56 protein-coding genes (2 of these 56 cut by a window edge) are annotated in these 57,671 nt (G+C 44.9%); 32 read left to right on the forward strand and 24 right to left on the reverse strand.

Annotated elements, in window-relative coordinates; genetic code table 11:
- Positions 1–1,004 carry the 3' portion of an alpha,alpha-phosphotrehalase gene (treC, locus tag AB6E85_RS09775; protein ID WP_372142458.1) on the forward strand. Its footprint begins 682 nt before the window's first position, so 1,004 of the gene's 1,686 nt are visible here — the last part of the coding sequence; the start codon falls outside the window, past its left edge; it ends in the stop codon at positions 1,002–1,004.
- 136 nt (positions 1,005–1,140) lie between these two features.
- Here treC and AB6E85_RS09780 read toward each other — a convergent pair whose 3' ends face one another.
- The 3 genes from AB6E85_RS09780 to AB6E85_RS09790 form a co-directional block, all read right to left on the reverse strand.
- Positions 1,141–2,049, reverse strand: coding sequence for a hypothetical protein (locus AB6E85_RS09780; protein ID WP_372142459.1), 909 nt, complete (start codon positions 2,047–2,049; stop codon positions 1,141–1,143).
- 102 nt (positions 2,050–2,151) lie between these two features.
- Positions 2,152–3,717: a transcriptional regulator gene (locus tag AB6E85_RS09785; protein ID WP_372142461.1), complete on the reverse strand. Its 1,566-nt coding sequence runs from the start codon at positions 3,715–3,717 to the stop codon at positions 2,152–2,154.
- An 82-nt stretch (positions 3,718–3,799) separates the two neighbouring features.
- The gene (locus AB6E85_RS09790; protein ID WP_017060757.1) at positions 3,800–4,402 is read right to left on the reverse strand and encodes a YitT family protein; all 603 of its coding nucleotides are present in this window, start codon (positions 4,400–4,402) and stop codon (positions 3,800–3,802) included.
- A 347-nt stretch (positions 4,403–4,749) separates the two neighbouring features.
- Here AB6E85_RS09790 and glyA point away from each other — a divergent pair, with 347 nt between their 5' ends.
- On the forward strand, positions 4,750–6,000 hold the full coding sequence (gene glyA / locus AB6E85_RS09795) for a serine hydroxymethyltransferase (protein ID WP_048612231.1): 1,251 nt from the start codon (positions 4,750–4,752) through the stop codon (positions 5,998–6,000).
- Between the two features lie 342 nt (positions 6,001–6,342).
- Here glyA and AB6E85_RS09800 read toward each other — a convergent pair whose 3' ends face one another.
- The 6 genes from AB6E85_RS09800 to tsaA all read right to left on the reverse strand — a co-directional run bounded on the left by AB6E85_RS09800 (position 6,343) and on the right by tsaA (position 10,849).
- Positions 6,343–6,669: a hypothetical protein gene (locus AB6E85_RS09800; protein WP_019819867.1), complete on the reverse strand. Its 327-nt coding sequence runs from the start codon at positions 6,667–6,669 to the stop codon at positions 6,343–6,345.
- Between the two features lie 232 nt (positions 6,670–6,901).
- Positions 6,902–7,093, reverse strand: a complete 192-nt coding sequence (locus AB6E85_RS09805; RefSeq protein ID WP_010436438.1) for a DUF4250 domain-containing protein — start codon at positions 7,091–7,093, stop codon at positions 6,902–6,904.
- Position 7,094: 1 nt separating this feature from the next.
- Complete coding sequence (locus tag AB6E85_RS09810; protein WP_008222923.1) at positions 7,095–7,298, reverse strand: YaeP family protein; 204 nt, start codon at positions 7,296–7,298, stop codon at positions 7,095–7,097.
- A gap of 169 nt (positions 7,299–7,467) precedes the next feature.
- The gene (locus tag AB6E85_RS09815; RefSeq protein WP_372142462.1) at positions 7,468–8,157 is read right to left on the reverse strand and encodes a tellurite resistance TerB family protein; all 690 of its coding nucleotides are present in this window, start codon (positions 8,155–8,157) and stop codon (positions 7,468–7,470) included.
- Between the two features lie 176 nt (positions 8,158–8,333).
- Positions 8,334–10,052, reverse strand: a complete 1,719-nt coding sequence (locus AB6E85_RS09820) for a proline--tRNA ligase (protein WP_372142464.1) — start codon at positions 10,050–10,052, stop codon at positions 8,334–8,336.
- A 101-nt stretch (positions 10,053–10,153) separates the two neighbouring features.
- Positions 10,154–10,849, reverse strand: a complete 696-nt coding sequence (gene tsaA, locus AB6E85_RS09825) for a tRNA (N6-threonylcarbamoyladenosine(37)-N6)-methyltransferase TrmO (protein WP_050619947.1) — start codon at positions 10,847–10,849, stop codon at positions 10,154–10,156.
- A 124-nt stretch (positions 10,850–10,973) separates the two neighbouring features.
- Between tsaA and AB6E85_RS09830 the strand changes: the two genes are divergently transcribed.
- From AB6E85_RS09830 to AB6E85_RS09840, 3 genes are all read left to right on the forward strand, one after another.
- A complete protein-coding gene (locus tag AB6E85_RS09830; protein ID WP_009847432.1) occupies positions 10,974–11,234 on the forward strand; it encodes a type B 50S ribosomal protein L31 in 261 nt (86 codons plus the stop codon).
- Between the two features lies 1 nt (position 11,235).
- Complete coding sequence (gene ykgO, locus AB6E85_RS09835; RefSeq protein ID WP_004734365.1) at positions 11,236–11,361, forward strand: type B 50S ribosomal protein L36; 126 nt, start codon at positions 11,236–11,238, stop codon at positions 11,359–11,361.
- Positions 11,362–11,748: 387 nt separating this feature from the next.
- Positions 11,749–13,335 carry an AbgT family transporter gene (locus AB6E85_RS09840; RefSeq protein WP_048606691.1) on the forward strand — a complete coding sequence of 529 codons (1,587 nt, stop codon included), beginning with the start codon at positions 11,749–11,751 and terminating at the stop codon, positions 13,333–13,335.
- Between the two features lie 128 nt (positions 13,336–13,463).
- Here AB6E85_RS09840 and AB6E85_RS09845 read toward each other — a convergent pair whose 3' ends face one another.
- From AB6E85_RS09845 to AB6E85_RS09865, 5 genes are all read right to left on the reverse strand, one after another.
- On the reverse strand, positions 13,464–14,393 hold the full coding sequence (locus tag AB6E85_RS09845; RefSeq protein ID WP_372142465.1) for a hypothetical protein: 930 nt from the start codon (positions 14,391–14,393) through the stop codon (positions 13,464–13,466).
- Positions 14,394–14,402: 9 nt separating this feature from the next.
- The gene (locus AB6E85_RS09850) at positions 14,403–15,566 is read right to left on the reverse strand and encodes a BamA/TamA family outer membrane protein (RefSeq protein WP_372142466.1); all 1,164 of its coding nucleotides are present in this window, start codon (positions 15,564–15,566) and stop codon (positions 14,403–14,405) included.
- 188 nt (positions 15,567–15,754) lie between these two features.
- Positions 15,755–16,525, reverse strand: a complete 771-nt coding sequence (locus AB6E85_RS09855; RefSeq protein ID WP_372142468.1) for a MipA/OmpV family protein — start codon at positions 16,523–16,525, stop codon at positions 15,755–15,757.
- A gap of 118 nt (positions 16,526–16,643) precedes the next feature.
- A complete protein-coding gene (locus tag AB6E85_RS09860) occupies positions 16,644–17,087 on the reverse strand; it encodes a YaiI/YqxD family protein (protein ID WP_009847429.1) in 444 nt (147 codons plus the stop codon).
- A 38-nt stretch (positions 17,088–17,125) separates the two neighbouring features.
- A complete protein-coding gene (locus AB6E85_RS09865) occupies positions 17,126–17,413 on the reverse strand; it encodes a hypothetical protein (protein ID WP_017110392.1) in 288 nt (95 codons plus the stop codon).
- Between the two features lie 768 nt (positions 17,414–18,181).
- On the opposite strand from AB6E85_RS09865, the gene AB6E85_RS09870 reads away from it, so the two are divergent.
- Positions 18,182–18,700 carry a GNAT family N-acetyltransferase gene (locus AB6E85_RS09870; protein ID WP_372142470.1) on the forward strand — a complete coding sequence of 173 codons (519 nt, stop codon included), beginning with the start codon at positions 18,182–18,184 and terminating at the stop codon, positions 18,698–18,700.
- On the opposite strand, the gene AB6E85_RS09875 is transcribed toward AB6E85_RS09870, so the two are convergent.
- Complete coding sequence (locus AB6E85_RS09875; protein ID WP_050647925.1) at positions 18,666–18,974, reverse strand: DUF3301 domain-containing protein; 309 nt, start codon at positions 18,972–18,974, stop codon at positions 18,666–18,668. The genes AB6E85_RS09870 and AB6E85_RS09875 overlap by 35 nt on opposite strands.
- 84 nt (positions 18,975–19,058) lie before the next feature.
- On the reverse strand, positions 19,059–20,099 hold the full coding sequence (locus AB6E85_RS09880) for a DUF3549 family protein (RefSeq protein ID WP_050647924.1): 1,041 nt from the start codon (positions 20,097–20,099) through the stop codon (positions 19,059–19,061).
- Positions 20,100–20,186: 87 nt separating this feature from the next.
- On the opposite strand from AB6E85_RS09880, the gene AB6E85_RS09885 reads away from it, so the two are divergent.
- Complete coding sequence (locus tag AB6E85_RS09885) at positions 20,187–20,501, forward strand: YqcC family protein (protein WP_372142472.1); 315 nt, start codon at positions 20,187–20,189, stop codon at positions 20,499–20,501.
- A complete protein-coding gene (gene truC / locus AB6E85_RS09890) occupies positions 20,501–21,250 on the forward strand; it encodes a tRNA pseudouridine(65) synthase TruC (RefSeq protein WP_017060745.1) in 750 nt (249 codons plus the stop codon). Before AB6E85_RS09885 ends, truC begins: the two co-directional genes overlap by 1 nt.
- A gap of 153 nt (positions 21,251–21,403) precedes the next feature.
- On the opposite strand, the gene AB6E85_RS09895 is transcribed toward truC, so the two are convergent.
- From AB6E85_RS09895 to map, 3 genes are all read right to left on the reverse strand, one after another.
- Positions 21,404–21,787 carry a DUF3461 family protein gene (locus tag AB6E85_RS09895; RefSeq protein ID WP_004734354.1) on the reverse strand — a complete coding sequence of 128 codons (384 nt, stop codon included), beginning with the start codon at positions 21,785–21,787 and terminating at the stop codon, positions 21,404–21,406.
- A gap of 181 nt (positions 21,788–21,968) precedes the next feature.
- Positions 21,969–24,590, reverse strand: coding sequence for a bifunctional uridylyltransferase/uridylyl-removing protein GlnD (glnD, locus tag AB6E85_RS09900; RefSeq protein ID WP_372142473.1), 2,622 nt, complete (start codon positions 24,588–24,590; stop codon positions 21,969–21,971).
- A gap of 139 nt (positions 24,591–24,729) precedes the next feature.
- On the reverse strand, positions 24,730–25,608 hold the full coding sequence (gene map, locus AB6E85_RS09905; protein WP_048612219.1) for a type I methionyl aminopeptidase: 879 nt from the start codon (positions 25,606–25,608) through the stop codon (positions 24,730–24,732).
- A gap of 457 nt (positions 25,609–26,065) precedes the next feature.
- Between map and rpsB the strand changes: the two genes are divergently transcribed.
- From rpsB to AB6E85_RS10010, 21 genes are all read left to right on the forward strand, one after another.
- Complete coding sequence (rpsB, locus tag AB6E85_RS09910; protein WP_032547152.1) at positions 26,066–26,797, forward strand: 30S ribosomal protein S2; 732 nt, start codon at positions 26,066–26,068, stop codon at positions 26,795–26,797.
- 138 nt (positions 26,798–26,935) lie between these two features.
- Positions 26,936–27,781, forward strand: a complete 846-nt coding sequence (tsf, locus tag AB6E85_RS09915) for a translation elongation factor Ts (protein ID WP_048606678.1) — start codon at positions 26,936–26,938, stop codon at positions 27,779–27,781.
- A gap of 150 nt (positions 27,782–27,931) precedes the next feature.
- The gene (gene pyrH, locus AB6E85_RS09920; protein WP_017630771.1) at positions 27,932–28,663 is read left to right on the forward strand and encodes a UMP kinase; all 732 of its coding nucleotides are present in this window, start codon (positions 27,932–27,934) and stop codon (positions 28,661–28,663) included.
- Between the two features lie 98 nt (positions 28,664–28,761).
- The gene (gene frr / locus AB6E85_RS09925; protein WP_017060741.1) at positions 28,762–29,319 is read left to right on the forward strand and encodes a ribosome recycling factor; all 558 of its coding nucleotides are present in this window, start codon (positions 28,762–28,764) and stop codon (positions 29,317–29,319) included.
- A gap of 98 nt (positions 29,320–29,417) precedes the next feature.
- Complete coding sequence (locus tag AB6E85_RS09930) at positions 29,418–30,170, forward strand: isoprenyl transferase (protein ID WP_017063364.1); 753 nt, start codon at positions 29,418–29,420, stop codon at positions 30,168–30,170.
- A gap of 15 nt (positions 30,171–30,185) precedes the next feature.
- Positions 30,186–31,028 (forward strand): phosphatidate cytidylyltransferase, encoded by an 843-nt coding sequence (locus AB6E85_RS09935; RefSeq protein ID WP_372142475.1) that lies wholly within the window; start codon positions 30,186–30,188, stop codon positions 31,026–31,028.
- 51 nt (positions 31,029–31,079) lie between these two features.
- Positions 31,080–32,288 (forward strand): 1-deoxy-D-xylulose-5-phosphate reductoisomerase, encoded by a 1,209-nt coding sequence (gene ispC / locus AB6E85_RS09940; protein WP_372142477.1) that lies wholly within the window; start codon positions 31,080–31,082, stop codon positions 32,286–32,288.
- On the forward strand, positions 32,285–33,643 hold the full coding sequence (gene rseP, locus AB6E85_RS09945) for a sigma E protease regulator RseP (RefSeq protein WP_048616174.1): 1,359 nt from the start codon (positions 32,285–32,287) through the stop codon (positions 33,641–33,643). Before ispC ends, rseP begins: the two co-directional genes overlap by 4 nt.
- Before the next feature lie 48 nt (positions 33,644–33,691).
- A complete protein-coding gene (gene bamA / locus AB6E85_RS09950) occupies positions 33,692–36,097 on the forward strand; it encodes an outer membrane protein assembly factor BamA (RefSeq protein ID WP_048606669.1) in 2,406 nt (801 codons plus the stop codon).
- A gap of 27 nt (positions 36,098–36,124) precedes the next feature.
- Entirely contained in the window at positions 36,125–36,625 is a 501-nt protein-coding gene (locus tag AB6E85_RS09955; RefSeq protein ID WP_017063367.1) for an OmpH family outer membrane protein, read from the forward strand.
- 5 nt (positions 36,626–36,630) lie between these two features.
- Positions 36,631–37,662 carry a UDP-3-O-(3-hydroxymyristoyl)glucosamine N-acyltransferase gene (lpxD, locus tag AB6E85_RS09960; RefSeq protein WP_048606667.1) on the forward strand — a complete coding sequence of 344 codons (1,032 nt, stop codon included), beginning with the start codon at positions 36,631–36,633 and terminating at the stop codon, positions 37,660–37,662.
- 93 nt (positions 37,663–37,755) lie between these two features.
- Positions 37,756–38,208 (forward strand): 3-hydroxyacyl-ACP dehydratase FabZ, encoded by a 453-nt coding sequence (fabZ, locus tag AB6E85_RS09965; protein ID WP_009847408.1) that lies wholly within the window; start codon positions 37,756–37,758, stop codon positions 38,206–38,208.
- Position 38,209: 1 nt separating this feature from the next.
- A complete protein-coding gene (gene lpxA / locus AB6E85_RS09970) occupies positions 38,210–38,998 on the forward strand; it encodes an acyl-ACP--UDP-N-acetylglucosamine O-acyltransferase (RefSeq protein ID WP_050644950.1) in 789 nt (262 codons plus the stop codon).
- Between the two features lie 129 nt (positions 38,999–39,127).
- Positions 39,128–40,324 carry a lipid-A-disaccharide synthase gene (gene lpxB / locus AB6E85_RS09975; RefSeq protein ID WP_372142479.1) on the forward strand — a complete coding sequence of 399 codons (1,197 nt, stop codon included), beginning with the start codon at positions 39,128–39,130 and terminating at the stop codon, positions 40,322–40,324.
- 33 nt (positions 40,325–40,357) lie between these two features.
- A complete protein-coding gene (rnhB, locus tag AB6E85_RS09980) occupies positions 40,358–40,978 on the forward strand; it encodes a ribonuclease HII (protein ID WP_372142480.1) in 621 nt (206 codons plus the stop codon).
- 113 nt (positions 40,979–41,091) lie between these two features.
- Positions 41,092–44,571 (forward strand): DNA polymerase III subunit alpha, encoded by a 3,480-nt coding sequence (dnaE, locus tag AB6E85_RS09985; protein ID WP_048616172.1) that lies wholly within the window; start codon positions 41,092–41,094, stop codon positions 44,569–44,571.
- Between the two features lie 45 nt (positions 44,572–44,616).
- Positions 44,617–45,576: an acetyl-CoA carboxylase carboxyl transferase subunit alpha gene (gene accA, locus AB6E85_RS09990; RefSeq protein ID WP_017060731.1), complete on the forward strand. Its 960-nt coding sequence runs from the start codon at positions 44,617–44,619 to the stop codon at positions 45,574–45,576.
- Positions 45,577–45,700: 124 nt separating this feature from the next.
- Entirely contained in the window at positions 45,701–47,041 is a 1,341-nt protein-coding gene (gene tilS, locus AB6E85_RS09995; protein ID WP_372142481.1) for a tRNA lysidine(34) synthetase TilS, read from the forward strand.
- A gap of 46 nt (positions 47,042–47,087) precedes the next feature.
- Positions 47,088–47,411, forward strand: a complete 324-nt coding sequence (locus tag AB6E85_RS10000; RefSeq protein ID WP_181949949.1) for a cytochrome c — start codon at positions 47,088–47,090, stop codon at positions 47,409–47,411.
- A 130-nt stretch (positions 47,412–47,541) separates the two neighbouring features.
- A complete protein-coding gene (gene glnB, locus AB6E85_RS10005; protein ID WP_017063373.1) occupies positions 47,542–47,880 on the forward strand; it encodes a nitrogen regulatory protein P-II in 339 nt (112 codons plus the stop codon).
- A gap of 61 nt (positions 47,881–47,941) precedes the next feature.
- Positions 47,942–48,784 (forward strand): endonuclease/exonuclease/phosphatase family protein, encoded by an 843-nt coding sequence (locus AB6E85_RS10010; RefSeq protein ID WP_372142482.1) that lies wholly within the window; start codon positions 47,942–47,944, stop codon positions 48,782–48,784.
- Between the two features lie 106 nt (positions 48,785–48,890).
- Here the strand turns inward: AB6E85_RS10010 and AB6E85_RS10015 are convergent, their stop codons facing one another.
- The 3 genes from AB6E85_RS10015 to gloB form a co-directional block, all read right to left on the reverse strand.
- A complete protein-coding gene (locus tag AB6E85_RS10015) occupies positions 48,891–49,577 on the reverse strand; it encodes a YIP1 family protein (RefSeq protein WP_050633984.1) in 687 nt (228 codons plus the stop codon).
- Entirely contained in the window at positions 49,574–51,148 is a 1,575-nt protein-coding gene (locus tag AB6E85_RS10020; RefSeq protein WP_048606648.1) for a LysM peptidoglycan-binding domain-containing protein, read from the reverse strand. Before AB6E85_RS10020 ends, AB6E85_RS10015 begins: the two co-directional genes overlap by 4 nt.
- 70 nt (positions 51,149–51,218) lie before the next feature.
- Positions 51,219–51,977, reverse strand: a complete 759-nt coding sequence (gene gloB / locus AB6E85_RS10025; protein WP_017060725.1) for a hydroxyacylglutathione hydrolase — start codon at positions 51,975–51,977, stop codon at positions 51,219–51,221.
- 53 nt (positions 51,978–52,030) lie between these two features.
- Here gloB and AB6E85_RS10030 point away from each other — a divergent pair, with 53 nt between their 5' ends.
- Positions 52,031–52,813, forward strand: a complete 783-nt coding sequence (locus AB6E85_RS10030) for a class I SAM-dependent methyltransferase (RefSeq protein WP_048606645.1) — start codon at positions 52,031–52,033, stop codon at positions 52,811–52,813.
- Between the two features lie 78 nt (positions 52,814–52,891).
- Here the strand turns inward: AB6E85_RS10030 and rnhA are convergent, their stop codons facing one another.
- On the reverse strand, positions 52,892–53,356 hold the full coding sequence (rnhA, locus tag AB6E85_RS10035) for a ribonuclease HI (protein WP_017069372.1): 465 nt from the start codon (positions 53,354–53,356) through the stop codon (positions 52,892–52,894).
- Positions 53,357–53,412: 56 nt separating this feature from the next.
- On the opposite strand from rnhA, the gene dnaQ reads away from it, so the two are divergent.
- Both dnaQ and AB6E85_RS10045 read left to right on the forward strand, forming a co-directional pair.
- Entirely contained in the window at positions 53,413–54,180 is a 768-nt protein-coding gene (dnaQ, locus tag AB6E85_RS10040; protein ID WP_372142485.1) for a DNA polymerase III subunit epsilon, read from the forward strand.
- Positions 54,181–54,189: 9 nt separating this feature from the next.
- Entirely contained in the window at positions 54,190–55,437 is a 1,248-nt protein-coding gene (locus tag AB6E85_RS10045) for a TIGR03503 family protein (RefSeq protein WP_372142486.1), read from the forward strand.
- Between the two features lie 128 nt (positions 55,438–55,565).
- On the opposite strand, the gene fadE is transcribed toward AB6E85_RS10045, so the two are convergent.
- Positions 55,566–57,671 carry the 3' portion of an acyl-CoA dehydrogenase FadE gene (gene fadE, locus AB6E85_RS10050; protein WP_372142488.1) on the reverse strand. The gene runs 360 nt beyond the window's last position, so 2,106 of the gene's 2,466 nt are visible here — the last part of the coding sequence; the start codon falls outside the window, past its right edge; the stop codon is at positions 55,566–55,568.

A 57,671-nucleotide genomic window follows, 5' to 3' on the forward strand; every position in this document is an offset into this window, starting at 1 on the left:
CCGATGGTCCACGTGTGCACGAATACCTGAAAGAGATCAGCGAAGCAGTATTTCAGAAGTACGGTAGCGTGACCGTCGGTGAGATGTCTTCAACCACGTTGGAACATTGTCAGCAATACTCAAACGTTGATAACAGCGAGCTATCAATGGTGTTTAACTTCCACCACCTTAAGGTCGATTATACCAATGGTGAGAAGTGGACTAATGCGCCATTCGATTTCTTACAGCTCAAATCGATCTTTAACCACTGGCAAACTGGCTTGAATGGCAAAGGCTGGGGAGCACTATTCTGGTGTAACCACGACCAACCAAGAGTGGTGAGCCGATTAGGTAACGATCAGCAATATCGCGTTGAATCAGCCAAGATGCTCGCCGCTTCTGTGCATATGATGCAAGGCACACCTTATATCTATCAAGGTGAAGAGATTGGCATGACCAACCCTGGCTATACTGAAATTAGCCAGTATCGTGATGTTGAGAGTACCAATATGTACGACATCATGGTGAACCGTGATGGTGTGGCGCATCAAGATATGATGGCGATTTTAGCGCAGAAGTCTCGTGATAACTCTCGTACACCAATGCAATGGAACAGTGAGCCTTACGCAGGATTCTCACAAGCTCAGCCATGGCTTGATGTTGCGAATAATTACTCTGAGATTAACGCTGAGCAAGCACTTGAAGACAAAGACTCTGTTTTCTATTTCTATAAGAGTTTGATTGAGTTACGTAAACAAGTGCCAGTGATTACGGATGGCAGTTATCAAGATCTACTGCCTGATCACTCATCCATTTTTGCGTATGTACGTGAGAACGACGGGCAAACTTTGCTGTGTATTAACAACTATTATGGTGAAGAGGCGGAATGCGTTTTACCGGAACGTTTTGATATGAGTAAGGCGAAGAGTCTGTTGTCTAACTATCAACAAGCGAACACTTCAGTTGCATTACATCATCAAGTGTTACGTCCTTACGAGACTCGTATTCTCTTGATTGAAGGGTAACCTTGTTTCATTTCAATAAGCCTAATTCTGATTCCCCTTAAAGGATTAGGCTTCTACAAAGGCTTTGGAGTGCTCCCCAAAGCCTTTTTATTTTTGCAGTTAGCTCGCGGTTAAGCTTAGTGAATCTAAGTCAAGGCTAGCTAATTGAGGTTAGTATCGCTGCTGATTCTTCGATCGTAGATTGTTCTACAGACATCAATTCAATCTGTTCAATCAAACCGATGCTAGGGTTGAACCAGCGCTCTGATGATGTGCCAAATTGTGTTGAATCCATACCTTCACAGTTGATGTAGTAGGTGTTTTTCTCCGTAAGATTCGCAGCTTCGATGGATTTACCCGAAACAGTGAAGCTTTTACGTACACCTGTTTCATTGATTTCTTGCTGCCAAGTAACTTGGCATGACGCATCAGTTCGCAGGCTTGATACCCACGAGTTATCTTCAAAGTCATTCAGCATGTTAGCGACGGCTTTGCCATCTAACGTCACCTGCAATGAAACGGTTTCCTCACTGATATCAATGATTGGGTTACTCTCTTTTACGTCAGTTCCCTTCAAGCGGAACAGTGGGCTGCTGTACATCATTCTTGTGATGTATTGGCTACCAATAAAGTAGGCATTGGTGATTTCATGTAAACCGCGATCAGGGCCTGCAAAATAAATGCTGCCGTCTTCTTGTGTACCTTCAACATTCGTCATGATGTCTTCAGAAACATAAAATTCGGTGATGCCGTAATTGATCAGGTCATTGATAACTTGAACGACCGCTTCATTGCCAGCCTCCTCTTCTAACCCTGCAATAATGAGCTCACCGCTTAAAGGAGTGAAGTTCATTGTCATCATGCCTTCAGTCTCACCATCTTTGGTAAACGAGTAGCCCAATGTTGTTTCTGGTCTAGGGGAAAATGCAGAGCTCGCAATAGGGTAATCAACCTGACTGCTTGGACCTTTATTACCATCTGTAGAACCAGAAGAAGAGCCGCCTCCACCGCCACAACCATAGAGAGCAAAGAGAGAGGTCGCTAGTAGCGTCATTGTTTTTTTCATGTTGAACATTCCTAAAGTTGGAAGCCCTTGGTGGGCCCGATGTTTTTAGGAATGCTATTGTTTGAGGAGTAAATAGGGCAAAAAACGAAGTCACATAAGATCTTAATTTATATTTAAGTTACTTATTTTAAAGGTTTTTTCTTTATCCTTTGAGAACTGTTGCCCGACAGCGGTACAGTAGTTAAGCATTAATTTTTCCCACTGCTTTATGATTAAAGGCTCTTTAACGCTTAGCTTTAAGCTCTTCCAAGGTTGTAGGCAGGTCGATTTGGATTCCGGTTTAGATAGCCGAGCGAATAGCTCTTCGGATGGAACCACTCTCAATAACGCAACCAGCGACTCCATGTAGTTGAGGCGGAACTTCTCCATGTTGCCTTGCTTATAAGCAATGTGAGAAACCATCATATAAACCAACGCATTTTCGATCGTAGAGTTTCCTGAGGTATTGGTTAGGAGCTCTTTTGCGGTTTGCAGGTCTCTCAGTTTGAAATGAATGATACCAACCCACAGTTTGAGTTCGTCCGGTAGTAACTTAAATCGAGTTTGAACAAGATTGGTGAACGCAATGAGCTTCTTCTGATCCGTTTCAAATAGAGCAAGTTGTCGTGCAATCAGAGTAGACGTCATGGTGTTGAGCTCGATGCCATCAAACGTGATGGCTTTTCCACTCAGTAAGTCGCTGACTTCGGTATTATCGACTGACCATTCTGGCGACAATGGTGCGGGCAGAGCAAAGTAGTTAGCCAACTCTCGGTTGATCTCCATAACGCTGCTGCTGATGTTATTAACATCAATAGAGTAAACCCCACCAAATGCCAGCTTCCCTGAGTTTGGGTAAATCAGGCTTATTTTAGCGACAAGGCGCTTATCTACTTCTTGATCCTTCAACTGAATGTTAAGCAGGTAATCACTGGTACGCATGTTCTTGGCGCCCGGAAAGAAGGGAGAGCTATCTATAGGGTCAAGGAAGTAGCTTGGCGCATCTTGGTTAGCAAGATCGGTGTAGGCGTATTCAATCTGCTGTTGAAGTATTAATGCTTTTACGACTTTTCGGTATTTTCTGGAATTATCGCCAATGGCATCCAATCGATTCAGAAGAAGTTCGACCTTAGGAATCAATCGTTGGTCGCGTTCGACTTCGGAAGCACGAGTCGAAGATTGCCAAAGCATATAACCCATTACCGCTGTGCTGATCAGCAAAACCAAAGACACCACAACAAGCCAAGGATTAACCGGATTGGAGGTAAATCCTTTTTGACTGGTTGGAGATTCTATGGCGGTATCATCTGCTTCGGTATCTGGGGAACTCGCAGCAAAGCTAACCGAACTTGGGTTAAGGAAGTAACCCTTGCGTGGGTAAGTCACCAGTATTTTGGTCGCGTCGCTATCTGGTAGGTGTTTTTGAAGTACTGAACGTAAGGTACTGATTCGGTTTGTCAGAACATTTTTAGAAATGAAGTTACTTTGCCATACAGATTCAATGATGTGCTCAGCAGCGAGCGGTTCACCCACGCTAGTCAGAAACAGTTCGAGTAATTCAATAGAACGAGGTTCTAAATCGATGACCTGCTCGTCGCAACTTAAGACTCGTGTGTTGGGGTTGAATTCCAAGCCTTCAATATAAATAGAGGCTTGTTGGTCTTTGGCGCTAGAGAGGTAATCTTGCATAGAAAAGGCGACGGTTTATAAAACCTAAATTCTAGCTGTTTTTGTTATTAAAAACAGCTAGTAATTCACAGGGTGATTGGTATTAAGATGCGTAATTCACCGAGTAGCGAGTTGGTTTGTGGTTCATTGCCAATACAATGTTCAATACTGCGGTACCTAATACAGATACGGCAATCACCCAAGGTGACACAAAGAAGAACGATGCAAACAGAATACACGCATCAATACCCATTTGTGTTTTACCTACCGAGATACCGTAGCGGTCTTGGATAAACAAGCACAGTACGTTGAAGCCACCCAGACTTGAGCGGTGACGGAATAGGATTAGCATACCTAAGCCCATTAATAAGCCGCCGGCAACAGCACAATAGATCTCGTTATGAACTTCTAGCGAGATAACTAAGTATAAATGATCGGCAAACACAGAGACTAAAGCACCAGAAATCGCACTGCTAATAGCAAAGCTACGGCCGAATCGTTTCCATGCTAATAAATAGAATGGACAATTGGCAACAAAGTACAAAATACCAAAGGTTACAGGCAAGAATTGACTCAAAAGCAGAGCCAAGCCAGTAGTACCACCGGTAAGCAGGTTCGCTGACTGTAAAAAGAAGACGCCTAACGCCACTAAAAACGTGCCAGTGAGAATCGCTACCCAATCTTCTTTACGTGAGTGTTTTTCCATCGTTTTTATAATTACCTAACCAATAAAGGCGTGCATAGTAGAGAAAAACCTTAGCTTTCGGTAGCTTGAGGTACAAAATTAAGGTAAACCTATGTAATCTGCGTTTTACAGGGTGTAAAGCGTAAAATTGACAGTAAGCGTCATCTTTGGTTGGATAAGCCAAATAACCATGATGAATCTTATATGTGATTATGAAAAAACTGCATGATAAAATTGCAATTAGCTCTTTATGACCTAGATCAAATTATGTAGAATGCGTCACATCAAAACGGTGACGGAAACGTTTGCTTTCGGTCGTTGTGTGGTTTTTTTGAAACTTTCAGTACAATCTGAGTCAGGAGATACAGATGCTTAAGCGTGACATGAACATTGCTGATTACGATGCGGATCTATTCGCAGCTATCCAAGAAGAAACTCTTCGTCAGGAAGAGCACATCGAACTTATCGCTTCAGAAAACTACACAAGCCCACGTGTAATGGAAGCTCAAGGTTCTCAACTTACAAACAAATACGCTGAAGGCTACCCAGGTAAGCGTTACTACGGTGGTTGTGAGTACGTAGATAAAGTTGAAACTCTAGCAATCGAACGTGCATGTGAACTGTTTGGCGCTCAATACGCAAACGTACAACCTCACTCAGGTTCTCAAGCAAACAATGCTGTATACATGGCACTACTGAATGCTGGCGATACTGTTCTAGGCATGAGCCTTGCGCACGGTGGTCACCTAACTCACGGCTCTCCAGTAAACTTCTCTGGTAAGCTATACAACATCATCCCTTACGGTATCGATGAAGCAGGTCAAATCGATTACGAAGAGATGGAAGCGTTAGCTATCGAGCACAAACCTAAGATGATCATCGGTGGTTTCTCAGCTTACTCTCAAGTTTGTGATTGGAAGCGCATGCGTGAAATCGCTGACAAAGTAGGTGCTTACTTCTTCGTAGATATGGCTCACGTTGCTGGTCTAATCGCTGCAGGTGTTTACCCGAACCCAGTTCCACATGCTCACGTTGTAACAACGACAACGCACAAAACGCTTGCTGGTCCTCGTGGCGGTCTTATCCTTTCAAACGAAGGCGAAGATCTTTACAAGAAACTAAACTCAGCAGTATTCCCTGGCGGCCAAGGTGGTCCTCTAATGCACGTTATCGCTGGTAAAGCAGTAGCGTTCAAAGAAGCTCTAGAGCCAGAGTTCAAAGAGTACCAAGCTCGCGTAGTTGCTAACGCAAAAGCAATGGTTGCTGAATTCCTAGCACGCGGTTACAACATCGTTTCAGGTTCTACAGAGAACCACCTGTTCCTAGTTGACCTAATCGACAAAGACATCACAGGTAAAGAAGCAGATGCAGCACTAGGTGCAGCGAACATCACTGTGAACAAGAACTCAGTACCAAACGATCCACGTAGTCCGTTCGTTACTTCAGGTATCCGTATCGGTTCTCCTTCTATCACTCGTCGCGGTTTCTCAGAAGCAGACGCGAAAGAGCTAGCAGGTTGGATCTGTGACATCCTTGATAACATGGGCGATGAGTCTGTTATCGAAGCAACGAAAGCAAAAGTACTAGAGATCTGTAAGCGTCTACCGGTTTACGCTTAATTTTTCTTCGTAGTAATTTGAACTTCGTTGTCGAGCATGCTCACTTACATCCGTAAGCTCCGCGTGCTCTCCTAGAATTTCAAACGACTACTTTGAAAAACGATGAATTTGAAGGCTCCTGTTGGGAGCCTTTTTTATTGGTCTGGTAACTCTCAGAGAGTGAACGAATTTCTGTATTAGCGCAAACTCCGTGTGAGCTCCTTGAACTTTGCTCATCTACTTTGAAAAAAGAGTTTAAAGGTTCCTTTTGGGGCCTTTTTTGTTTTTGAAGATTGGTTATTGCGGGTGCTAAAAAGGGCTGATGCTTGCACATCAACCCTTTGTGGTTTTCTTATGTTGGTTCTACTTTCTGATGCTAAGCAGGGTGCCAGACTTACACTTGAATGAGTAATAATGGCGGCTCTCGTTGAATTTGCCTAAGCCTTCGCCGTCACAGTAGTCGATGTTGATATCACGCATCACTTCTAGCGTGTCTTCGTTGTTTAAAGCGAATTTAGAGCCATCAGAGCAGACAATGCGTACTCTTTCATCGTGGCTTACTGAGTAAATATCGACTTCGGTGTTACACAGCTCAAAAGAGGCTTCACGAAAATTGTCTTGCTGTGTATTTGAAGCGCAACCTGCAGTCAGTGTTGCAGCGAAAACTGCCAAAAGTCCGAGTCTTTTCATTGTTAATCCTTCGCTATCATCAGATTGGGTGATGAGTTTTATATGCTATTTCAGGTAGCCTATACAACAATACGCTTTGGTTCAAGGAGCGTTCGTTGACTCTAAGATATAAAAGTATAGATGTAGACAGATAATTTATAACTGGCTAACTACATGTTTATCCAATACGTATAACCAATAAAAAAGACCAACACTGAGGTTGGCCTTTCAAAATCAAGCGTGTTCTAAATGACTATCGAAACTGTTTGGCTTCTGGAAGGAACTCAAAACCAGCAGACGCAAGTTTAGCGATCAATGCTGCTTTATCGATCTCGTAGAAGTTGACCACTCGATCCAAATCACCACCGAAGTCGTCACGTAGCTTCATGTTGACGATGCTCATCAACATTACAGGATCCATCTTTTCAAAATTAGCGAGGTTCATATTAGTCCTCGAAATCTGAGATCAGCAGGTTTGCAGCGGCAAATGCTGCACGCTCACGCGCTTCTTTAGGAAGAGATTCATCTGCAGCAAGGTCATTCAATGTTTTTACCGCGCAGGTGATCGCTTTAGGGATATAGCCTTGGTCGCCACTGCCAATTTGAGAATACAGTTCACGCACCAAATCACAACAATCGTATACTTTCATTTTTATACCTAACCAAATGATAACTGATCTCAATATACACATAGAGATAAGCAAAAACAAAGTGGATCTGATTAAGTTCAGAGTTAGTTTGTTCTTGCTCAATATCTCATTCTGTTGATGCTCAACGTATCACTTTGCTAGCTTGTTGACTAAGCCGGATATTGACTGCTTAACCAGAGATTTGCTGTTCAAGTTGATAAGTAACTTCATCAGCAAGGTTGAGTTGCTTGGCTAACTCTTTGAGGTAGGCCTTCTCCATGAAGTTTTGTTCATCCGCTACAATCAAAGACGCTAAATAGATCTCACTCGCTTGTTGAGGTGAGGTCGCTAGCTGAGCGATTTCGCTTGGATCGAGCGGTTTGTGCAGCTCTTCAGAGACCAATTTCGTCAGTTGATAATCGGCACCCATATTTTCAACGGCTTGCTCGATCTTAGCCATCTCTTCTTCATCAACATGACCATCCGCTTTGGACGCTGCAATCATCGATCTGAGAATCAGCACGCTATGGTTTGAGTCGTTCTCATCAAATTGAGCTTGTTCGGCATTCGGTGTTTTGCCTTGTTTAGACTGGTAGTCGTTGTAGACTTTATAAGCGAGAGCACCAAGTGCTGCTGCGCCACCAATGCCAGCGGCTTTCTTACCCATTTTCTTGGTTTTCTTAGAACCCATTAACGCACCTAACAGTCCGCCGCCAACTGCGCCTGCACCGAAGGCTCCGAGCGTACTTTTACTGCTACTCTTGCCATTGCTGCCTTGAGAAAGGCTACTTAAACTTGAAGACCCTTGTGAAAGTTTCTGAGTGCCTTGTTTAACGAGATCTGATTTAAGTGCTTGGTTCAGTAAGCTTTTGATATCCATCGATACCTCCAATGGTGAGCATGTTCAAAAAGTTGATGACACCAATATACGGATTTGAAGATGAACAGGGGATTAACTTACGTTATTTACTCTAGGGATAAATAGAAGGGAAACGACAGGCACAAAAAAGGCCACCTAATGGCAGCCTTTCAATGTTTATCTAGTCAGCAATCTAATTACTTAGCTAGTTGAGCGTTAAGGTGCTCGATAACCGTGTCCATTGCGATAGCTTCTTTATCACCAGTACGACGGTTTTTGTATTCGAAGTTGCCTTCGTCCATGCTGCGATCGCCGATAACGATAGTGTGAGGGATACCCACTAGCTCGATATCTTTAAACATTACACCTGGGCGCTCTTTACGGTCATCGAATAGTACTTCGATACCCATAGCGGTTAATTCAGCGTATAGCTTCTCAGCTGCTTCTTTAACACGCTCAGATTTGTGCATGTTCATTGGTACGATAGCAACTTGGAATGGTGCTAGTGCGTCTGGCCAAGTGATACCGAATTTATCGTGGTTTTGCTCGATAGCAGATGCAACAACACGTGAAACACCGATACCGTAACAACCCATTTCTAGGATTACGCTCTTACCATCAGGACCAAGCACGTTACAGTTCATTGCTTTAGAGTAAGTGTTACCTAGTTGGAAGATGTGACCAACTTCGATACCGCGCTTAAGCTGGATAGTACCTTGACCACATGGGCTAAGGTCGCCTTCAACAACGTTACGTAGGTCTTCAACTTGAGCAAGCTCAAGGTCACGACCCCAGTTGATGCCGAAGTAGTGCTTGCCATCTACGTTTGCGCCAGCGCCGAAGTCACTCATTACAGCAACAGAGCGGTCAACGATGAATGGTAGTTCTAGGCCAACAGGGCCAAGTGAACCAGGACCAGCACCAACAAGTGCACGGATTTCTTCTTCAGAAGCCATCTCTAGCGGAGAAGCAACCTGTGGAAGGTTCTCTGCTTTCACTTCGTTCAGTTCGTGATCACCACGGATGATTAGCGCGATGATATCAGCGTCTACTTCATCAGAAGCTTTAACGAATAGAGTCTTAACAGTCTTCTCGATTGCTAGACCGTGTTGCTCTACCAATTCTGCGATTGTTTTTGCGTTTGGCGTATCAACCAGTTCCATCTCTTGAGTTGGCGCTGCCGCTTTAGTCGTTGGAGCTAGTGCTTCTGCTTTCTCAATGTTCGCTGCGTAATCAGATTCTGAAGAGAATGCGATTAGATCTTCGCCGCTTTCAGCAAGAACGTGGAATTCTTGAGAGCCGCTGCCGCCGATTGCGCCAGAGTCTGCCAATACTGGACGGTACTCAAGGCCCATGCGGTCGAATGCTTTACAGTAAGCATCGTGCATCGCTTGGTAAGACTTTTCTAAGCCTTCTTTATCGATATCAAAGCTGTACGCATCCATCATAGAGAATTCACGTGCACGCATTACGCCAAAACGAGGGCGGCGCTCATCACGGAATTTAGTCTGGATTTGGTACAAGTTTAGAGGTAGCTGTTTGTAAGAGCTGATCTCGTTACGTACTAGGCTCGTTACCACTTCTTCAGCTGTTGGGCTAAGAACAAACGGGCGAGAGTGACGGTCTGTGAAACGAAGTAGCTCAGGACCCATCTTTTCAGAACGGCCAGTCTCTTCCCAAAGCTCAAACGGTTGAACTACGGGCATCAAGATTTCAACGGCACCTGCATTATCGATCTCTTGGCGAACGATATTTTCGACTTTACGCAGTACACGTAGACCAGTAGGTAGCCAAGTATATAAACCTGAAGCTAGCTTACGGATCATACCTGCACGTAGCATCAGCTGGTGGCTGATAACTTCTGCGTCGTTTGGAGTCTCTTTCAGAGTAGAAAGAAGGTAGTTACTGGTACGCATTCTATGGTATCCGTTTCATCATTGATAAAAGAAAACTTGCTGTCGTTCGTGACCACAGCAAATCTGATATAGCCGCATATAATATCAGCCTATTTGGGATCTCAAAAGCGTTCAATGTCAGTTACATTGATGAAAAGCGTTTCAACCACGAATTTCACGTTAAGATCGAACAAATTTACCGCATATTCTTTGTTGTCAGGCTTACCTTTCTTATAGGCAGGGCGAGGGTCTTGGCCTAATACTTCTTTGATCACCTGAATGATATGGCGCGCTTGTGGATGGCTTGCGAGCTTACTTTGCGCTTGCTGCGAAAAGTTAACGTCGAGCACCTCTGGTTCGTCGGCGGCGAACCCTCCCAATGCATCCGGAATCGAATCTGAGTAGGGGATATAAGGCTTGATGTCGATGATCGGTGTACCGTCTACTAAGTCGACGCTGCCGAGATCCAACCAAGTTTGTCCTTTTTCTTGAGACACACCTTTTAGTTCAACCGCAGACATGCCAATTCCATTCGGTCTGAAAGTGGCACGAGACGCGAATACACCAATACGTTCATTCCCGCCAAGGCGAGGTGGCCTCACAGTTGGTTTCCAGCCTGCTTCAAGGTTCTTGTCGAACAGAAATAGTAACCAAACATGGCTAAATTGCTCGATATCACGAACAGACTCAAGGCAGTTTGCTGCATCAACCAACCTGACTCTTGAGGTGGATGTGGGTACCAACCTAGGCTGTCTTGGCACAGCGAACTTCTCTTTATAAGGAGACTCAATAAAGCCAACAGGTTCAATGGTGTACATAGTTGGGTGTTCTCTGATTACGATTAAGACGGAAAAATATCATAAAATCGCTTGTTTTTCTTTTGATAATAATTATCATTTGAAATGTTATAACATATCAAATTAGTTATTTAAGGGAAATACAATGAAACCGAATATCCATCCAGATTACCGTCCCGTGGTTTTTCATGACACCAGTGTCGATGAGTACTTCTTAATCGGCTCAACGCTAAAAACAGACCGTACTATCGAATGGGAAGACGGCAATACTTATCCTTACTTCACGATTGAGGTGTCGTCAAAGTCGCATCCTTTCTATACGGGTAAACAACGAGTGCTACATAAAGAAGGACGTGTTGCGAACTTCACTCGTCGTTTTGGTCAATTAGGTAAGGGAGCGAAATAGAATGAAAGTTGTGAAATCACTTAAAAGTGCGAAAAGTCGCCATCCTGATTGCCAGATAGTAAAGCGCAGAGGTCGTCATTATGTTATCTGCAAAACCAATCCGAGATTCAAAGCGGTTCAGAAATAGTCAGTCAAATTGATGTGACGCGAGTGTAAAAACGAGGGGAAAGTCAAACTTCATTCATTTGTCTGTTTTTCTTTTCCCTCGAGAAGAACCTGACAGAATATTGCGTATTAACTTAGAGTATGGCGTGTTTTATTTTCAAGTGAATCAATGGGTTATATTATCAGTTATATTTGTAGTGAATGTGTATTTGTGAATTATAAATCTAGATTTTGTATTTAATGTAGATTTATTTGCTAATTAATTGTTCAAATAGAGTTAAAAATCGCCGTTTGTTACACATTTTGTAACATTTTAAATTTCTAATTGATAATTTTGTCGCGTACCCTTCGCTGGCAATTTGAACATTTTTGTCACAATTGCATAGGAATCACTACAAGGAGGGAACTGATGAGTTCATCAGCTTCAATAAAAAACAACTCGCCAAAGAAACCTATTTTTACCCGTTTTCTCGATGGTGTTGAATATTTGGGGAACCTATTACCCCACCCGATCACTCTTTTCGCAATCTTCTGTGTCGCTATTCTAGTTACTTCAGGTATCGCAGGATATTTTGATGTGTCTGTTATGGACCCTCGTCCAGAAGGTGCTCCAGGTCGTGCTGCTGACGGCATGATCTACGTTGTAAGCTTACTTAATGCTGAAGGCTTACAGCTCATTGTTACTAATCTAGTGACAAACTTTGTTGGCTTTGCGCCATTAGGTACCGTGCTTGTTGCAATGCTAGGTGTAGCGATTGCTGAGCACTCAGGTCTATTATCTGCGGCGATGCGTGGCATGGTAATGGGCGCATCTAAGCGCATGGTTACGGTAACCGTAGTTTTTGCCGGTATTATCTCTAACACGGCTTCAGAGCTTGGTTATGTAGTACTTATCCCGCTTGCAGCAATGCTTTTCCACTCTTTGGGTCGTCACCCATTAGCAGGTCTAGCGGCAGCATTTGCTGGTGTATCTGGTGGTTACTCTGCAAACCTTCTAATCGGTACGGTTGACCCACTGCTTTCTGGTATCACAGAAACAGCAGCACAAATGATCGACCCGACTTACAGCGTTGGTCCTGAATCAAACTGGTACTTCATGTTTGTTTCTACTTTCTTCATCGCGATTACAGGTGCATTTGTAACTGAGAAGATTGTTGAACCAAAACTGGGTAAATACAATGACGAAGAAGCGTCTGAAGATTTATCAAATGATTCAATGGGCAAACTAACAGACGTTGAGAAGAAAGGCCTTAAGCTTGCGGGTATCGCAGTGCTAGCGGTTTCAGCGCTTCTTGCTTGGACGATTGTTCCAGCTGATGGTGTTCTACGTTCAGCAGCAGGTACGGTTTCAGGTTCTCCATTCCTGAAAAGTATCGTAGCGTTCATCTTCGTATTCTTCGCAGTTCCTGGTTTTGTTTACGGTAAAGTTACCGGCACAATGAAAACAGACCGTGATGTAATCAATGCAATGTCTAAGTCTATGTCTTCAATGGGCATGTACATCGTACTTGTGTTCTTCGCTGCTCAGTTTGTTGCTTTCTTCAAGTGGACTAACTTCGGTCAAGTATTCGCAGTTGCAGGTGCTACTTTCCTACAAGATATCGGCCTAACAGGTCCAATGTTGTTCTTCGCATTCATCCTAATGTGTGGCTTCATTAACCTGATGATCGGTTCAGCTTCTGCTCAGTGGGCAGTAACAGCGCCAATCTTCGTTCCAATGCTAATGCTAGTAGGTTACGCGCCTGAAACGATTCAAGCGGCTTACCGTATCGGTGATTCAACAACCAACATCATTACTCCAATGATGAGCTACTTCGGTCTTATCCTTGCTGTAGCGACGCGTTACATGAAGAACCTAGGTATCGGTACTCTGATTGCAACTATGCTTCCATACTCAATCGTATTCTTGGTTGGTTGGAGCTTAATGTTCTACGTTTGGGTATTCGTATTTGGTCTACCAGTAGGCCCAGGTGCTGCAACGTACTACACGCCTTAGTCTTAAGGTTCAGATTTGTCTATAAATGGCTCGTTCCTAAAGACAATTCTTGCTTACAGATAGCTCTCGTATAGAGAACAACGAAACCTGCGTTTATCGCAGGTTTTTTTTCGTTATGCCGCCGGGAACTAGTAGGAGTAAGTCATGATGACATTGACGATTTTTCTGCCCGGGCCGCCAATGAACTCAAGGTTTGCTCCGTAAGTTTTTGTGATATTCCAATTTGCTCCTATTATCGCAGAGTAGTCTTCTGCGCTTTGCTGAGATAACTGATACGACAACCCCTCCACACCTAGCGCGTTGTTTTCTTGCGTTAACCCTTCACTGTGCATGTAAGCGGCACCCACATAGGGGAAAATGTTACCCCAGTTTTCAGTTTGAATAAGTTGGCCAACTCGAGGGCTGAACAACATGGTTTTGGTATTTGTACGCTCATCGTCGGTGCGAGAGTGCGTCATACTAGCCGGAAGCACATATGTGAAATCTCCAACCTGACCGACAATATTCATCGAAAATCCCCAGTTTGTGCCTTCCACATCCGGGTAAAACTCTGGAGTGTTGATGGATTCTTTAGAGCAAATGGGTAAATTTGACTGTTTGTCGCAAGCTTTAAAGAGTGAGGTCGGTATTTCAGCTGTTAATTGAGTACCACCCGAGAAACGCCCGACATGTACGCCCATTTGTAGGAAGGGAAACACCCAAGCCGCAGCGCGCAGTTGCATGCTTTTGCTCTCGATTTCAGGATCGCCAAATGACACCTGCGAAAGATCGTATCTGTCTCCTAAATTTACGTCGCCGACTTGCACGCCCAAATCATACATTTCGATATTTTGCGCAGAAGCGTTACCGATGAATGAAAGAGAAAATGGTAGAGGCAGGGCATAACCGAGATCAATGGCCTTTTGGGCATGAAAAGGTAAAGCGTGTTCCCACTTCTTATTGAGCTTCTGCTGTGTTTCGGCATCAGGAAAATCGACTCGTGCACTTTCCTCTGCCCAACTAGACGTTGCGCCGATAGCCAATGCGACAACCGCACTTAACGTTATTAACTTTGTCATGGTGACCTCTTAAAACGCTTCGTTGATCGACAGATAAAGGCCTTGTGCATCATTGGAGCCAAAGCCGAGGTCGACACGAACGTTCATACGAGGTTGGAGTTCATAACGATAGCCAACGCCATAGCTGTAAATTTTATCCTGATACAGGTCATTGGTGTTTTCAGCCGTTGTTGCTAGACCGGCCCACATCGTAAAGCCGTGTTTGGTGTAATCACCATTACTCATAAATGACTGGCGATACTCCATGGTGTGCTCGACGCTGTGCATATCACGGTAGCGTCCGTAATAGATGCCACGCATGGAATCTTGGCCTCCAAAGGTTGGCAGTTCGTAATAAGGAACGTCGCCTGCGCTGAAGTTTGCAGTATTGAGAAAAGCCAAGGTGGAGCCTTTGATTGGTGTCCAGTACAGACGGTAATCAGCTTCAGCTTTTTCAAAATTGGAATCACTGCCAAAGTTGTCTTGGTAGCTCGCATATTCAAGGCTCAGAAACTGACCTTGACGTGCATTTACTGCGATGTCACGGGTATCCCATTGTAAGGCTACACCGACCCCTAGCGTGAATGGGTTATCTTGACCGTAGATAAAATCGGTATCTTGAGCGACGTTTGATGAAATAGATTCTTCAATCGCCTTTTTGTACTGCAGGCGAAGTATTGGCCCCAGGTAAATGTTGTTACCCAAGTGTATTCCGAGATCGGCGTTGTAGGTGGCGAAGTCATAGTCGACTAAGTTCTCTTCATCTTTACCGTTATTGACCCCTGACTGATAACCAGTACCGAAATAGTACAAGCTTTGTTTGCCCATCGATAATTGGCCGAAGTAGCGCAGTTTATTCTGTGGAGAAAATATTTTTTGTTTAGAACGAACACCAAAACCGACGCCGCTATCCATCTCATTGGCGATACCCACTAATGTGATGGAAGATCGTTGAGTTTTACTCGGTTGTTCAGGTGTTGTGTTAAATGAGTACAATCCACCGATGGCAAGCATAAAGCCAGTTTCTGGCATGTAAGCCGGGCCCCCAAGCAGTGAAAATAATCCGTTATCTTTGTTGTCTGGTGTTGAGGGGATAACGGTATCTTCTTGCGCTAAAGAAGTAGAAGAGAATCCAAGGAGCAGGGAGCAGATCCATTGCAACGAGCCAAAAATAGTCGTTGTTTTACGTAGCATGGTGCACTCATGTGTTCACTAAAAGAGGGAGTATCTATGTCTGTGCTACGAGGAGGTAATGATCCGTTTCAATATCTGATATGTGTTAAGTGTATATCGTTGTTGGGATAAGGCTTGGAGCACCATCTTGACTGATTTCAAAATGGTGCATGTAAAATAGATGTGCGCTTTTATTTGGACGAGTAAACTCATAATCCGGCGAAACGATAGGTGACCCCAAATTCAAATGACCAGCCTAAATCTCGTTGTATCAACGCGCTGTCGCTGTCGTGATGAATTAAGTCTGCTCGAGAAATACCAATCCAAGTTGGCGTGAACTCATAGAGCCCGATTAACCCCGTTTGATAAACAAAGGTAGACCCTGCATCAAACTGGTTTAACCCTGAGGCAGAAGATTCGGTGTTAGAAATACCATAAAGGTGATTGGACAGTTTCTTGTCACGATAATCGATTTCTAGGTAGGGCGTAATGGTGAATGGCTGCGTCCAGGTTTCTAATGTTCTGCCTAAGTGAAGCTGAACTTCGTAGCCGTTATGTTCTGAAGTCACATCGTGTAAGTAGGTGAGGCGTGCGCCAACCGTACCTAACGTTATCCCCAGCTCCCCATTACCATCTCTGTCTTGAATGCCGTTGGGTAGGTCGACAAAAGTGTCTGACACTTCAGCAAAACGCCAATTTCCAGATAACCCTAAGTAAGGGAGCAGTTGCAAATTGGCTAAGCTGCCATCAATAAAGCCTTTTGGTCCTGAGTAGAATAGGTTGGGTGTCGCGCCAAATTGAGGGGCACTTTTAGTGGAGAAAACACTTTCACCATAGGTGATGCTGCCTCCGATGATTCCAAACTCTTTACTGGCAAGGTCTTTATCGGCAAAGCCTTTACCAGCAAAACTTTCATCGGCAAAGGAAGGTTGAGTGCTGCAAAAAAGAATGGATAGCGAGAGGGTGATTCGACGAACCATAATCAATACTCCGTTATTGTAATAAATATCAAGAACGGAGTATGTCGATTAAAATTTCATCGGGACTACAGCTATTAAGAAACGACGATCAAAGGTGTCGTCATTAGGAAGGCTGTGGTTAACGTTTGGCTAGCAGGCGATCGAGGTGGTTGGCAAACTCACGACGGTCGGTTTGAGAAAGGGCACTTGGTCCACCCGTTTGGATGCCACTTGAGCGCATGGTATCCATAAAGTCACGAATATTCAGGCGCGCTTTGATGGTCTCTTTGGTGTAAAGCTCGCCACGAGAACTGAGGGCTTGCCCACCTTTGGTGATCACTTCGTCAGCCAGAGGGATATCGGATGTAATCACAAGATCGCCGGGTTCAGTGCGCTTTACGATTTCATCATCAGCAATATCAAACCCGCTTGGCACTTGAATTGAGTGAATGTTATTGCGTTTAGGAACGGGAACCAGATGGTTTGCCACAAAGGTACATTCAACCCCTGTGCGCTCAGCTGCGCGTACGATTGTTTCTCGGATAACCTTTGGACAAGCGTCCGCATCAACCCATATCTTCATAGTGTTCTATTTCTCTGTTAGCTTATTTATCGGTCAACTTATTGCTCAGTTAACTTGGCTTCAAGCGTAGCAACGCGAGCGGTGAGTTCAAGGATTTGCTTTTCTAGCTGGCTAACACGATCAAGTGCCGGCTCTTCTTGTGTCGCGACTTCAACTTTAGGAACGCGATTTGCGCTTTTCCAGCTCTTGATAGTCGTGATTAAAGCGGGCATCGGAACGGATGTGCTCATACGAGCCTTAACTAAAGCAACTGTCGGCTCTTTCCCTTGCGCTTGCAGTCCTTCAAGCACTGATTTCAACTCTTCAGAAACATCTTTTGTCAGCATGTTGACCTCCATTTTTAGTCTTTAGTCATTTTACTCGCTCTGGTGAATGATAGCGAATCATAAAACCGCCCATGGCTTGTGAGAGATCTCTTACAAAGGCTGTGAGATAACACGAATACATCGCTAGAGAGATTGATGTGCATATAGTTAAGATGTTGAATTTTAATTGTTTTATATAGTTAACAACTTTATTGAATTCAAAGTGTGATACAAATCTATTGTCCGAAATCCTAAATCGCGTAAATTAAACCTTGTCGGAAGGATTCTGACACGGAACAGGAAAGCACCAAGGATTTGGTTATCTTCAGGATGAAGATTTGGTTACTTAGGATTGAGTGATCAAGCATGGAGCGTAAGGACATTGTAGGGATACAGTCAGTTAACAGGAAGTTAGCTGCAACGGAATGACAATGGACACCTTTAGGATTAAAGGGTTGGATTAGCATCAGGACGATGTAAAGGACACCGCTCACGGAACAAGTGATGTGCGCTAACTAGGATTGTTAGCTTTCAGGATGATTGGACACCGCTAGGACGGCGAAGTAAAGGAAAGAGCTGAAGGATTACAGCCACTATTATGGATGATGCATGGAGCATTAATTAGTAGCCGGACTGCTGCGAGTAAGACCCTAGCCCTGACACTTCGGTGTCGGGGCTTTTCTTTTCCTGAGGCTTTCTCTGTCTAGGAGGCTCTTTTTAATCGAGAGCTTTTTCATCTAAGAGCGCAACATCTGCTTTTCTGCTAATGGTCAACACAAGGAGTGTTTTATGACGATAGCAACCTCAAGAACGCTGTTGGTACCTTATACTGAACAGCTAGAACTCGACTTTATCAAGTTAAATTGCTGCCCCATTAATCGTGCTGAAATGAATGGACCTCACTCTGTCGCCTCTGCGAAGCATCTCTTTCAAGAAATACTGCAAGATAACGTAGGCTTTTGCCGCGCGATAATCCACAACCAAACCCGTGAATATCTTGGACATGTCTTTGTTTCATCGGAAAAGGGTAAGCATGAACTTGGCTTTATTTTGGATAAAGAATACTGGAATCAAGGTTTTGCTAGTGAGGTACTAAAGCCTTTCTTCAGTTTAGTGCGTTTTGAAGAGCGTCTAACGAATGTTGTTGCGACTGTGAATGTCGGCCACAACCCATCGATTAAGCTATTAGAAAAATTAGGTTTTGCATTTAAAGAGACCAAACAAGATCAGTTTGGCCCTTATCATGAATATGGTTATACCGAGTATTGCGACGTTACATTCTATGAGGCTGTAGCTCAAACCGCATAGAACGGAAGCCTACCATGGTCAGTTTCCCTTGGTATAGGTCATCACCCAACGCTGAAAACTCAAATTGATACACGGTGTGCCAGCGCCAAATGGTGGTGAGCTCATGGCGCATCTTAAGTTTATGACCATTAAAGGCAACACTTAATAGCTGTAGGTCGAGCTCTTTACATTTTCTCGCAATGGCAGCTTTCGCAAGCTCGGATTGCCTGCGCTGCTGCCAAAACAGAAAGCAAAAGAAGCACAGCATCAAAATAGCCAATAAGTTATCTATCATTTAATCCATACTTCCTTTTATCTCTCTATTCCGTTCGTGATTTGAGCTTTTTCTTACGAGCTATTGATCGGTTCTGTCTGGTATCTATTGCGACTTAGCCGCTTGTTGTAATTCAACAAGTGCATTGGCGAGCTCTGGTGATGGGTTCGAGTTCAATAATGGTAAAAATACCATTCTCAGTGCCGGAATCATCACTAAATCTGCAAATAACTGATTGAATAGGTTCTGGTTGCCTGTTTGTGCGAGGCGTAACAAGAATTGCTCAGCAATCGATGGATCTTGCAGTGCGTGCCAGCTACGACCAGCCAAACCAATTAACACCTCTTGATGGCTTAAGCGTGGGCTAGCCAGAACTTGGTTAATTACGGCGTTGGTTGTGCTTTGCTCTGCGCCAGAAAGGGCACGTACTAGTGCTGACAGTAAGAACAGATCTGGCTCTTGACTGTTAATCTCATTCTCTGCCATTTCTTGTAAGCGTTGAGCGAGCTTGTCATTGATTTGCGTGTGCTCCAGCGCCCCGAGTGTTGCGTATAGAGGTTCTGATGGCAGTTTGTTCAATGCTTTGCGAATCGCGACACCATTTTGTTGGCTGCCTAAGCGAGCACACATATCAGTGATGCCTTGTAGGCCAACGGTTTTCCAGTTGTCCCAACCGAGTTCGCCTGTGAAGTAGTGTTGAGCGTGTTCGTAGTATTGGCTCGTTGCAAGGTCTAAACCTGCTCTTACTTGGCTATGGAACACGGCCATTTTGTCTTCTGAAGGCTTGAAAGTATATGGGTTGTTAGACAGCTTTTGTTGTTGCTCTTCGCTGATCTCACCGTTCAAACGTGTGCCCATCGCTTCGATAACAAACTTAAGGAAATTGCCGACATCACCTTGATGTAATAGGCCTCTTTCGTCCAGTTTAAATTTTAGGAACCAGATCCAAGGCTGCTTGTGTTCGTTCCAGTAGCTAATCGCTAAGTGAGCTTGTTTCTGAAGTGGAAATGGGTACGGCTGTTTCCCTTGCTCAACATCAGAGAATAAGGTGTTGTCGATCTTCTGGATACGGCGACCTAGGTCGTAGATATCGTATTGGCAACCGCTATTCTTTAGTAACTGAGTGAGCGTGTGAATCGTTTCCATAGTAATAAAGCTCCTAACTTTCTTTCCTAAATAGATGGTACTCTATGCCCCAATTTCAAGGTCACTAGATAAATAACTTGGTGAAAAATGACAGCAGCCACAAAGTTACCTCTTTTACTTCAACAATTAGAACAACAAATGCGCCAATGCTCCCTATGGAGCGCGTTTCCGCCTTCGGAGGAAGCTCTGGCGAGCGTAGAGCCTTTTGCTATTGATTCTCTACAGCCAGAAGAGTGGTTGCAGTGGATCTTTATCGTTAAGATCAACGCAATGATGGATGCGAAAATGCCGTTACCTAAGGGCTTTGCTATCCATCCTTATTTTGGTGAAGTGTGGAAAAATGAGGCAGACAAAGTCGAACTGCTAGTGACGATTCAGAGCATTGATGAGGTATGCGCGTAATGTTAGAGATCATTTATCAAGATGAGTATTTTGTCGCGGTGAATAAGCCTGCTGGCATGCTAGTGCATCGTTCATGGTTGGATAAACACGAAACGCAATTTGTTATGCAGACATTGCGCGATCAAATTGGTCAGCATGTATTTCCATTACACCGCTTAGACAGACCGACATCGGGTGTGTTGGTATTTGCGTTGTCGAGTGAGGTTGCTTCACAGGTGATGCCAATGTTCGCTAATCATGAGATGCAAAAAACCTATCATGCGATTGTCCGTGGTTGGATAGAAGAGGGCGATACGCTCGATTATGCACTTAAGGTTGAGCTGGATAAGATCGCAGATAAGTTCGCGAAAGAAGACAAAGAAGCGCAAGAGGCTGTAACAGTCTATGAACCGCTAGCAAAAGTAGAAGTGCCATATTCAACAGGACGCTTTCCTACGAGCCGCTACTGTTTGGTTGAGATGATGCCAAAGACAGGTCGCAAACATCAGCTGCGTCGTCACATGGCTCATCTAAGACATCCGATTGTCGGTGATACCTCACATGGTGATGGTAAGCACAACCGACTGTTCCGTGATGATTTAGATTCGCACCGCTTGTTGTTGCACGCTTCTGAGCTTCGCTTTATCCATCCTTTCACAAAAGAAGAGTTGGTGATGAAAGCCAACCTGGATGAAACTTGGCTAAGGTTGTTTGAAACCTTTGAGTGGGATACTAACTTAATCGATGCTCAAACTTGCTTGTCTAAGTAAGTCACGCGTGTTTTAAGCATCGCGAGTCTAAGTGAATAGAGAAAATAGAATAAAAAACAAAGGGCTGATAGTGATATCAGCCCTTTTTGTATCTGTATAACCTTAACGGCATAACTAATGTTGGTTAGTTAACAGTAATAGTTCGTCGCGGGATCATTTTAGCTTTTCTAGATCGGCTTCGATCTCAGCGATCTTACTTGATACCACTTTCTCTAGATGGCGTAAGTCGGTAAGGATCTTCTGCTTCACATCCACCTCAGCTGTTGGCGTCGGTTTGGTGATCTTGTTGAGCTCATCAATCACAAGAGTGAGGTTGCGGTTAATCTCTGTCACTTCTTTGTATTGATTATTGCCACCGCTAACAAGCACACTTTTTACTTGTCGTGGGTACTTAAACTTAACGCTTTTCGCGAACAGTTCACCTTTCTGCTTACGAAAGTAAATCTTCAGGATATCTTTGTGCGCTTCTTGGCGAAGGGAGTAACGTTCAATCTGTTTAGGTTCGTGGATACCTAAGCCAGTGAGGTTTGGATACATAAGCGACCTCTAGGTTATGAATGTAATACTTTTATGTAATTGACTTGATCAATGTAGCAGCCTAACGACGAGCTAGATAGTTGATATCTGTGAATTGATTGTAAGTTGTGGGCAAGATCGCTCTCTATCTTTACCCACACTTATTTGGTTATTAAACCTGCTTTTAAACTGAATTCGCTTTCTAAGGTGCCAGTTCAGAAACGTGCTCGGTTAATCGCTCTCTTAGCGCCTGTTCTTGTTCTTCAGACAGTCTTCCACCTGCTTCACTGGTCAGAATAAACAGATCCTCTGCTCGCTCACCTATGGTGGTGATTTTGGCACCGTGTAAGTTGATGTCTAGCTCCGCAAAGGTTGCACCGACTTGAGCCAATAACCCCGGCGTATCAAGGGCTCTTAACTCCATCAAGGTGCGTTTCTTGCTCTTGGTTGGTAGGAACTCAACTAAGGTTTTGACCTTAAAGTGTTGCAAGTTACGTGGCGTGCGACGTGTCTTAATCTTAGTTGGTCGGCCATCAGCCAATACATGAGTCAGATGCTTAGCAACGGCTTTGTGTCTTGCTTCATCAATGGCTTCACCATGTTGGTCTAGTACGATAAAGGTATCCAAAACATGACCATCTTTGCTGACCATGACCTGCGCGTCATGAACGTTAAAGTTACGTCTGTCGAGTTCGGCAACCACGGTCGCAAACAGTGCTGCTTGGTCTTTACAGTAAACGAACACCTCAGTACCACCACGTGTCGCTTTCTTACTGATCAAGACTAAAGGCTGGCTTGGGTCTTCTAGGCGAAGTAAGTGCTCACAGTGCCAAGCGATTTGTTTATGTGTGTGACGTAAGAAGTAATCAGCTTTAAAACGTTGCCATAGCACTTCAATCTCACGAGCGGTGAAGCCTTCTTTACGCAGCAGTGCTGATGCCATTTGTTGATTGTGACGAATACGGTCTCTGACATCGACTGGGTTTTCCAAGCCCCGGCGCAGTGCGCGCTGCGTTGAGTGGAATAGCTCAGCTAACAGGGTTCGTTTCCAACTGTTCCATAATTCAGGGTTAGTCGCACAGATATCGGCAACGGTTAAGCAAACCAGTAGCTCGAGTGATTCTTCATCACGCACTTTTTTGGCGAATTCGGTGATCACATCTGGATCGTAGATGTCACGACGTTGAGCTGTTACTGACATCAGCAGGTGATTTTGAACTAGCCACGCGACTTGTTTGGCTTCAGGCTTCGATAGCCCGTGTTCAATACAGAAAGAGTAAGCCTCAACTGCACCTATCTCAGAGTGATCTCCGCCGCGGCCTTTGCCGATGTCATGGAAGATAGCGGCAAGGATCAGCAACTCTTTCTTCTGTACGCGCGGGTACACTTCACAACAGATAGGGTGCTTATCGTGGTTTTCGATTTGACCAAAGCGGTTTATGTGCTTGAGCAGGCGGATACTGTGTTCATCCACGGTGTAAACATGGAATAGGTCAAACTGCATCTGACCAACGATCTGGCTCCATTGTGGTAAGTACGCCGAGAGTACGCCCAATTTGTGCATTAAGCTAAAGGCTTTGTGCAGAGCATTAGGGTGGCGAACTAGATCCATAAACTTGTCACGAGCTTCGGGAATAGTATGCAGGAATCGGTTCAATCGACGGCGTGCCGTTCGCAGTTGTCGCAATGTTGGGGGACTAACCCCTTCGATAGTCGAGTCATTGGCGATATGGATAAACATATCGAGAATGGTTTCTGGTCTTGCTTGGAATAGGGCAGGCTTGCGCGCTTCGATCAACGAACCTCGACGTTGGAAGTCATCGTCTAGAATCTCAGCGTCTTGGGTTTGACCGCCATTGATGATCGCTTGATCGAACAGTTTAAGCAGCATCTTATTCAGTTCAGCAACACGACGAAGGGTTCGGTAGAACTCCTTCATCATCATCTCAACACCACGGTTGCCTTCACCACTGTAACCCAGATGTTCAGCGACTTGAGCTTGATGGGCAAAGGTGAGGCGGTTGTCGTAACGGCGCAGTTCAATGTGCAGTGCAAAACGAACTCTCCATAGGAAATCTTGGCACTCAACTAATTCACGATACTCCGCATCGGTTAGAAAGCCGTATTTGCTCATCTCTAACAAAGAGGTCGCACCGAAATGGCGACGCGCAACCCAGCTCAGGGTATGGATGTCTCTGAGTCCGCCTGGAGTCGATTTAATGTCCGGCTCTAGATTGTAAGTGGTGTCGTGGTAGCGAGCGTGACGCTCTCTCTGTTCTTGAATCTTAGCCTTGTAGAAGGTTTCACTTGGCCAAAATGAATCGGAATGAATCTTCAGTTTTAGTTCTTGGAAGGTGTCTTCACTGCCACACAACAATCGCGACTCTTGTAGGTTGGTCGCAACGGTTAAATCATCAATGCCGATTTCCAGACATTCGGCAATGGTGCGCACGGCGTGGCCGACTTCTAATCTTAGATCCCAGAGTAGGGTGATGAATTGGCTGACTTTCTCGCCGAGCGCTGGTGGCAATGTTTTTTGCGAGACGATAAGAATATCAATATCGGACAAAGGGTGTAGTTCGCCGCGACCATAACCGCCCACAGCGACAAGTGAAATATGAGGCAGTTTGTTGAACCCGAAACTTTCCCACAAACGATTGAGAAGTAAATCCATGTATTCGGAGCGCAGTAGAACCAAATCGGTGACGGGGTGGTGGTTCAGAAATTCATTTTTTTGATACTGCGTGAAGATCTCGAGCTGATTTTTTAATTCGCAGATTTCAATTTGTTCGTCATTGAACGTAAGAGGGCATTGATAAGGCATAGTCTGCTATCCGTGCAAGCAAATGAGAATAGTAAACAATTTAACAGAAGCTGATGGAAAATCGAAATTGAGTGGATAAAAAAATATCCTCGACAATGCGAGGATATTTTTAAAAGGCTGGTGCGTTCAGTTCGGTGAACTAAGCGTTCTTCATGATACGTGGGATTGTATCATCGCTGCGCAGTGTTAGTACTTCACAACCAGTATCAGTTACAACCAGAGTGTGCTCCCATTGAGCCGAGTTCTTGCTGTCTGCTGTGTATACTGTCCAGCTATCTTCGTCATCAAGACGACAGCCAAACTTACCCGCGTTGATCATTGGCTCGATAGTGAAGCACATGCCTGCTTTTAGCACTGTGCGATCGCTGTTCTTGTAGTGAACCACTTGTGGATCTTCGTGGAATTCAGAACCAATGCCGTGACCACAGTAATCTTTAACAATAGAGAACTTAGCGCGTGGGTTGTTCTTGTTGTTTGTTTTGATGTACTTCTCGATAGCAGTACCGATTTGACCAAGTTGAACACCTGGCTTAACTTGGCGCATGCCTTCGTAAAGTGCTTCTTGAGCAACCATGCACAGACGCTTGTTTGCTGGTGAAACCTCACCCACTAGGAACATCTTAGATGTGTCACCGTGGTAACCTTGTGGACGAACGCTTAGATCAGCGTTTTCGTCATCAGGAATGATTACCGTGATATCAACGTTAAGAATGTCGCCATCTTTTAGTACCGCAGGTTTGAATTGACCTGTGCTGCCAGTCTCATCTTGTGATGCTGGAATGCCGTGGCACACAATGTGGTTGATAGACGTACAGATTGACTTAGGGAAACCGTGGTAATCAAGTGGTGCTGAGTATGCGCCTCTTTCTAGAGCGTACTCGTGACAGATTTGGTTTAGCTCTTCTGTCGTTGTACCTACTTGGATGTGAGGTTCAATCATCTCTAGAATTTCAGAAGCCAGCTTGCCGGCGACGCGCATTTTTTCAATTTCTTCAGCAGTTTTAATTTTTACAGCCATTGCATATCTCTTAATTTGGTAGCACCTAAGTGTGCATATTGGGGCTATTCTATCAGTGCAGCATTTTAGCGCAACATTCCCATGTCCATACATTGCTGGTGGATACTGTTCAACGTGAGTGAATCGTGAGCGATTTATTGAGCCTGAAGTGAATGAATAGCGACACTATTTATAGGTGAAATTCGCCGATAGGGATCAGTATAGCAGTCGCCATTTTTAGAATTTTTTCTAGCCATAGATAGACAAAATATGGTATAAAGCGCGCCGGACATCAGGACTGTTTTCTCCAATTGGCGAAACAAGCTTTATGTCCACTAACTTATTTCTTTAAATCACACACATTCCGACACATGTTCCGGGGTGCCTCAACAACACAGATAACGGCTGAAAAGTGGTTAGTTGTTAGGGGTCGGATTCATGGGGGATGTGGAGGCCTAACCCCATAGAGGATTTTAAAATGGCAACTGTATCAATGCGCGATATGCTTAAAGCTGGTGTTCACTTCGGTCACCAAACTCGTTACTGGAACCCAAAAATGAAGCCATTCATCTTTGGTGCTCGTAACAAAGTACATATCATCAACCTAGAAAAAACTGTACCAATGTTCAACGAAGCTCTAGCTGAAATCGCTAAAGTTGGTGAGAAGAAAGGTAAAGTTCTTTTTGTTGGTACTAAGCGCGCTGCATCTGAAGCTGTTAAAGAAGCTGCTATCAACAGCAACCAGTTCTACGTTAACAACCGCTGGTTAGGCGGTATGCTAACGAACTACAAAACTGTTCGTCAGTCTATCAAGCGTCTGAAAGAACTTGAAGCGCAAGCTCAAGACGGTACTTTCGACAAGCTTACTAAGAAAGAAGCTCTAATGCGTACTCGTGAAATGGAGAAGCTAGAGAAATCTCTTGGTGGTATCAAGAACATGGGCGGCCTTCCAGACGCTCTATTCGTAATCGATGCTGATCACGAACACATCGCAGTTAAAGAAGCAAACAACCTAGGTATCCCAGTTTACGCTGTAGTTGATACTAACTCTAACCCAGACGGCGTTGACTTCGTTATCCCAGGTAACGATGATGCAATCCGTGCAGTACAGCTTTACCTAAACGCTGCTGCAGACGCGGTTAAAGAAGGTCGCAACAAAGATGTTGCTGCTGTAGCTGCTGAAAAAGACGGTTTTGTAGAAGCTGAATAATAGCGGCTCTGAGCCATATTTAGTTCATATTAAGCGGTCATAATCGATGGCTTAACGGACTGAATACAGTCAATATCAGGGGCCAATTAATTAGGCCCCTGTTTTTTATCTTTTTTAGAATTTACTGAGGAATAGAGAATGGCAACTGTAACTGCAGCTCTAGTTAAAGAACTTCGTGAACGCACAGCTGCGGGCATGATGGAATGTAAAAAAGCGCTTGTTGCTGCTGAAGGCGACATCGAGCTAGCAATTGAAAACATGCGTAAATCTGGCGCAGCAAAAGCAGCTAAGAAAGCTGGTAACGTTGCTGCTGAAGGCGCAATCATCATCAAAGAAGCAAACGGCGCAGCTGCTCTTCTTGAAGTTAACTGCCAAACTGATTTCGTAGCTAAAGATGCAGGTTTCCTTGCATTCGCTAACGAAGTTGCTGAAGTTGCTCTAGCAGAACGTCTAGAAATCGCTGATCTTCAAGCTAAATTTGAAGAAGCGCGTATCGCACTAGTAACTAAAATCGGTGAAAACATCAACATCCGTCGCGTACAATTCGTTGAAGGTGTTGCACTAGCTTCTTACCGTCACGGCGAGAAAATCGGTGTTGTTGTTGCTGGTGAAGGCGAAGCTGAAACTCTTAAGCACGTTGCAATGCACGTTGCTGCATCACGTCCTGAGTTCCTAAACCCAGAAGACGTACCTGCAGACGTAGTTGAGAAAGAAAAAGCAGTTCAAGTTGAAATCGCTATGAACGAAGGCAAACCAGCTGAAATCGCAGAGAAAATGGTTGTTGGCCGTATGAAGAAATTCACGGGCGAAATCTCTCTAACTGGTCAAGCTTTCATCATGGAGCCTAAGCAAACTGTTGGCGCTATCCTTAAAGAGAAAGGCGCTTCAGTATCTAACTTCGTACGTCTAGAAGTTGGTGAAGGCATCGAGAAAGCAGCTGAAATGAGCTTTGCTGACGAAGTTGCAGCGGTACAAAAAGGTTAATCCTTAGCGTATTGTTTGAAAAGAGACCGTGGCAAATGCTGCGGTCTTTTTATGAATAGTGAATTATTTTTTAGCTGTTATGAATGCAAACTGAGCTATTCAGTTTTTATCCATGACTGTTAATCATCAACTCTTTGGAAGGTAAACTCCATGACTACGAACCCTAAACCGGCGTATCAACGTATTCTGTTAAAACTTAGCGGTGAAGCACTACAAGGCGAAGAAGGTTTTGGTATTGACCCGACGATCCTTGATCGTATGGCTCAAGAAGTGAAAGAATTGGTTGAACTAGGTGTTCAAGTAGGCGTTGTTATCGGTGGCGGTAACCTTTTCCGTGGTGCAGGCCTTGCTGAAGCAGGTATGAACCGCGTTGTTGGTGACCACATGGGTATGCTTGCAACGGTAATGAACGGCCTTGCAATGCGTGACGCTCTTCACCGTGCTTACGTAAACGCACGTGTAATGTCTGCAATCCCTCTTAAAGGTGTGTGTGACGACTACAACTGGGCAGACGCAATTAGCCAACTACGTCAAGGTCGCGTTGTGATCTTCTCTGCTGGTACGGGTAACCCATTCTTCACTACGGATTCTGCTGCATGTCTACGTGGTATCGAAATCGAAGCTGACGTAGTTCTAAAAGCGACAAAAGTAGATGGTGTATTTACTTCTGACCCTGTAGCAAACCCAGACGCAGAGTTGTATGATACGTTGTCTTACAACACGGTTCTTGATAAAGAACTTAAAGTAATGGACTTGGCTGCATTTACGCTAGCACGTGATCACAAAATGCCAATCCGTGTATTTAACATGAATAAACCAGGCGCACTACGTCGCGTGGTTATGGGTGAAACTGAAGGTACATTAATCAGCGACGCTGACTAATTTTTCGGGCTTACTGAGGTGTTGTACCTTGGTACGCTTATCCTTATCACTCCAAATAAAAAGCTTTCTTGAAGAAAGAACATAATCAAGGTGAAATTGTGATTAACGAAATCAAAAAAGACGCTCAAGAGCGCATGGTAAAAAGTGTTGATGCACTAAAAAACAGCCTGCAAAAGATTCGTACAGGCCGTGCGCACCCGAGCCTACTTTCTGGTCTTACTGTTGAGTACTACGGTGCTCCAACGCCTTTGACTCAAGTAGCTAACGTTATCGCTGAAGATGCACGTACACTAGCTATTACAGTGTTTGATAAAACACTGACTCCTCTAGTTGAAAAAGCAATCCTGACATCTGACCTAGGCCTAAACCCTATGTCTGCGGGTACAGTTATCCGTGTTCCACTTCCACCGCTAACGGAAGAGCGTCGTAAAGACCTAGTTAAAATCGTTCGTGGCGAAGCTGAAGGTGGCCGTGTTGCTATCCGTAACATCCGTCGTGACGCGAATGGCGATCTAAAAGCACTTCTTAAAGATAAAGAAATCTCTGAAGATGAAGATCGTAAAGCACAAGACGAAATTCAAAAGCTAACTGACGCTGCGGTTAAGAACGTAGACGAAGTTCTAGCTGTTAAAGAAAAAGAGTTGATGGAAGTTTAATTTTCCATATTCTTTTCTTTCCGGAAAAACGCTGTACTCACGGTGCAGCGTTTTTTTATGCTACTCTGTTCGACTATTAGAATTTGATTCACTCTTTTATGCATAATTCTCAAGCGTTCACAGACTCTCTTCCTAAACACATTGCTATCATTATGGATGGTAATGGTCGCTGGGCAAAAGCTCAGGGTAAGCCTCGCGTCTTTGGCCATAAAAACGGTGTTCAAGCCGTTCGTAAAACTATCTCTTCTGCAGCCAGACTTGGCATTAAAGCCGTTACTCTTTTTGCATTTAGTAGCGAAAACTGGCGTCGTCCTGAAGAAGAAGTCGGTATCTTGATGGAGCTGTTTATTTCAGTGCTGTCGAGTGAAGTAAAAAAGCTTCATAAAAATAATCTACAACTTCGTGTTATTGGTGATAAAAGTCGTTTCAATGATCGACTACAAAAGAAGATAGAAGAAGCGGAAGCTTTGACTAGCACCAATACGGGTATGGTTATTAATATTGCAGCTAACTACGGCGGTAAGTGGGATATTCAGCAAGCAATGACCTCTATTGCTCAACAGGTAAAGTCTGGTGATATTAATGTAGATGACATTGATGAAGCTATGATTACACAGCACCTGACAATGGCAGATATTCCTGAAGTCGATCTACTTATCCGTACCAGTGGCGAATGCCGCATTAGTAATTTTATGCTTTGGCAGTTGGCTTACGCCGAAATGTATTTCACTGAACAATTCTGGCCAGACTTTAATGAAGACAGCTTAGTAGAAGCTGTGACTTGGTTTGTAAACCGTGAGCGTCGTTTTGGATGCACCGGTGAGCAAATTAAAGCTCTGATGGACAGTTAATAAGGATTTTTTGGTTTGAAACAACGAATTATTACGGCGTTGATTTTAGCTCCCCTAGTTATTCTAGGTATTTTCGAGTTATCACTTCCTACATTTATTCTTTCACTAGCGGTAATCTCGCTATTGGGTTTTTGGGAGTGGACTCAGTTTGTTGAAAGCAAATCGCGTTATTCAGCGTTGATTCCAACGGTTGTAGTTAGTGCTGCAAGTTTTGCTTTTATCCCTTTTGATGCATTTAGCCTTAATAACTTGTCTACTGCTCACTACGCTATTCTAACGATTGGCTCAATTTGGTGGGTAATCGCGAGTGGCATGGCGGTGACTTATCCTAAGTCTATGCCTGCATGGAAAGACTCTTCTCTTCTTCGTCACGCCTTTGGTGTGCTGACTCTGCTGCCATTCTTCTGGAGTGTGGTTATCCTGCGTGCTAACGGTATCGATGTTGATCCTTACCACGGTGCAAAACTGGTGATGTTTGTTTGCTTGCTTGTTTGGGCGGCGGATAGCGGTGCTTATTTTTCAGGAAAGAGTTTTGGTAAGCGTAAAATGGCACCAGCGGTAAGCCCGAATAAGACGATTGAAGGTCTTATTGGTGGCATTATTACTGCGGTGTTCGTGGCTTGGATCTTTGCTGACTTGTTTGACATCCAATTCACAAGCCCACTTCACATGATTGTTATTACCCTTGTGACCGTTGTTATTTCTGTTCTAGGTGACCTTGTTGAAAGCATGTTTAAGCGTGTTTCTGGAGTGAAAGACAGCAGTAATCTGATTCCTGGTCATGGTGGTATACTAGATAGAATAGATAGCTTAACGGCTGCATTCCCTGTCTTTGCTCTGCTTTATTTAGCATTCTAATAAAAAAGGGCAGTGATTCTGCCCTTTATTACATTTCTACGGTCATATGTGATGCGAAATCTAACTATTCTTGGCGCCACCGGCTCAATTGGTGCAAGTACACTAAAAGTCGTTGAGCAAAACCCAGAGCTCTATTCAGTGGTTGCACTGGCTGCAGGCTCGAATGTTGAAAAGATGCTGGCGCTAGTTGAAAAGTGGCAACCAAGCTATGTTGCTATGGCTTGCCCTGATGCAGCGTCTCAACTGACTGAAGTGTTGTCCGCGAGTTACCCTAACGTAAAAGTACTTTCAGGCACTGAAGGCATGTGTCAGGTTGCTTCTCTAGAGGACGTGGATACGGTAATGGCTGCGATTGTTGGTGCGGCAGGTTTACTTCCTACTATGTCTGCGGTTAAGGCTGGTAAGCGTATTTTGCTTGCTAATAAAGAAGCCTTGGTGATGTCTGGACAGTTGTTTATCGATGCGGTAGCAAAGTACGGCGCTGAACTACTTCCAGTTGATAGTGAACATAATGCTATCTTTCAATGTTTGCCTCAAAACGTACAAACTAACCTAGGCCGTTGTGATTTAGAAGAGAACGGTATCAACCATATTCTCTTGACGGGTTCTGGCGGCCCTTTCCGTTATACGGACGTTGCTGAGCTGGAGTCGGTAACTCCAGAACGAGCTATCGCACACCCTAACTGGTCTATGGGTCCTAAGATCTCGGTCGATTCAGCGACTATGATGAATAAGGGCTTAGAGTACATTGAGGCTAAATGGTTATTTAATGCCTCTCAAGAGCAGTTGAAAGTGATTATTCATCCTCAGTCTGTGATTCATTCTATGGTCCAGTACAAGGATGGCTCTGTGCTTGCTCAAATGGGCGAACCTGACATGGCGACGCCAATCGCTTTGACGATGTCTTACCCTGAGCGCACTGAAGCGGGTGTTAAGCCTCTGGATTTCACCAAAGTGGGCGAGCTTACTTTCCTAGAACCCGATTTTAGCCGTTACCCATGTTTAAGATTAGCGATTGAAGCATGTTACTTAGGTCAGCATGCTACAACCGCAATTAACGCAGCAAACGAAATTGCAGTCGATGCTTTCTTGAACAATCGAGTGAAATTTACCGATATTGCCGTCATTAACGAGCATGTTATGAGCAAAGTATGTGAACAACATAACTCTGAGGGCTTAGATAGCTTGGAAAGCCTCCTCGAGCTCGATAATATGTCTCGTCAATTAGCCAATCAATTTATTAAAGAGCAGCTAGCATGAGTGGAATTCTGTGGAACTTCGCATCCTTTATTGTAGCGCTTGGTATTCTGGTCGCTGTTCATGAGTTTGGACACTTCTGGGTTGCTCGTCGTTGTGGTGTGAAAGTTGAGAAATTCTCGATTGGTTTTGGTAAATCAATCTGGAGCAAAGTTGGCCGTGATGGCACAGAGTACAGCTTGTCTGTCATTCCATTGGGCGGCTACGTTAAGATGCTTGATGGTCGTGTAGACGACCTTTCTGAAGACGAGCAACAATACGCTTTTGATAAGAAGCCATTGTGGAAAAGAACGGCGATAGTTGGTGCAGGTCCTGCATTTAACTTTATCTTTGCCGTCTTTGCCTATTGGCTTGTATTTTTGATTGGCGTGCCGGCGGTTAAACCCGTAATTGGTGAAGTTACTCCGCAATCTATTGCTGCACAAGCCGGAATTGAAACTGGAATGGAACTTAAATCTATTTCGGGAATCAAAACCGCAGATTGGGAATCAGTCAATATGGGTTTGATATCGCATATTGGTGATCAGTCCATGACTGTAACGGTAGCTTCTCAAGACGATATCGGCTTTGAACAACAGATGACATTGGATATTTCAGACTGGTCATTCAACCCAGAAACTGAATCTGCAATGACAACGCTGGGCTTTAGACCGTATTCTCCAGAGATATCGACAGTGCTCGCTCAAGTCATTGATGACGGTGCGGCATACGATGCAGGGGTAGAAGCTGGCGACAAAATTGTTGAGATTAATGGGCAGCCTATTGAACAGTGGCAGTCGGTTGTTGAGTTAATCCGTTCAAACCCGATGACACCCTTGGACCTTGTAGTCCTACGAAATGGTACTGAACAGTCATTAGTTATGACGCCAAAAAGCCGCGAGCTTTCTGATGGTTCCACAATCGGCTATGCAGGTATTGCTCCAGAAGTCGCAGAATGGCCAGAAGATTATCGCTTTGAGTTACAATTTGGTGTAATTGAGTCAGTAGGAAAAGCATTTGATAAAACAGGTCAAATCATTGGTTTGACGCTGACAATGCTTAAGAAGCTCATCGTTGGTGATGTTGGCTTAAATAACTTGAGTGGCCCGATTTCAATAGCCAAAGGTGCAGGGACAACCGCCGATTACGGTTTGGTTTACTTCTTAGGCTTTTTGGCTCTGATTAGTGTTAACTTGGGGATTATTAATTTGGTTCCGCTGCCTATGCTTGATGGCGGACATTTGCTCTTTTTCGCTATTGAGGCCGTTACTCGTAAACCGGTGCCTGAAAAAGTTCAGGAAATGGGATACAGAGTGGGAGGTGCAATCCTCTTCTCTTTGATGGCTCTGGCAATATTTAATGATTTTACTCGTCTGTGAATGGTTTCTCACAGGCATTGGTAGTAGCAAGGAATAATTAGAATAAGTATGGCGATTAAGCAAATTCTGTTCGCAAGTCTATTGGCCACTAGTGTGGCTGCGAACGGAGCACAAAACTTTGTGGTTCAAGATATCAAGATCGAAGGTTTACAGCGTGTTGCACTTGGTGCAGCTCTACTGAAAATGCCAGTGCGTATTGGCGATGAAGTGGATGAAAGCGATGTATCTGAGATCATTCGTGCACTGTATGCTTCAGGTAACTTCGAGGACGTTAAAGTTCTTCGCGATGAAGGTGTTTTAGTTGTTCAAGTAAAAGAACGACCGACCATCGCGAGCATTTCATTCTCAGGTAACAAAGCGATCAAAGAAGAGCAGCTTCAGCAGAACCTAGATGCGTCTGGTGTTCGTGAAGGTGAAGCGCTTGACCGCACTACGCTGAGTAACATTGAGAAAGGCCTTGAAGATTTTTACTACAGCGTGGGTAAGTACAACGCGACAGTAAAAGCGGTTGTGACACCTCTGCCACGTAACCGTTCTGACCTTAAGTTTGTGTTTACTGAAGGCGTATCCGCTAAGATTCAGCAAATCAACTTTATCGGTAATGAAGTCTTCTCAGACTCTGAACTGCTTAGTCGTTTCAATCTGAATGTTGATGTTGCATGGTGGAATTTCCTTGCAGATGAAAAATACCAGAAGCAAGTCTTAGCCGGTGATATCGAAGCGCTGAAATCTTACTACCTTGACCGTGGTTACCTGAAGTTTAAGGTCGACTCTACGCAGGTGGCGATCTCTCCAGACAAGAAAGGTGTTTACATCACACTTGGCCTAGACGAAGGCGAAGCTTACACGGTTAAAGATGTCTCTTTCCGTGGTGAGTTAATCGGTCGTGAGGCTGACTTCGAAGCGTTAGTGCCATTTGAAGACGGCGATACTTATAACGGCTCTTCGGTAACGTCTTTGGAAGAGAACGTAAAACGAATTCTTGGTGAATCTGGTTATGCGTACCCACAAGTTCGCACGATTCCTGAATTTGACGATGAGACCAAAGAAGTGTCGTTGGTTATCAATGTAGAAGCGGGCAGCCGTATCTACGTTCGTGATATTCGATTCACGGGTAACAACTCAACGAAAGACGAAGTACTGCGTCGTGAAATGCGTCAAATGGAAGGCAGCTGGCTTAACTCTAAGTCAATTGATACCGGTAAGAGCCGTCTTAACCGTTTAGGTTTCTTTGAAACGGTTGATGTACAAACAGTGCGTGTTCCTGGCAGTGAAGACCAAGTTGATTTGGTCTACAACGTTAAGGAAGCAAACTCAGGCAGCATCAACTTTGGTGTTGGCTACGGTACTGAATCAGGTGTTAGTTTCCAAGTTGGTTTACAACAAGACAACTTCGCGGGCTCTGGTAACCGTGTTGGCGTAAGTGCCATGATGAACGATTACCAAAAGAACGTAAGCTTGGACTACCGTGACCCATACTGGAACCTTGATGGTGTGAGCTTGGGCGGTAAGATCTTCTACAACGAATTCGAAGCCTCTGAAGCGGGTATCGTCGACTATACCAACCAAAGTTATGGTACCAGCCTAACATGGGGTTTCCCTATGGATGAGCTGAACCGTCTCGAGTTTGGTGTTGGCTATACGCACAACAAGATCGGTAACGTTCCGACCTACATCCAAGTTGAACAGTTCGCGAGAAGTATTGACCAATATGGTGACGAACACATTCTAACCGATGATTTCGACATCAATATCTCTTGGACTCGTAACAATCTTAACCGTGGTTTCTTCCCAACCGAAGGTAACCATCAACGTGCTTTTGCTAAGGTGACGGTACCCGGTTCTGATGCTCAGTACTTCAAAATGCAGTACGATGTAAAACATTACATCCCGCTGACCAAAAAGCATGAGTTCACACTATTGATGCGTGGCCGATTAGGCTATGGTAATGGTTATGGTCAAACGGATGGTAACGATAACTTGTTCCCATTCTACGAGAACTATTACGCAGGTGGTTTTACAACCCTACGTGGTTTTGGCTCTAACTCGGCAGGCCCGAAAGCCGTTTACGGGAACAGCACGGGTAACAACCCTACATACGATTCAGCTACTGATGACTCAGTAGGTGGTAACGCGGTTGCTTTGGCAAGTTTAGAGTTAATTGTACCAACGCCGTTTGCTTCTGATGAAGCGCGTAGCCAGATTCGTACCAGTGTCTTCTTTGACATGGCGAGTGTATGGGATACCGAATTCGTAGACCGCGGCGCACCGAATAGTGGCAGCCAGTACTACTACGATTACTCTGATCCAACAAATTACCGTTCATCTTATGGTGCCGCTCTTCAATGGATGTCACCGATGGGCCCACTGGTTTTCTCTCTAGCGAAACCAGTTAAAATTTACGAAGGTGATGATGAGGAATTCTTCACATTTACCATTGGTAGAACTTTCTAATATTTAAAGGACAATATTTTGAAAAATATGATTAAAGCAGCAGGTTTAGGCCTTGTAGTTCTTAGCTCTTCTTTCTTTGCAACAGCTGCTGAAGCTGCGCAAAAAGTGGGTTATGTAAACACTGCACAAGTATTCCAGGCTCTACCTCAGCGTGAAGTTGTTCTTCAAAAAATGCAGGAAGAGTTCAAAGATAAAGCGGCTGAGCTACAGAGCATTCAAGCTGAAGCGAAAACGAAGATTGAAAAGCTTAAGCGTGATGGCGAGCTACTAGGCCCTGAAGAAGTTGAGAAACTTCGTATCGAAGTAGGCCAACTGGACAGCAAGTACAAAATCAAAGCTCAAGCACTAGAAAAAGCAAGTCAACGTCGTGAAGCACAAGAGAAGCAGAAGCTGTTCAAAGTGATTCAAGATGCTGTAACTAAAGTTGCAGAGAAAGAAGGCTACGACATGATCGTTGATATTCAAGCTCTACAATACGGTAAGCCTGAATACAACATCTCTGAGCAAGTAATTAAATCACTGAAATAAGTTTTATGAAGAACCTGACTTTAGCCGAATTGGCAACGATTACTGGGGGAGAGCTACACGGAGACGGTACGATTACTGTCTCAGCAGTCGCTCCTATGGATAAAGCGCAAGAAGGCAACATTACGTTCCTTTCTAACGTGAAGTACAGCAAGCACCTAGGTGACTGTAAAGCATCCGCTATTATGGTTAAAGAGAGTGAGCGCGAACTGTGTAAGACCAACGTTATTGTGGTTAGTGACCCTTACGTTGCTTTTGCTAAGGTTGCTCAAGCGCTTGATACTACTCCTGCACCCGCAGCGGCTATTGCTGATTCTGCTTCAATCTCTAGCGATGCAACTATTGGACAAAATGTGTCTATTGGTGCGAACGCTGTGATTGAGTCTGGTGTGGTACTTAGTGATGATGTGATCATCGGTGCTGGTTGCTTTATTGGTAAAAATGCAAAAATTGGCGCAGGCACTAAGCTGTGGGCTAACGTAAGTGTTTACCATGAAGTGGTGATTGGAGAAGCATGTCTGATCCAATCAAGTACTGTTATTGGCTCTGATGGCTTTGGTTATGCGAACGAGAAAGGCGAATGGGTTAAGATCCCGCAAGTCGGCTCGGTTCGCATCGGTAACCGCGTAGAAATTGGCGCGTGTACTACCATCGACCGCGGCGCATTAGATGACACAATCATTGAAGACAACGTTATCCTAGATAACCAACTTCAGATTGCTCACAATGTTCACATCGGATATGGTTCAGCTCTTGCAGGTGGTACTATCATTGCAGGCAGCACGACCATAGGTAAGTACTGTATTATTGGTGGTGGTAGTGTGATTAATGGTCACATTGAAATTACTGACGGCGTTACGATTACCGGAATGGGAATGGTAATGCGCAGCATCACTGAGAAAGGCATGTACTCTTCGGGTATTCCTTTACAGCCAAACAAAGATTGGCGTAAAACAGCAACGCGTGTTCATCGTATTGATGAAATGAACAAGCGTTTGAAAACCGTTGAAAAACTTATTGAGAAGAGCGCGGAATCATAATTCCAGCATTTCTAATAAAAGGCTCGCGTACAGCGAGTCTTTTTCGTTTATAATCCTTCTAATTAAATAAAGAATATACATAGGAATACGACTTTGACTACTGAACAGACAACGATGAACATTACTGAAATTCAGGAACTATTACCTCATCGCTACCCATTCTTAATGGTTGATCGTGTGACTAGCTTTGAAAAAGAAAAAACACTGACCGCAATTAAGAATGTTTCTGTTAACGAACCTCAGTTCACAGGCCACTTCCCTCAGCTTCCTGTATTCCCAGGCGTGTTGATCTTAGAAGCAATGGCACAAGCAACAGGCCTTCTAGCATTCAAATCTTTCGGTGCGCCTTCTGGCAACGAGTTGTACTACTTTGCTAGCGTAGATAAAGCTAAATTCCGTAAGCCAGTAGTACCAGGTGACCAACTGGTTATCGAAGTTGAATTCTTAAAAGAGCGTCGTGGCATCGCATCGTTTAACGGTGTTGCTAAGGTTGACGGCGTAGTTGTATGTTCAGCTGAACTTAAATGTGCTCGTAGAGAGTTTTAATATGATTCATGAAACAGCGAAAATTCACCCGGCAGCAGTAATCGAAGGTGATGTAACTATCGGTGCTAACGTGACGGTTGGGCCTTTCACTTACATTGCTGGTAACGTGACAATTGGTGACGACACTGAAGTGATGTCGCACGTTGTGATCAAAGGGCACACAACCATTGGCAAAGAAAACCGCATCTTCCCACACGCTGTTATTGGTGAAGAAAACCAAGACAAAAAATACGGCGGCGAAGACACAACAGTTGTGATCGGTGATCGCAACGTAATTCGTGAAGCGGTTCAAATCCATCGTGGTACGGTTCAAGACAAAGCAACCACCGTGATTGGTGATGACAACTTACTTTGTGTTAATGCTCACGTAGCGCACGATGTTATTGTTGGTAACCACACTCACATTGGTAACAACGCTATCCTTGGCGGTCACGTAACGGTTGGCGACTACGCTGGTGTAATGGCACTTTCTGCGATTCACCCGTTCTGTTCAATAGGTGCTTACGCCTACATTGGTGGCTGTTCTGCAGTTGTTCAAGATGTACTGCCGTACGTGCTTGCACAGGGTAACCACGCGGCTCCATTCGGTCTTAACCTAGTAGGCTTGAAGCGTAACGGATTTGAGAAACCTGAAATTCGTGCACTACAGAAGGCGTACAAAGAGTTATACCGTTCAGGTAAAACACTTGAAGAAGCGAAAGCGGCTTTAGTTGAAATGGCAAAAGAGTTTACTTCGGTAGCGCCTATGCTTGAAATGCTAGAGAACTCTGAGCGCGGTATTATTCGTTAATACTCGATGTGGTTATGTACCAATCAATGTGAGTATGACAATAATTACTTCATCAGAATGGTATAACAAAAAGATCGCTACTCGTTAGGCGGTCTTTTTTGTTTTAGGCAACAAGGGAATTGAAAAACTATGGCACAGCAAGAAGCAGCAACCAATAGCTCGGACTTCGTTTCGAATGAACCATTGCGGGTAGGCATTGTTGTCGGCGAACTGTCTGGCGATACGCTTGGTGAAGGCTTTATCAAAGCGATCAAATCACAATACCCGAATGCTGAGTTCGTTGGCATTGGCGGGCCGAAAATGAAAGCCCTGGGTTGTGAGTCTCTTTTCGAGATGGAAGAGCTGGCCGTTATGGGCTTAGTTGAAGTGCTTGGCCGTTTACCTCGCTTGTTAAAAGTAAAAGCGGAGCTGGTTAAGTATTTCACTCAAAATCCACCCGATGTCTTTGTCGGTATCGACGCGCCCGACTTCAACCTAAGGCTTGAGTTAGATCTTAAAAACGCTGGTATCAAAACGGTGCATTACGTGAGCCCTTCAGTATGGGCTTGGCGTCCAAAGCGTATCTTTAAAATCGACAAAGCAACTGACTTGGTATTGGCTTTCTTGCCGTTCGAAAAAGCGTTCTACGATAAATATAACGTTGCCTGTGAGTTTGTTGGTCACACGTTGGCAGACGCGATTCCTTTAGAGCCTAGTAAACAAGATGCTCGAGAGCTGTTAGGTCTTGATCAAGACAAGCAGTGGTTAGCCGTATTACCGGGTAGTCGTGGTGGTGAGATGGGTTTGATTGCTCAGCCATTTATCGAAACTTGCCAACGTATCAAGCAGAAGTATCCGGATATCAATTTTGTTGTTGCGCTCGTTAACGAGCAACGTAAAAAGCAGTTTACTGAAATCTGGCAATCGACCGCACCTGAGCTTGAATTCACGCTAGTCGAAGATACGGCAACCAATGTGATTACCGCTGCTGATTCTGTGCTTTTGGCTTCAGGTACCGTGGCTCTTGAATGTATGTTGCTTAAACGCCCTATGGTGGTTGGTTACAAAGTAAATAAGCTGACGGGTTACATTGTTAGGAAGTTGGCGATCACTGAGTTTGTGTCATTGCCGAATATTTTGGCCGGTGAAGAGATCGTGAAAGAGCATATTCTTGAAGAGTGTCACCCAGACTTTTTGTTCCCGTCTGTCGATAAAATGCTATCAGCCGATAACAGTGCCTTGATCGAACGCTTTACCGAGATGCATCACTGGATCCGTAAAGACGCAGACAAACAAGCCGCTAACGCAGTATTGAAATTGATTGACCGACCTTTTGTTGAAGCATAAAGCGCTTACCTACAGAACATTAAGAGATTAGTTATGGCAGTAAAAGAGAAAAAAGAGCTTCCTCCATTTGAATACCCGCAAGGCTACCAGCTGTTTGCTGGCGTGGATGAAGTAGGTCGTGGCCCTTTGGTTGGCGACGTGGTGACTGCTGCGGTTATCCTCGATCCAAACAACCCAATCGAAGGCTTGAACGACTCAAAGAAATTATCTGAGAAAAAGCGTCTTGCGTTGCTTCCTGAAATCAAAGAGAAAGCTTTGGCGTGGTCTGTCGGTCGTTGTTCCCCACAAGAAATCGATGAGTTGAATATCTTACAAGCGACGATGGTGGCTATGCAGCGAGCTATCGCGGGGTTGAGCGTTCAACCTGATATGGCGTTGATAGATGGAAACCGTGTCCCAGAACTGCCGATGGAAGGTCTTGCGATTGTGAAGGGGGACTTGCGAGTGGCTGAAATCAGTGCGGCGTCTATTATCGCAAAAGTCGTTCGTGACCAAGAGATGGAAGATCTTGATAAACTTCATCCAGAGTTTGGTTTTGCTAAACATAAAGGTTACCCGACCAAAGCGCATTTCGAAGCGATTGAAAAACATGGTGTAACCGAGCATTACCGCAAGAGCTTTAAGCCAGTAAAACGTATTCTTGGCATAGACTAGAGCTTTACGTTAACTAGAGCTTGGCATCGAATAAAGTTGCTAACTTGTATTAGAAAAAAATAGAATACACACAGTTGTAATCCTAGGCTCAAACCTAGAACTCAGGAAAAATAATGTCAGATCCAAAATTTGTTCACCTACGCGTACACAGTGACTTTTCGATGGTGGATGGCCTATCCAAGGTGCCACCACTAGTTAAAAAAGTCGCTGAAATGGGTATGCCTGCTCTAGCATTGACCGACTTTACCAACCTGTGTGGTTTGGTGAAGTTTTACGGTACTGCCCATGGGTGTGGGGTTAAACCAATTATTGGTGCTGACTTCTTGATGCAGTCTCCGGAGTTCGGTGACGAGTTGACCAAGCTCACCGTTATCGCAACGGACAATAAAGGTTATAACAACCTAACGCTACTTATCTCGAAAGCTTACCTTCGTGGTCATGTTCAACATCAGCCTGTAATTGATAAAGAGTGGCTAATTGAGAACGCAGAGGGCCTAATCATTCTATCGGGCGCCAAAGAAGGTGAGATTGGTAAGGCGTTACTGAAAGGTAACCGTGATTTGGTTGCAAGCAGCGTCGAGTTTTACAAAACGTACTTCGCCGACCGTTTTTACTTGGAACTGATTCGTACCGGACGACCAGATGAAGAGTCATACTTACACTTTGCGTTAGAGCTTGCTGAACAAGAAGACCTGCCTGTTGTCGCAACCAACGAAGTGGTTTTCCTAACTGAAGACCTGTTTGATGCTCATGAAATCCGCGTGGCGATCCATGATGGTTTCACTATGGTCGATCCTCGTCGCCCTAAGAACTACAGCGCGCAGCAATACTTACGTAGTGAAGAAGAGATGTGTGAGCTGTTCTCAGACATTCCAGAAGCGCTAGAGAACAGTGTTGAGATTGCCAAGCGTTGTAACGTGACCGTTCGTTTGGGTGAATACTTCCTGCCTAACTTCCCTACGGAAGGTTTGGCGATTGAAGACTTCCTGATCAAGAAATCTGAAGAAGGTCTTGAACGACGTTTGGCGTTCCTGTTCCCTGACGAAAAAGTTCGTGCTGAGCGCAGGCCTGAATACGATGAGCGACTCAAGATCGAGCTCGAAGTTGTCAACAACATGGGTTTCCCAGGTTACTTCTTGATCGTAATGGAGTTCATCCAGTGGTCAAAAGACAACGATGTGCCCGTAGGTCCAGGGCGTGGTTCTGGTGCTGGTTCTTTGGTGGCTTACGCGCTTGATATCACCGACCTTGATCCTCTTGAATACGATCTCCTTTTCGAACGTTTCTTGAACCCAGAACGTGTATCCATGCCCGATTTCGATATCGACTTTTGTATGGATAAGCGTGACCAAGTTATTGATCACGTTGCTGAGATGTACGGTCGTGATGCCGTTTCTCAGATCATCACCTTTGGTACCATGGCGGCAAAAGCGGTAATCCGCGATGTAGGCCGTGTACTGGGTCACCCGTTTGGCTTCGTTGACCGAATTTCAAAGCTTGTACCGCCAGATCCGGGTATGACGCTAGAGAAAGCATTCCTTGCTGAACCTGCATTACCAGAGCTTTACGATGGCGATGAAGAAGTTCGTGAGCTGATCGATAAGTGTCGCATCCTTGAAGGTTGTACGCGAAATGCCGGTAAGCACGCGGGTGGTGTTGTTATCTCACCAACCACGATCACCGATTTTGCGCCAATTTATGCCGATGCCGAAGGTAACTTCCCAGTAACGCAATTCGATAAGAATGACGTTGAAACCGCTGGTTTGGTTAAGTTCGACTTCTTGGGTCTGCGTACCCTGACCATCATCGACTGGGCGTTAGGGCTCGTAAACCCACGCTTAAAGAAAGAGGGTAAAGAGCCTGTTCGTATCGAGTCGATTCCTCTTGATGATCAAGCGTCATTTAACCTATTACAAAATTCTGAAACCACCGCGGTATTCCAGCTGGAATCGCGTGGTATGAAAGACCTGATCAAACGTCTACAACCGGACTGTTTTGAAGATATTATCGCATTGGTAGCCTTGTTCCGTCCGGGTCCTCTGCAATCAGGCATGGTAGATAACTTTATCGACCGTAAACACGGCCGTGAAGCGGTTTCTTACCCTGATGAAACGTGGCAACACGAATCGTTGAAAGAGACGCTAGAACCTACGTACGGCATCATCCTGTATCAAGAACAGGTAATGCAAATCGCACAGATCCTTGCTGGCTATACGCTTGGCGGAGCGGATATGTTGCGTCGTGCGATGGGTAAGAAAAAGCCAGAAGAGATGGCAAAGCAGCGTGGTACCTTTAAAGAGGGCGCTGAAGCCAATGGTGTTGATGGCGAACTGGCCATGAAGATCTTTGACTTGGTAGAGAAATTTGCGGGCTACGGCTTTAACAAATCTCACTCCGCAGCATACGCACTGGTTTCTTATCAAACGCTATGGCTGAAAACGCACTACCCAGCGGAATTTATGGCTGCGGTAATGACAGCGGATATGGATAACACCGAGAAGGTTATCGGCCTTGTTGATGAATGTTTCCGTATGAAGCTCAAGCTTTTACCCCCAGATATCAACTCGGGTCTCTATCGTTTCAACGTGGATGAAGATGGCGCGATTGTTTATGGCATTGGTGCGATCAAAGGGGTCGGTGAAGGCCCTATTGAAGCGATCATCGAAGCGCGAAACAAAGGCGGTTACTTCAAAGACTTATTCGACTTCTGTGCACGTCTTGATCTGAAGAAGGTTAATAAACGTGTTATCGAAAAGTTGATTCTATCCGGAGCCTTAGATAGATTAGGTCCTCACCGAGCAGCGATGATGGCATCTTTGAAAGATGCGGTGAAGGCGGCGAGCCAACATCACCATGCCGAGTCTTTTGGTCAATCTGATATGTTTGGCGTGTTGACCGACGCTCCGGAAGAGGTTGAACACAAGTATACCCAAGTGCCTAAATGGCCTGAGAAGGTTTGGCTTGAAGGTGAACGTGAAACGCTTGGTTTGTATTTAACGGGTCACCCGGTTAACGCTTACATCAAAGAGTTAGCGAAATACACTAGCTGTCGTTTGAAAGACGCTACACCAACGCGTCGTGACCAATCACTAACGATTGCCGGTTTGGTGATTGCTGCGAGAGTAATGACGACTAAGCGCGGTACGCGAATCGGTTTGATGACACTTGATGATCGATCGGGCCGAATGGAAGTGATGTTGTTCTCGGATGCGCTCGATCGCTACGCAGAATTGCTCGAAAAAGACAAAATTGTGGTCGTTTCCGGACAGGTCAGCTTTGATGATTTCAATGGCGGGCTTAAAATGTCCGCGCGCGAGGTCATGGACTTAGGAAGCGCCCGTGAGAAATATGCTCGTGGGGTGTCGATATCTATCGACCAATCCCAAATTAACGGTCAATTTTTTGAACGCTTTAGTCAAATCTTAGAACCTTATAGAGCCGGAACGGTCCCAGTCAATGTATACTACCAGCGTGCCGACGCTAGAGCGCGGTTAACATTGGGCACAGAATGGCGCGTGACGCCAAGTGATACATTACTAGACGAATTAAAACAGCTGCTTGGAAATAGCCAAGTAGAACTCGAATTTAACTAAAATTTAGCTTCGCGAATGCGGAGCTGAATCAACAAGGATTCATAGATGAGCCTGAACTTTCTAGAATTTGAAAAGCCTATCGCTGAACTTGAAGCAAAAATCGAAGCGCTACGTGACGTTTCGCGTCACGGTGGTGACACAGCGGTAGATCTAGACAAAGAAATCGAACAACTAGAGAAAAAAAGCTTAGAGCTTAAACAGAAAATCTTTAGTGACTTAGGTGCATGGCAGGTAGCTCAACTTGCTCGTCACCCTCAACGTCCTTACACCAAAGATTACCTGGAGCATGCGTTCACAGAGTTTGAAGAGATGGCGGGCGATCGCGCTTACGCTGACGACAAAGCGATTGTGGGTGGTATGGCTCGTCTAAATGGCCGTCCTGTTATGGTTATTGGTCACCAGAAAGGTCGTGAGACTAAAGAGAAAGTGATCCGTAACTTTGGTATGCCAAAGCCAGAAGGTTACCGTAAGGCACTACGTCTAATGGAAACCGCTGAGCGTTTCAACATGCCTATCATCACTTTCATCGACACAGCGGGTGCATACCCAGGTGTTGGTGCTGAAGAGCGTGGTCAATCTGAAGCTATCGCTAAAAACCTAAAAGTGATGGCTGGCCTTTCAGTTCCTGTTATCTGTAACGTTGTGGGTGAAGGCGGTTCTGGTGGTGCACTAGCGATTGGTGTTGGTGATTACGTGAACATGCTTCAGTATTCTACGTACTCAGTAATCTCTCCAGAAGGTTGTGCTTCAATCCTATGGCGCGATTCAGATAAAGCACCACAAGCTGCTGAAGCGATGGGCCTGATTGCTCCTCGCCTTAAAGAGCTTGAGCTTATCGACGAAATCATTCCTGAGCCTCTAGGTGGCGCGCACCGCGACCCTGCACAAACGGCTCAGAACATGAAAGACATGTTGGTTAAGCAGCTAGAAGAGCTAGAGCAGTTTGATAACGAAACGCTGCTTGAGCGTCGTTACCAGCGTCTAATGAGCTACGGCTACTGCTGATAACTGCCTTAGCGATAAGGCTAGCTATACGAACAAGTTGATGAAAGGGTTGGACTCAGTGCCAACCCTTTTTTATTATTAAAACATTATCCCTTCACACACGATCTCTTGGTTTATTAGCCTCATGACACACTTAATTGATACCTTCGCATCTGTACTTGATCAAAGCGCGCTTAAGCCTCGTCGGTTGATCGTCGCTTTCAGTGGTGGTGTCGATTCACGAGTTTTGTTGGAACTGGCTGCGCAATACGCTAAGTCCTATCACATTGAGTGCTGTGCGGTACATGTTCATCATGGCTTAAGCAACAATGCTGATTATTGGGCAGAGCAGTGCCAAACATGGTGTGATGCTTTGTCGGTACCTTTGTTCATTGAACGAGTTTCGCTAGATATCAATAGTGGAGAAAGCGTTGAAAAACTGGCTCGAGACGCGCGATACCAAGCCTTTAAAAAGCATATTAGACAAGGTGATGTATTAGTTACAGGTCAACACATCGATGATCAAGTCGAGACTTTTTTGTTAGCTCTTAAGCGTGGCAGTGGTCCGAAAGGGCTCTCTTCAATGGCGAAAATGATGCCGTTTGCTAATGCTCATATCGTTCGCCCACTGCTGTCGGTGACGAGAACGGACATTGAATGGGCGGCGCGCGATATGGCTTTAACTTGGGTAGAAGATGAGAGTAATCAAGACGTTCGCTTTGACCGCAATTTTATTCGTCATCAAGTCACTCCGACACTGACCGAGCGCTGGCCTAGTTTCCGAGAGTCGGTCAGTCGCAGCGCTCTGCTATGTGCAGAGCAAGAGTTACTGTTGGATGAGTTGCTTGAGTCTCACTTACAACAAGCTTTAACTGAGAAGCACAGCTTAAGTATTGAGGTATTATCTCAGCACTCTGATTTACTGCGTGCACGCCTATTAAGAATGTGGCTGAGCCTCTGTAATCAACCGATGCCGAGCCAAAAACAGCTCAAACTTATATGGGATGAGGTGGCATGCGCTCAGACTGACGCCAATCCTAAGCTGGTGTTGAATGAGGTTGAGGTTAGACGTTTTAATCATCAGCTCTATGTCGTCAAAGAGACCAAAGACTTGTCGAACTGGCAAAGCGATATCTCGATGGAAGAGAGCTTAGTTCTGCCTGATGGTTTAGGGGAGCTAAACTTAACTTCAGCGGCGAGTGATGGTGTGTCTAACCACCGTGATGTGCAACGTTTACGTTTTAGTCTCAACACAGCGAGCAGAACATTGCGAGTGATCTTTAACCCTGAGGGATTGTCAGCACACCCTGTTGGGCGCAGTCATAGCAGGAAGCTGAAGAAGTTGTTTCAAGAGTACCAAGTACCCAGTTGGTTAAGACGCAGAACGCCGATATTAATGGATGGCGATCGAGTGATCGCTGTTTTAGGCTTATTCGTAGATAAAAACTACGAAGGTCAAGATTGTGAAGCGCTTTGGAGCAAGTAGAAAAAGTTTGTGTCACAATTCGACGTCACTTTAATAAAAATAATTAATGGAATATGCAATGAAGAAAATTACACTAGGATTAGTTCTTGGATTTGGACTATTGAGTGGTAACGCTCTTGCGGCTGATGTTGCTGCGGGTCAAGCTAAAGCAGCAATCTGTGCGGCATGTCATGGTGCAGACGGTATCGCAGTGATCCCTGGCTATCCAAACCTTAAAGGTCAAAACGAGCAATACATCGCTTCATCAATTAATGCCTATAAGAACGGTCAGCGGACCGGCGGTTTGGCCGCTGTAATGCAGGCTCAAGCTTCAATGCTGAGTGATGAAGACATCGCGAATCTAGCCGCTTACTACGCAAGCCTTAAGTAAAACCTTCTCAAAGCGCTGATTAAACAAGATGATAAATTTCGAGCCAGAGCTTTAAAGCTCTGGCTTTTTTCATTGAATGTTTACTATAGCTAACCGATAATGAGCCATTCGCACAGTTTAAGGGATGAACATGAAAAAGATTGAAGCCATTATCAAGCCATTCAAACTTGATGATGTACGTGAAGCACTTGCAGAAGTGGGTATTACGGGTATGACAGTATCTGAAGTTAAAGGCTTTGGACGTCAAAAAGGTCATACTGAACTATACCGTGGCGCAGAGTACATGGTCGACTTTTTACCTAAAGTGAAACTAGAAATCGTTGTGACCGACGAAGTGGCTGACCAATGTGTTGATACCATCATCGAAACGGCTCAAACAGGTAAAATTGGTGACGGTAAGATCTTCATTACTGAAGTTGAACGTGTGGTACGTATTCGTACTGGCGAAGAAGACGAAGACGCCGTATAAAAAAACTATTACCCTAAAAGGAGCGTTTATCGCTCCTTTTTCATTTCTGGTAGGGTGCTGTATGTTTAAGAAAACCATCATTGTTATCACGCTATTGATAACGCTTGCTGTCGTTAGTTTTCATTTTATCTTCGTTATCCCGAATAAACCCAACTTGATCACTTCCTCTCAAAGTACCAGTAACGACATCTACAGCTGCTACCAAAACTCTGCACCGAAAGCGATTGATGTGTCTGATGGCTTAGACATTACGGTGTGGAATATCTATAAGCAAAACCGAAATAATTGGCAGAGTGAGTTAAATAAGCTGTCGGCAGGTAGCGATTTAGTCTTGCTGCAAGAAGCGAGTATGACAGAAGGGCTTCGCCAATGGGTAACGAGCGGCCAATGGGGTAGCACACGTGTTAATGCGTTTGAGGCCTTTGAGCAAAGTGCAGGGGTACTCAACCTAGCAACTCATTTGCCGATTGAAGCTTGTGCTTATACTCATGAAGAACCTTGGCTTCAATTGCCTAAATCCGCGCTTTGGTCGCGTTACCAACTAAGCAATGGCGAAGAGTTGGCTGTGATTAATATCCACGCCGTGAACTTTACCTTTGGTACGGAAGATTATGAAGATCAGCTCAAGAGCTTAACTGACAATCTACAAAAGTATCGTGGGCCTGTTATTTTTGCTGGGGATTTTAATAGCTGGAGTGAAGCTCGCTTTGCTGTATTGAAAGGTGCGTTGGAGAAGGTTGGTTTGACGGAAGTTGCCTTTGAGCCAGATAACAGAACTCAGTTCATTACAGGACTGGTGCTCGACCACGTGTTCTATCGAGGGCTAGAGGTAGAAAAAGCAAAAGCGCCCATTACGGACGCTTCTGATCATAACCCTATGCGAGTGACCTTTAAGGCTAAATAGTCATTAGCTATTAGTCATTGTAGCTTAACCATTAGCACGGTGGTTACCTTGGGAAATCTAACGGAACAATAGGCTAGAGAGTTTTCGCTAGCCTTATCTCTTCAACTTAAAAGATTAAAATGTAGAGTGCCCAGATTAGGTAGTATCCAACCCATGGTAAGCCTGAAATCACAAGCGCTTGCCCGCGTTCAAACTCAGTCCACGTCAATACCGCGGCATAACCTAGCACGATGTACCATGGCAGAAGCAGTGGTAATGAGCTAGCAAACTGTGACCAATCATTAGTTAGCGGTAACTTGATCAAGCCATTTAAGCTGTTCAAGTCTGCAGCGTAGTTCATCACATGTCCATGCTTGAGTATCAGGCTTGCGTAGCTTGCTACATCACCTAAAACAGCTGGGAATATAACAACCGATGCCGCTGCAAACCATCGCCAAAAGCTGTGTCGGTGTTGGCTTGGCTTGGTTGCTAGGTTAAACCAGAATGCCAATAGAACAATGGTTAATGTTCGGCCAAATACGTCGCTGATGATCTCACTCGCGAGTAAGGTATTGCTGTCAAGTAACGCCAATTGGTCAGGGTTCGTTTGAGCCAGTTGCTGCGATAGCTCTGCACTTAACCATGCAAAATCTACATTCGAAAAATAAGCACCCCAAAATAAAAATGGACTGAGCATTAATACGACGTAGGGTTGCCATCCCCAAGCACTTCGCTGATAAAGCGCTAAGAAACAAGCTGTTGGCGAACGGAATATATCCAACAGCATGACGAGTGGGTTACTTGACGGGTTCATACACTTACCTTAGTTACATCAACATACAGCTTGAGTTTTTGTCCTGGCTGTAGGTATTTCTTGTTCTGCAAAGTGTTCCATTTTACAACATCTGCACTTTTTACTTTGAACTTTGATGCAATACCGCTGACTGTGTCACCTGATCTCACGTTATAAAATATCGTACGGATGATGGCGCCGTCTGAACCATTCTTCCAAATGACCAGTTCTTGACCAACTCTAAGCGTGTCGCGTGGTCCCATGCCATTCCACTTAGCCAGTGATTGGTGAGAGACCTTGTTTGCGCGTGCAATCGTCCATAGGCTGTCACCACTTCTTACAGTATGGCTGAGCTTATATTGACCACGACTCTTCGACTGTGTGCTTGCTAGGCGATTTGAGGCGCTTAGGGCGTATGTCTTGTCGTCTTTGGTGGATGTTGGGATAAGTAAGTGCTGGCCGATACGAATATTGTTGTTGCTCAAACCGTTTGCAGAGCGGATCACTTTGCTGGTGGTGTTGTATTTGCTTGCCAGTACGCTAATGCTGTCACCAGATTGAACCTTGTAACGCACCAACTTCATGCCTTTGCCTTTATTGGCAGCGACTTCTTTGTTGAATTTCTCAACTGAGTCTAAAGGAAGTAATAGTTGTTGGTGTTTCTCTGGCGCTGTCGCCCATTGGTTGTAAGCCGGGTTATAGCCTTGAAGCTCTTTTACTGGAATGCCTGCGTAGTTCGCAGCAATCGCTAAATCAAGCTGTTCTTCAGGGTTAACCAGAGTCAGCACTGGCTTGTTCGGGATCGCCGGGATATCGATGCCATACTTTTCTTGGTTGGCAATGACATCAGCTAGAGCAAGCAGTTTAGGTACATAGCTGCTGGTCTCTTTTGGTAAGTCCAGAGAGAAGAAGTCGATTGGCTTACCCAGCTTCTTGTTCTTACGGATTGCGCTGTTTACTCGACCACCGCCACTGTTATAGGCAGCAATCGCATGGTTCCAGTCGCCATCGAAACGTCGGTTAAGGTCTGATAAGAAATCCAATGCGGCGTCGGTTGAGGCGGCAACATCGCGGCGGCCGTCATACCAAAAGTTCTGTTCAAGCCCGTAGTCTTTGCCTGTGCCTGAAATGAACTGCCATAGACCTGCAGCACTGCCATGAGAATAGGCAAACGCATCGAAAGAGCTTTCTACAACGGGCAATAGTGCCAGTTCTAGTGGTAAGCCTTTTTCTTCAATCTTAGTGGTGATCAAATATAGGAAAGGTTCAGCACGTTTTGATACGGTTTTTAGATGACTCGGGTGCTTGAGGTACCAAGTTCGGTAGTAGTCGACTTTCTTTTGGTCTGGCACTTCCATTTCAAGTTGCATCGCAATGCGTTTCCAAACATCTTCTTGTGTTTGTGGAGTAACGACAGGTGCTTCAACTTTTTGATCTTCTTTGGCTGTTGCTTCTGATGAAACGTTCGCTTGAGAAACTTCTTTAGTAGGAGATGTGTTGGTTTGCTCGGAAGCTTGGTCTGGATTCTCTGACTGAGTTAATTGGCAACCAGAAAGTAGTAATACCAAAGCCCAGCTGTACTTAACTCGCATGTTACAGCCTTTTTAATTAACGGCCGATGATAATACTTGCCACCCCCTATGAGTGACAAGTCTGTATTTGTTAAAATTCGTTCTTCCACGCACGTAAAGCGGTGAATACCGATAAAGGATCGGTCTGCTCGGTACGATTAGACACTGATTTCACTACACTTGGCTCGGTATAGCGTAGGAAGGGGTTCACAAACTTCTCTTGTCTCAAATTTGTGGGGATGGTCGACTTATTTTGAGCACGAAGTCGGTTCACTTGGTCGCGATATTGCTGCAAATGTTGGTTATCAGGCTCAACTGCTAATGCGAAAGCGATATTGGCTGCAGTGTACTCATGTGCACAATAAACTTCGGTTTCTTGAGGTAGCGCCGTGATCTTATTCAGTGCATCGAACATCTGCTGTGGTGTGCCTTCCATGATTCGGCCGCAACCCGCAGAGAACAGCACATCACCACAAAACAGTTTGGCATCACCCACATAACCAATGTGACCCGCGGTGTGGCCACTGAGCCCTAGGACGAGGAATACTTCGCCAAACAGTTCTAATTGATCACCATCATCGACCGGATGAGTTAAGGTAGGGATAGGTTCATTCCTTGGACCCACAACATCCACGCCGGGAAATTGTCTAACGAGTTCTGGAACGCCACCAATGTGATCGTGGTGGTGGTGTGTAATCAAGATTGCATCTAAAGTTAGCTCATGGTGTGCCAAGTACTCTAATACTGGAGCCGCATCACCAGGGTCGACGACAGCACAACGGCGATCGCTATTTTGAATCAGCCAGATGTAATTGTCGTTAAATGCAGGTATGCTTTTGATATGTAACATTATTGGTTCTCCAGTCACTTTTAGTGCGACAGAATAAGTGAGACAGATTATTGATGAAGCCAGCACGTAGCAGAAAGAAGTTTGAACGTCCTTACACTTGGGCGCAATTGCACAATGGGGACTGGTTGAGAGAATCTATTCAAACTCGACTCGATGAGTGGTGCCCAAAGCTATTTGGTTACCATATGCTCAAGCTCGGTGGCCTCAGTAGTGAGATTTCTAGCTGCACATGCAACATTCAACATCAAGTAAACCTAGATATCCAGAACCCATTACATAATGTGATAGCGGATGGCTATAATTTACCCTTTTTGGAAAAAAGCTTTGATGTTGTAGTACTGAGTCATCAGCTAGATTATAGCAATGACCCGCATCGATTATTGAGAGAAGTCGATCGAGTGATGATGGACGATGGCTATATCATTATCACTGGCTTTAACCCGATTAGTGTCACTGGGCTTGCCAGTTTGATGCCTTGGCGAAAGAACAGCTTACCCTGGAGTGGGCGTATGTACACGCCAAGTCGAATTAAAGACTGGTTAGGTGTACTTAACTATGAAGTAATTCATTGTGACACCTACGCACTGTTTCCGATGAGTAAGTATCAAGCGATGTGGACGTGGTTGGAGAACAGCTTAGGTGGCTGCGCATCTTTTGCTGGAAGCCAATACTTTATTGTTGCTCGTAAACGCACTTACCCGCTCAAACCTATCAAGCCACATTGGCACCTCAAGCGACGTTTCTCGCCTGTTGGGGCAAGTTTTAGAACCAATACGCGCCGTACAATGGATTCAACCAAAGCGTCATATCCGCTAAAAACAGAAAAAGCCGATTAGTTGTCGGCTTTTTATCGATTGGTCAGTTTAAGAAATTATAAATCGCTTTCTGAAATGTGCGTCTAATTTAAAAAGCGGTTAGCTTGGCTGATAACCCGTATCTTCTTGAGTCGGATTCTCCGCTGCATTTCGCGCTAAATCATCACACATTTCGTTTTCTCTGTGTCCCGCGTGTCCTTTTACCCAGCGCCAATCAACGCTATGGCGAGCGGTTTCTTTATCGAGCCTTTGCCACAGATCGGCATTTTTAACCGGTTTCTTGTCGGCTGTTTTCCAGTCACGCTTTTTCCAGTTATGAATCCACTGTGTGATGCCTTGACGCACGTATTGGCTATCTGTGGTCAGAATCACAGAGCAAGGTTCTTTGAGGGCTTGCAGGGCAACGACAGCGGCGAGCATTTCCATGCGGTTATTGGTTGTTAGCGTGAAGCCTTCTGCTAGCGTCTTCTCGACTTTTTTGTAGCGAAGTACGATGCCATAGCCACCGGGACCAGGGTTGCCTAAACAAGAACCATCAGTGAAAATTTCAACTTGTTTCGTCATGATTTGATACTATTACCTCAAGCACATTATCGGCATAGTCTGACACAGTTATCCTTATGAATACCAGTAGCACTCCAGAACAAAGCTCGAACGAAAAAAACAGTTCGAACGAAAATAAGCGCATTGTTGTACTCGATACCGAAACCACCGGTATGAATACAGAAGGTGGTCCTCACTATATGGGCCACCGCATCGTTGAAATTGGTGCAGTAGAGATCATCAACCGTAGGCTGACCGGGCGTCATTTTCACGTCTACATCAAGCCCGATCGTGCGATTCAAGAAGAGGCGATTGGCGTTCACGGTATTACCGATGAATTCTTGATTGATAAGCCTGAATACCAAGACATACATAAAGAGTTTCTCGACTTTATCAAAGGTGCTGAGCTGGTGGCTCATAACGCGCCCTTCGATACGGGCTTTATGGACTATGAGTTTGAGAAGCTCAACCCTGCGATAGGTAAAACGGATGACTACTGTAAAGTCACCGATACCTTGGCAATGGCGAAGAAGATATTCCCGGGTAAAAGAAACAACCTAGATATCTTATGTGACCGTTATGGTATCGATAACTCGCACCGTACTCTCCACGGCGCATTGCTCGATGCGGAGATCCTAGCTGACGTCTACTTATTGATGACGGGTGGTCAAACTTCGCTGCAATTTAACGCCGGTCAACAGGAAGGCGAAGCCGAAAGCATACGAAGAGTAGAAAGTGGTCGAAAATCCCTAAAGGTTTTACGAGCTACGGCCGATGAAGTAGAAGCGCATCAAAGTCGTTTAGATCTCGTCGAGAAAAGCGGAAGCTGCCTCTGGCGTCAGTAGGGAGAAAGTATGTTAAGGGTATTGGCTACCGGTTGCTTATTGCTGTTAAGCTTTGGCTTACATGCGGCAACAGAATCCGTAATGAGTTTATTGGACAACCGTTTTCGAGTTGATCCCAGTATTGAACAAGTCACCTTTGTGATTTATCGAGCCGATAACTCTAAACCTGTCGTTTTGGTTCGCCCTGATGGCAAGAAATACTACTCTTGGCGCAATGCTGATAATGTCCGTTGGTACGAAGAATCGTCCATGGACATTATCTCTATCGACAATCCGATGCCCGGCCCTTGGCAAGCGATAGGTAAAGTTTCCCCTAAGAACAATATCAAGCTGCTGTCTCATCTTGTTTTGGATGCTAATGAGTTCCCAGATAAGTTGTATCAAACTGAACGCATCAAATTTACCGCTCGACTGACCGCTGATGGCAAGCCGCTGGTGCTGCGCGATTTTCTCGATCGCGTAAAGCTTAAGGTCACCTTTACTAAGTTTGTTGAAAACGAAGAGTCTTTGGTGAGAGAAGCGCGCCCGGTGCCGGTTGTGATGGGCGAGTTTGCCGATGATGGCGCTGATCTTGATGAAAAGGCTGGAGATGGTGTGTTCACGGTCTCTTTGCCAATTGATATCGAGCCCGGTAAATACCGAGCGCGTATTACCTCTGGTAATGGTGTGTTCCTGCGAGCGCAAGAGCAAGAAGTCTTGGTTTATCCAACACCGATCACGAACACCTTCATTCAGTCACGAAAAGAGGGCTTACCTCATACTATTGTGGTGTCTGGTGAGCAGGGGATGATCGCACCGAGCTCGTTAGCGGTTCATGTTGAGCACAAGGCTCCTGATGAATATGTGATGTACAAGCAGGGGCAAGCTGAAGTCGACGCAATGAAAGTCGCTCTAGAGGTGCCTTACAATGGCGATTTGGGGATTTATAATTGGTCTGGGATGGTTTACGCCACTGATGCTTCAAGTCAGCGCCCGCTGATCTTTCCTATTACCGAGCAGTCGTATAGCGTTGTTGAAGATATCGACTTAGCAGAGTCACGACGCCTTCAAGAAGAAGCACTTGCTGAACAGAAGCGTATCGCAACAGAGTTGATGATCCTTCAAAAACGTGAAGATGATAGACAGCGCAGTATGATCATTATTGCGGTGGGTAATGTGGTCGCGATTCTATTGGGCTTATTGATTTGGTTTGTGGTTCGTAAGGTTAAAACGAAGAAAAAAGCGTTACCGGAGATGCAGCTCAAGGCGCCCAAGTAACTCGCATAGATGATTAGATTGTCTAGAGAGAATAAGCCGCTAGATAAAGCATTGGAATTTGTGGCAACGAAATCATGAACAAAAAAACGGGACTCATAGGAGTCCCGTTTTTGTTTCTTTTTCTGGCCTTAAGCGACGTTATCAATCGATTGGTCTGAGTACTGAGACTTTGCTGCTAGTTCCTCTGGTGAGAAGTCATCCACGTTAATCGTGTACAGTCTATGTTCCTCAGCGCTAATCAGAAGATTTGCTTCGTCTTGCGTTAAGATACCTTTCTCAAGTCCCAACTGAGCAACAAGATCAAGTCGTAAGAAGGCACGTTTTTGATGCGTCTCTTTGCAGACTTTGTCGAACAGAGGTTCAGCTTGAAGAATCACTTCTAGCGCTTTTTCAATCTTACCTACTGGGTTGTATTCCGTCGCTTCTAGGTATTGGCCGCGACCTATACGAGAGCGTGTTTCGCTTGGTGTTTGTAGAATGTGCGCAACTTTGCTATCGAGCTTGTCGTTTGGAGCACGACGGATACGACCAAATGGCATTAGCACAACACGAAGCAGACGACCAATCACAGGGTTAGGGAAGTTCGCTAAGAACTCATCAATCGCCACTTCAGTCTGACGTAAGCTATCTTGCATACCCCAATGTACTAACGGTAGATCTTCAGCGTGGCTGCCTTCGCTTTCAAAGCGCTTCAACGTTGCTGAACCTAAGTAAAGTTGACTTAAGATATCACCCAGTCTTGCTGATAAACGTTCTCTACGCTTCAGTGAGCCGCCTAGAACAGCCATTGAGATATCAGACAGTAGCGCTAGGTTTGCACTGTAGCGGTTTAGCTGTTGGTAGTAACGCTGTGTCTGTTTATCTGTTTTATTTGAAGGTGTTGGCGCATCAGAACCACGACCGTCGGTTAAACCAAACCACAAGCTGCGGACTAGGTTACTCATCGTAAAGCTAACGTGTCCTGCTAACGCTGAATCAAACTTATCAAGCGCATCGCTGCTTTCAGAATAAGCGGCTTCCATTTCGTTCAGTACGTAAGGGTGACAGCGAATCGCACCTTGACCATAGATGATCATTGAACGAGTCAGGATATTTGCGCCTTCAACCGTAATTGCGATAGGCGAACCTTGGTAGCCACGAGCTAGGAAGTTCGATGGGCCTAAACAAATGCCTTTACCACCGACGATATCCATCGCATCAATGATGCTGCGTTGACCACGGTGAGTACAGTGGTACTTAACGATTGCTGAGATAACCGAAGGCTTTTCGCCAAGGTCAATACCTGCGACGGTTAGGTTACTCGCAGCGTCCATTACATAAGCGTTACCTGCGAGGCGTGCAAGTGGCTCTTCAACCCCTTCCATACGACCAATAGGCTGTTTGAATTGACGACGGATACGAGCGTAAGCGCCGGTTGCAAGCGCAGCAGACTTTATGCCACCGGTTGAGTTTGAAGGCAGTGTGATACCACGACCAACCGACAGACACTCAACCAGCATACGCCAGCCTTGACCTGCCATTTTCTGGCCACCAATGATGAAATCGATAGGCACGAAGATATCGTCGCCTTGCGTCGGGCCATTTTGGAAAGGTACGTTTAGTGGGAAGTGGCGGTTGCCAATCTCTACGCCTTTTAAATCAGTTGGGATAAGCGCACAGGTGATACCCAGATCTTTTTGGTCACCAAGTAGGCCATCCGGGTCACGCAATTTAAAAGCCAAGCCTAAAACGGTCGCGACGGGCGCGAGAGTGATGTAACGCTTGTTCCAAGTTAGGCGCATGCCGAGTACTTCTTCGCCTTGCCAGTCGCCTTTACAAACTACACCGTAATCTGGGATTGAACCTGCATCTGAACCGGCTTCTGGGCTAGTCAGAGCAAAACAAGGGATCTCTTTACCTTCCGCTAGGCGAGGCAGGTAGTGGTTTCTTTGTGCTTCGGTACCGTAGTGCTGTAATAGCTCACCAGGGCCTAATGAGTTAGGTACGCCAACCGTCGATGACAATACGCTCGAAACGCCCGTTAGCTTCTGTAGAACCAAAGATTGAGCGTAAGCTGAGAACTCTAAGCCGCCGTATTTTTTCTTGATTATCATGGCGAAGAATTTATGGTCTTTCAGGTATTGCCATACTTCTGGTGGCAAATCAGCAAGCTCATGAGTGACTTGGTAATCATTGACCATTTCACACACGGTATTTACTGGACCATCTAAAAACGCTTGCTCAGCTTCAGAGAG

Origin of the sequence: Vibrio sp. 10N.247.311.51, from assembly GCF_041467855.1 — a bacterium.
Taxonomy (GTDB): Bacteria; Pseudomonadota; Gammaproteobacteria; order Enterobacterales; family Vibrionaceae; genus Vibrio; species Vibrio coralliirubri.

Excerpts from the sequence above, each read along its gene's own strand:
- AB6E85_RS09780 (WP_372142459.1), bottom strand. The coding sequence starts at position 2,049 with ATGAAAAAAACAATGACGCTACTAGCGACCTCTCTCTTTGCTCTCTAT.
- AB6E85_RS09785 (WP_372142461.1), bottom strand. The coding sequence starts at position 3,717 with ATGCAAGATTACCTCTCTAGCGCCAAAGACCAACAAGCCTCTATTTAT.
- AB6E85_RS09790 (WP_017060757.1), bottom strand. The coding sequence starts at position 4,402 with ATGGAAAAACACTCACGTAAAGAAGATTGGGTAGCGATTCTCACTGGC.
- glyA (WP_048612231.1), top strand. The coding sequence starts at position 4,750 with ATGCTTAAGCGTGACATGAACATTGCTGATTACGATGCGGATCTATTC.
- AB6E85_RS09800 (WP_019819867.1), bottom strand. The coding sequence starts at position 6,669 with ATGAAAAGACTCGGACTTTTGGCAGTTTTCGCTGCAACACTGACTGCA.
- AB6E85_RS09805 (WP_010436438.1), bottom strand. The coding sequence starts at position 7,093 with ATGAACCTCGCTAATTTTGAAAAGATGGATCCTGTAATGTTGATGAGC.
- AB6E85_RS09810 (WP_008222923.1), bottom strand. The coding sequence starts at position 7,298 with ATGAAAGTATACGATTGTTGTGATTTGGTGCGTGAACTGTATTCTCAA.
- AB6E85_RS09815 (WP_372142462.1), bottom strand. The coding sequence starts at position 8,157 with ATGGATATCAAAAGCTTACTGAACCAAGCACTTAAATCAGATCTCGTT.
- AB6E85_RS09820 (WP_372142464.1), bottom strand. The coding sequence starts at position 10,052 with ATGCGTACCAGTAACTACCTTCTTTCTACTCTGAAAGAGACTCCAAAC.
- tsaA (WP_050619947.1), bottom strand. The coding sequence starts at position 10,849 with ATGTACACCATTGAACCTGTTGGCTTTATTGAGTCTCCTTATAAAGAG.
- AB6E85_RS09830 (WP_009847432.1), top strand. The coding sequence starts at position 10,974 with ATGAAACCGAATATCCATCCAGATTACCGTCCCGTGGTTTTTCATGAC.
- ykgO (WP_004734365.1), top strand. The coding sequence starts at position 11,236 with ATGAAAGTTGTGAAATCACTTAAAAGTGCGAAAAGTCGCCATCCTGAT.
- AB6E85_RS09840 (WP_048606691.1), top strand. The coding sequence starts at position 11,749 with ATGAGTTCATCAGCTTCAATAAAAAACAACTCGCCAAAGAAACCTATT.
- AB6E85_RS09845 (WP_372142465.1), bottom strand. The coding sequence starts at position 14,393 with ATGACAAAGTTAATAACGTTAAGTGCGGTTGTCGCATTGGCTATCGGC.
- AB6E85_RS09850 (WP_372142466.1), bottom strand. The coding sequence starts at position 15,566 with ATGCTACGTAAAACAACGACTATTTTTGGCTCGTTGCAATGGATCTGC.
- AB6E85_RS09855 (WP_372142468.1), bottom strand. The coding sequence starts at position 16,525 with ATGGTTCGTCGAATCACCCTCTCGCTATCCATTCTTTTTTGCAGCACT.
- AB6E85_RS09860 (WP_009847429.1), bottom strand. The coding sequence starts at position 17,087 with ATGAAGATATGGGTTGATGCGGACGCTTGTCCAAAGGTTATCCGAGAA.
- AB6E85_RS09865 (WP_017110392.1), bottom strand. The coding sequence starts at position 17,413 with ATGCTGACAAAAGATGTTTCTGAAGAGTTGAAATCAGTGCTTGAAGGA.
- AB6E85_RS09870 (WP_372142470.1), top strand. The coding sequence starts at position 18,182 with ATGACGATAGCAACCTCAAGAACGCTGTTGGTACCTTATACTGAACAG.
- AB6E85_RS09875 (WP_050647925.1), bottom strand. The coding sequence starts at position 18,974 with ATGATAGATAACTTATTGGCTATTTTGATGCTGTGCTTCTTTTGCTTT.
- AB6E85_RS09880 (WP_050647924.1), bottom strand. The coding sequence starts at position 20,099 with ATGGAAACGATTCACACGCTCACTCAGTTACTAAAGAATAGCGGTTGC.
- AB6E85_RS09885 (WP_372142472.1), top strand. The coding sequence starts at position 20,187 with ATGACAGCAGCCACAAAGTTACCTCTTTTACTTCAACAATTAGAACAA.
- truC (WP_017060745.1), top strand. The coding sequence starts at position 20,501 with ATGTTAGAGATCATTTATCAAGATGAGTATTTTGTCGCGGTGAATAAG.
- AB6E85_RS09895 (WP_004734354.1), bottom strand. The coding sequence starts at position 21,787 with ATGTATCCAAACCTCACTGGCTTAGGTATCCACGAACCTAAACAGATT.
- glnD (WP_372142473.1), bottom strand. The coding sequence starts at position 24,590 with ATGCCTTATCAATGCCCTCTTACGTTCAATGACGAACAAATTGAAATC.
- map (WP_048612219.1), bottom strand. The coding sequence starts at position 25,608 with ATGGCTGTAAAAATTAAAACTGCTGAAGAAATTGAAAAAATGCGCGTC.
- rpsB (WP_032547152.1), top strand. The coding sequence starts at position 26,066 with ATGGCAACTGTATCAATGCGCGATATGCTTAAAGCTGGTGTTCACTTC.
- tsf (WP_048606678.1), top strand. The coding sequence starts at position 26,936 with ATGGCAACTGTAACTGCAGCTCTAGTTAAAGAACTTCGTGAACGCACA.
- pyrH (WP_017630771.1), top strand. The coding sequence starts at position 27,932 with ATGACTACGAACCCTAAACCGGCGTATCAACGTATTCTGTTAAAACTT.
- AB6E85_RS09930 (WP_017063364.1), top strand. The coding sequence starts at position 29,418 with ATGCATAATTCTCAAGCGTTCACAGACTCTCTTCCTAAACACATTGCT.
- ispC (WP_372142477.1), top strand. The coding sequence starts at position 31,080 with ATGCGAAATCTAACTATTCTTGGCGCCACCGGCTCAATTGGTGCAAGT.
- rseP (WP_048616174.1), top strand. The coding sequence starts at position 32,285 with ATGAGTGGAATTCTGTGGAACTTCGCATCCTTTATTGTAGCGCTTGGT.
- bamA (WP_048606669.1), top strand. The coding sequence starts at position 33,692 with ATGGCGATTAAGCAAATTCTGTTCGCAAGTCTATTGGCCACTAGTGTG.
- AB6E85_RS09955 (WP_017063367.1), top strand. The coding sequence starts at position 36,125 with ATGATTAAAGCAGCAGGTTTAGGCCTTGTAGTTCTTAGCTCTTCTTTC.
- lpxD (WP_048606667.1), top strand. The coding sequence starts at position 36,631 with ATGAAGAACCTGACTTTAGCCGAATTGGCAACGATTACTGGGGGAGAG.
- lpxA (WP_050644950.1), top strand. The coding sequence starts at position 38,210 with ATGATTCATGAAACAGCGAAAATTCACCCGGCAGCAGTAATCGAAGGT.
- lpxB (WP_372142479.1), top strand. The coding sequence starts at position 39,128 with ATGGCACAGCAAGAAGCAGCAACCAATAGCTCGGACTTCGTTTCGAAT.
- rnhB (WP_372142480.1), top strand. The coding sequence starts at position 40,358 with ATGGCAGTAAAAGAGAAAAAAGAGCTTCCTCCATTTGAATACCCGCAA.
- dnaE (WP_048616172.1), top strand. The coding sequence starts at position 41,092 with ATGTCAGATCCAAAATTTGTTCACCTACGCGTACACAGTGACTTTTCG.
- accA (WP_017060731.1), top strand. The coding sequence starts at position 44,617 with ATGAGCCTGAACTTTCTAGAATTTGAAAAGCCTATCGCTGAACTTGAA.
- tilS (WP_372142481.1), top strand. The coding sequence starts at position 45,701 with ATGACACACTTAATTGATACCTTCGCATCTGTACTTGATCAAAGCGCG.
- AB6E85_RS10000 (WP_181949949.1), top strand. The coding sequence starts at position 47,088 with ATGGAATATGCAATGAAGAAAATTACACTAGGATTAGTTCTTGGATTT.
- glnB (WP_017063373.1), top strand. The coding sequence starts at position 47,542 with ATGAAAAAGATTGAAGCCATTATCAAGCCATTCAAACTTGATGATGTA.
- AB6E85_RS10010 (WP_372142482.1), top strand. The coding sequence starts at position 47,942 with ATGTTTAAGAAAACCATCATTGTTATCACGCTATTGATAACGCTTGCT.
- AB6E85_RS10015 (WP_050633984.1), bottom strand. The coding sequence starts at position 49,577 with ATGAACCCGTCAAGTAACCCACTCGTCATGCTGTTGGATATATTCCGT.
- AB6E85_RS10020 (WP_048606648.1), bottom strand. The coding sequence starts at position 51,148 with ATGCGAGTTAAGTACAGCTGGGCTTTGGTATTACTACTTTCTGGTTGC.
- gloB (WP_017060725.1), bottom strand. The coding sequence starts at position 51,977 with ATGTTACATATCAAAAGCATACCTGCATTTAACGACAATTACATCTGG.
- AB6E85_RS10030 (WP_048606645.1), top strand. The coding sequence starts at position 52,031 with ATGAAGCCAGCACGTAGCAGAAAGAAGTTTGAACGTCCTTACACTTGG.
- rnhA (WP_017069372.1), bottom strand. The coding sequence starts at position 53,356 with ATGACGAAACAAGTTGAAATTTTCACTGATGGTTCTTGTTTAGGCAAC.
- dnaQ (WP_372142485.1), top strand. The coding sequence starts at position 53,413 with ATGAATACCAGTAGCACTCCAGAACAAAGCTCGAACGAAAAAAACAGT.
- AB6E85_RS10045 (WP_372142486.1), top strand. The coding sequence starts at position 54,190 with ATGTTAAGGGTATTGGCTACCGGTTGCTTATTGCTGTTAAGCTTTGGC.